The sequence below is a fragment of the Hyphomonas neptunium ATCC 15444 genome, from assembly GCF_000013025.1.
Lineage (GTDB): Bacteria > Pseudomonadota > Alphaproteobacteria > Caulobacterales > Hyphomonadaceae > Hyphomonas > Hyphomonas neptunia.
The window spans coordinates 3,551,087-3,605,646 of sequence record NC_008358.1; the positions used below are offsets into that span (position 1 = coordinate 3,551,087).

A 54,560-nucleotide genomic window follows, 5' to 3' on the forward strand; every position below is an offset into this window, starting at 1 on the left:
AGATCACTGCAGTCTTCAAACCGAGCCGACTGGACGCAGTCATCGAGGCGATTTCCGAAGCGGGCGCGACCGGCCTGACGGTGACCGAGGTGCGCGGCTATGGCCGCCAGCAGGGCAAGACGGAAGTTTATCGCGGAGCCGAATATGAAGTGCGCCTGCTCCCGAAAGTGAAGGTAGAACTCGCCTGCGCGGACGCGGACGTGGAGCGCTTCATCGAGGCGATCACACAGGCGGCCAATACCGGCACGATCGGCGATGGCAAGATTTTCGTCCATGATCTGGACTCCATCCTGCGCATCCGCACCGGTGAGCGCGACGAGCAGGCGATCTCTGGCTGAGCCTGGCCCCCACAAAGATAAGATATGAAAAGGGCGGCCCGAGAGCCGCCCTTTTTGTTTCATTCGATGATCTCGTAGCCTTCGGGGATGACCCATTCGGGCGCCGAGGCGATGCCGATCTCCGGCTCCAGCTGCTCGCCGGGCCCGTTCTGGCGGCGCTCATACGCCTCGACCAGCGAGAGATAGGGCGGGACATGCACCCAGCTGCTGCTGGCGGTGTTCTGGGTGATCTCGAAATGCAGGTGGATGGTGGTCGGCGTGCCGCCAAAGTCATTCGAGACATAACCGATCAGATCACCCGCTTCCACGAACTGGCCGGCGGTCACGGCCAGCCGGTTCATGTTGAGGTGCATGTAGTTGTAGATGCTGCCTTCGCCGCGCAGTTTGACCGTATACGTACCGATCGAGGAGATGACGCCGTCTTCCACCGCGATCACTTCATGAATGCCGCGCTGGGCCGCGCTCTGGCGGCGCAGAGTGTTGCAGTCTGCGGCGGTGCCGACGCGGATGTCCTGACCCTGATGGATACGGTTTACCGGGCAGAAGGGCGAGCCGCGATTGGCCGAGCGGGTTTCGCAGAAATTGTCCCGCCACGGATACTCATAGTTGCGCGCGTCGCACTGATCGCCGCCTGCAACACCGCCGCCATACATGAAGACCTGCGACTGGAGATAGGCGGGAGCCGACTTGATGGGAAACAGAATGCCGGGCGCATGCACAACCTGTTCGGCAAAGCCGCCGCCAGATCCGGCCAGCAGCGCGCCGGGGGCATGATAGCTGAAGACGGGCTCCACAACGGGTTCCGGCTCCGGCTCAGGACCGGGTTGCTCGGGACCCGGAGTTTCTGGATCAGGGGTCTCAGGATCGGGCGTTTCAGTTTCCGGCGTTTCGGGGTCAACTTCTGAGCCAGGTGTACCGGGCGCGTCAGGCGTGTCCCCGGTGGGGTCATCGGGCGGGGTTTCTTCGCCGGGTGTTTCATCAATCGGCATTTCCGGCGCCGGGAGGTCTTCTTCCGGAGGCGTGCCATCTACCGGGTCGGCAGGCGGCGTTTCTTCTTCCTCAACCGGGGGCAGTGCCCAGGGGTCTTCGCCGGGATCGGGTGGCGGGGGGCCTGGCGCGCCAGGCGGAATGGCCGGGCCGGGTTCGGGCGTCTCGGGCGGGGGGCCACCATCACCGGGCACGCGGATAAAATCACAGGCGCCGAGCAGGATCAGCGCGGCGGATAGTCCGATGGCGGATAAGCGTCTTTTCAGCATCAGCGGGTTCCCGAAATCACCAGATCCGTTGCAAAGGCTTCGGCCTCTTCCTGCGTGATGCAGGTTGGCAGGCCGTTGGTCAGCGCCTTGCACTCGAATTCGACGAGATAGTCAGCGCCGTAACGGGAGAAGGACACCTGCGCGCCGGTGGTGGTCGGCTGGAAGGTCAGCGCCTCGCTGCGCGGCTGCGTCGCTTCGCCGGGCGCGGCGATCACCTTGTTGGTGCCGTTGACGATGGTGTCATAGGCCTCACCCGGAAAGAAGGCGTAGTAGCCGTCACTCACGGGCTGGAACCGGACATCGGACTCGCCGCCCTGAACGGAGACCGGCGCGGAAGGAAGGAAAACGGGAACGGGCGGCGCCGCCTCGCCCGAAGCGATCTGGAAGCTGCCTTCGCGATCTTCGATCGGGCGGGCAGCAAGGTCCCGGCGGGCGGCCTCCCAGTCAACGGCGCTGTCGCCCGCAACCGATTCCGGGCGAACCGGCAGCTCCACTTCGGAGGGCTCACCTGTCTGGTCCGTGCCCGGAACAAGGGGGTCTTCAACGAGTTTGGGCTCAGCATCCTGCTGGCCACTGGCGCCCGGAAGGCGAATCTGATCACAGCCAGCCAACACAACACTGGCGGCAAGCAAGAGAGATGCAATCTGCAGGCGGAGCAAACTCATTTTGTGTCCTTCTGGCCGGGATGGGCAACATAATCTGGATCAGCATAGGCTACGCCCTCGATCGCAAGCAGGCGATCCTGAACGTCTTTTATGGCGGCGGGCGTTGCCTCGGCCAGGCGGCGCGAGAGGCGCATTTCGCCCGAATAGCTGGCGCCGGACAGCTCGAACTCGGCGAGTACCGGAATGCGGCCGGTCAGCTCCACCCAGGCGGCCTGGGCCGCTGCCGGATCGCGCTTGAAATTGCGGGTGATGACATCGACTTCCGGCGCGCCCTTGAGGCGGACGATGAAGACCACTTCTGCCGTACCGGCGCGGGCGGGCAAAACGCCGCCGCCGCCCTCCCCCTGAATGGTGACCTGAGGAATGGGCGAAGACGCCTCATCTTCGGGCTCATCGGGGGGCAGCGGCGCAGGTTCCGGATCAATGATCGGCGAAGGCCTGCCCGGCGGGGGATCAAATGGCATGCCGGAAGATTCCGGGGGCGGCGCCTGGCCTGCCTCACCGGACTCGGCCAGTTGAACCACCCCGGCATCGTTGCCCGCCTCTTCCCCACCACGCGTGCCGACCACGGCAAGCCCTGCAGCGCCGGCGAGAAGGCCGATGCCAAGCAGGCCGAGCGGGCCGCGCGCATCCATGGGAATCCGGGGCCGGTTCATCTCAGCGACCGCCTCCGTCTGTCGCCTTGAGCGGCACATTGGCCATGTTGAGCAGCCCTACTCCACAGGGCCGGGCACACATATCAGGGCTGCCCTCGATGGGCGCAGCGCCGGGATACTGCGTGCAGAGGCCAGCGCATTGCAGGCTCTCGCGCGGGTCCAGCGCCGCCCTCAGTGTGCTGATGATGTCGTCGCGGCTGGCGGCCGGATCGCGAGACTTGAGCAATGCGAGCGCGGCCGAGACATGTGGCGCGGCCATGCTGGTACCCTGCTCATACGCGTAGAAACAATTCTCCACGCCTTCGCCGGTGACAGGATCGTAGCAGTTGGTGGCCGCCTTGGTGGAGAGTACGCCATCGGGTTTACCGTCACCGTTATCGTCACGCGTCAGGTCGCCGCCTGGCGCGAGCACCATGACTTCGGGACCGAAGTTCGAGTAGGGCGCGATCTGGCCACGGGCATCGCTTGCGGCAACCGTCACGACATTGCGACAGCCGGCGGGCGCATAGAGGCTTGTCGACATACGGGCATTGCCCGCCGCCGAAACAACGATCACGCCCTCTTCGGTCACCGCGTCGATGGCGTCCTGCAGCGAGGCCGGGCAGGCTCCGAGCAGGCCAATGGAGAGGTTGATGATGTCGGCCGGGTTCTCGTTCCAGACCTCGGTCCAGACCTGTGGTCCTTCATTGACTTCGGCCGGGATCAGCCCCGCTGCCCAGCGGATCGCATCATTGATGTCCGACAGGCGCCCACCGCACTTGCCGAGCGCGCGCACCGGTACGATGCGCACGTCCCACGCGCCGCCGGCAACGCCGGAACCGTTGTTGGTGGCGGCCGCGCCAATTGTGCCTGCCACATGCGTGCCGTGGAAACTGTCTGCGGCATTGGGCTTGTTCGGATCGCACATATCGCCGGGATCGTTTGCATCAATATCGCGCCCGTCGCCGTCATTGCCCATGCGGGGATCGGAGACCATGTCATAGCCCTGCATGATGTTGGGCGAGGCGGCGATGTCGGGATGGCTCATCTGCAGGCCGGTATCGACGACTGCGACGACGATGCCGTCGGATCCTCTAACGCCCTGACGGTTCCAAAAGCTTTCAAAGCCCGCTCCGCCAGCCGTGCGGCCTTCGGACGTGCCCTTGTCGCGGAAATGCCATTGCAGCGCCCAGAGCGGATCATCCGGCTCCTGGCTGACCGGCTGGCCCGTGGGTGAGCCGGTTGAGCCTGTGGACCCAGTTTTGGTCTCGCCGGGGGTGCCGTAGGGGGTGTCTTTGGGTTTCCGCGCAAACTGGTTCTGGAAAATGTAATCCTGTTCGACATATTCGAACTGGCCTGATGCGCGCAGGTCGCGCACGACGCAGGCTGTGGCAACCGCAAGGTCGTCACCGACAGAGGCGGCATCCGCGCCTTCCGGGCATTCTGCGGCTTCCGTGCGCGCGAGGAAGTCTGCCGGACCGTTGCGGCCGGTAAACTGGGTGGGGTTTGCACCATCGGCGCCGATCTGGATGACCATCTGCCCCTGACGCGACAGCGCCACTTCCCCGCCGACGCCGTATTTGGACATCGTGTCGAGCATGACAGTGTTCGCATCAAGCTGTTTGCGGACCACTTCCCGCTCGATTGGCGCGCGGCGGGCCAGCTTGCGGGTCTCGGCGCGATCTTCAGGCGCCATGGCCTCAAGATCTTGCTTCGAGAGACTGCGCATCTGCAGGCGCTTGGTGTCGTCCTGGATCACCACCTGATCAAACTTCCGGCTCGCTTGCGCGATCTCTTCGCGGGATTCCTCGGCATCACGCGGATCGAGCGTGATTTTCGGCATAACCTGCGCCGGCTGCACTTCAAGGAATACCGAGCCGGGCTCCTGGGTCGTGAGGGGTGCCGGCGCTGGCGGGGCGGCGGCTGGCGCCTCCTCCGCGTCCATCATCGCTTCGCCTTCTGGCGAGTCGAAATAGTCGAGCTCGGCCTCCATCTGCTCCGCATCCTCGACAATATCGACCGATTCGGCGTCCGGAATGGCGAGCGGCTTGGCGATGATTGAGCCGATGGCGAACATCGGGCGGTCTTCATCATCAATCGCGAATTCTGCCGTCACGACGGTGCCCGCCAGGGCGCGATCCTCGGGGGAGGCGCTTTCCAGATTGCGGTAAGTGGGGTCGATCACGGTCTCGCCGTTGATCTGTTCAACGGAGGCGTCCGCGATCTCTCGGGCGCGCTCAATTCGCGTATCGATCTGGTCGCATCCCGTCAGCAGGGCTGCGCCGCCGAGGGCCATGGCGATTGCAGCGCGCGCCGTCCTCGCAGTGTAGTGTTTCAACATGCCGGATATCCCCATGCGATTGCCAATGAACGCCCCAGCACATTAGGTTAACGCTGTGTTGAGATTATGACGAGGCAGCCGCCCTGTCCAATCCGCAAATTCATTTGTCCCTACCAATAGTCTTTCATCAACGCGCCAGCCCATTCAGGCTGGCGGATACTGCCGCGGGGCAGGAATTCCCGCATCACCGGCTTGATATCGAGCACGGGCGTGCCGTCGATGGCATCAAGCCCGCCAACTGTGACAGTACGGCCTGAAACGCCGAGGATACTACAGGTGCAGAGGCCAAGCCGGTTGGGCCGGTTCTTGCCGCGTTGGGCGAAGATGCCGGCCAGGGGCCAGTCTGTATTGCCGCGCGGGTGGCGGGCGCCGGTTTCAATCTTCTCTTCCGTAACCTTGTGAAAGAAGAAAATCACCTCGGCATGGCTGAAAGAGTCCAGTCCATACAAGGCACTTTCTGGAAATCTGGGGTCGAGCTCAATGCGGGCCTGCTCGCTGCCCCAATGATCATCGACCGGATCTGAACGACCGCCCCGGACCCAGCCGATCGGTTGAAGAGTGATCATGCGCCCCTCCCTGGTTCAAGCGGGCCGACGCTCTGCCGGTCACGAAGAGGTGTCAATGCCGGGCCTTTCAATGCCCGGCGAATACGCACACATGGACAAACTGGGACAAAGCGGGACACTTCGGGGCATCGATGGACACATTGGCGACAGAAACGGGCGCGCCGGCGGGTGCTGGCGGGCCGGAGCGGCTGATCGAAGGCCGCGACTTTCACGGCGCTGATCTTCGCGACCAGGACTTTGCCGGGGTCCGGTTTCGCAATTGCGAACTTCGGGGCGCGCGCCTTGATTGGGCAAACCTTGCCGGGGCGTGCCTCAATCATGCGCGGCTTCTGAACGCCTCGATGACGCATGCGCATCTGCGCGGCGCTTCGATGAAGGGAACAAATCTGCGGCTGGCCAAACTGGCCCAGGCCAATCTGGCGGGCGCGGACATGACCGGCGCCAATCTCTGGCAGGCCGATCTGTCCGGCGCCAACCTGTGCGGCGCGACCTGCCTTTGGGGCGACATTGCCAAAGCCTGCTTTGCCGGCGCCCTCTATGACGATGCCACGCAGCTACCGCCCGGCTTTCATCCAGAGGCCGAGGGCATGATCCGCTTCGACATGCCGCGCGCTTGACCTTAGCCGCGCGCGCCCCCATCCCTCTGCGCAGATGACCAGGCTCAAGGCCATTCTCGGCCCCACCAATACCGGCAAGACGCATTACGCCATTGAGCGGATGCTGGGGCATGGGACCGGCATGATCGGCCTGCCCCTGCGCCTCTTGGCGCGCGAGGTGTATGACCGGGTGGTTGCCGCCAAGGGTTATGCCAGCGCGGCGCTGATTACCGGCGAGGAGCGCATCTCGCCGCCCACCGCGCGGTATTTCATCTGCACCGTGGAATCCATGCCCACCGACATCCGGCCCGATTTCCTTGCCATCGACGAGATCCAGCTGGCCGAGGACGATGACCGGGGACATGTGTTCACCGACCGTATTCTCAATATGCGGGGCAATCATGAGACGCTGCTGCTGGGCGCCGATACGATGCGGGGCCTGCTGCGGGAATTGAAGCTGGGCGTGGAGACCGAGCCGCGCGAGCGGTTTTCGGAGCTGCGCTATACCGGCCATACCAAGATCACCAAACTGCCCAAGCGCACGGCCATTGTCGGCTTCAGCGCCGAGGAAGTCTACGCCATCGCCGAGCTGCTGCGGCGCCAGAAAGGCGGGGCGGCGGTTGTCATGGGCGCGCTCAGCCCCCGCACCCGCAACGCCCAGGTGGCGCTCTACCAGTCGGGCGAGGTCGATTACATCGTGGCGACCGACGCCATCGGCATGGGGCTGAACCTTGATGTCGAGCGGGTCGTGTTTGCCTCGCGCTCCAAATTTGACGGACGCCGCCACCGGCCGCTGTCGCTGGCCGAATGTGGCCAGATTGCCGGACGCGCGGGGCGGTTCCGCACCGATGGCGAATTTGGGGAGACGGGCAATTGCCCGCCTTTTGCCGATGAAGAATGGAAAGCCATCGAAGCCCACCGGTTTGATCCGGTCGATGCGATCCAGTGGCGCAACTCTGCCCTCGACTATTCCACCCTCAAAACCCTGATCCGCAGCCTTGAGAAACCTTCGGGCAATTCGATGCTGATCCATAACCCCCGCGCGCTGGACGAATGGGTGCTGCGCCGGCTGGGCGAGGATGGCGGGATTGGCCCGAATGTGACGGGCGAGCGCAAGGTGCGCCGTCTGTGGGATCTGGCGCGGCTGCCTGACTTTCGCAAAGCCGGCCCGGAAGGGCATGGACGGCTGGTACTGGGCCTGGCCGAGACGCTGGCCGATCCCGACGCGCGCCTGTCGGACGCGGGCCTGGAGCGGCGGATGGAAGACCTCGCCTCTCCGCTGGGCGACATTGCCAAGCTGCAACAGCGCCTTGCGGCGATCCGAACCTGGACTTATGCCGCCCACCGCCCGGACTGGCTGGAAAACCCATCCTATTGGCAGCAGAAAACACGGGAGATAGAAGACTCCCTTTCAGACGCGCTTCACAGCGCGCTGACCGCCCGCTTTGTCGATCGGCGCACGACCGCGCTGCTCGCCAGTCTCAAGAAGGAAGACGCCCTCGTGACCAATCTGACGCCCGACGGCGACGTGACCGTTGAAGGCCATCTCGTCGGCCGCCTGAAGGGGCTGGCTTTCGAGCCGGTGCTGGACGCCCGCACGCTGGAAGGCAAGGCTGTCCGTGGGGCCGCCCTGGCGGCCATCCGCCCGATGCTGAGCCAGCGCCTGACCGAGATTGCCGGGGCGCCGTCGGACGCCTTCAAGCTGACCGAAGGGGCCGAGATCGAATTCAAGGGCGCCTCCATTGCCCGCCTGCTGAAAGGGGCAAGCTGGATTGCCCCGCGCGCCGAACTGATCGGCGCCGTGGAAGTGGACGCGGGCGAACGCGCCCCTGCCCTCTCCCGCGTCGAGGAATGGCTGAAGGGCGAGATCGCCCGCGTGCTGCCCACCCATGCCAAGCTGGCGAGCGGGGAAACCGGCGCCGCGCTGGAAGGCATGTCGCGGGGCCTGGCGTTCCGCATCCTCGAAAGCGGCGCGGCAGTTGATCTGCGTACCGATGATCCACCGCTACGCATCACGCCCGAACAGCGCGAAGCCCTCAAAGCCGCCGGCATCCGCGCTGGCCGCGTGGCGGTGCATGCCCCCGACGCGCAGAAGCCCGCGGCCCAGCGCGTGATCGCAATCCTGAAGGCTGTTGATTCGGGTGCTGAATATCCCCTCGCGCCGGAAGGCGCAGGTTCCTTCGCCCTCGATGGCACCTGGCCGGAAGAAGCCCTGGCCGCCAACGGCTATCTGCGATTTGGCCGCCGCGCGGTGCGCGCTGACCTTGCCGAGCGGCTGGGCTGGGAGATTGCCAAGCGCCGCAAGGATGCCGGCAAAAACGCGTTTCCAATTGCGATTGATCTGGCCTCAATGGTTTCCTGCCCGGCAGATGATTGGCCCGGCGTGCTGAAAGGCTTTGGCCTCGCGCCCGCCGAGAAGGACAAGGAAACCGGCGCCGTGACGCTCTGGCGCTATGGCGCACGCACCCGGCCCGATGAAGGCCAAGCGGCACGCCCGCCACGCGGAGAGCGCCCGCAAGGCGAACCCGCGCAGGGCGACGGCGCTGGCCGTCCGCCCTCTGAACGTCAGCCTGGCCGAGGGCCACGCGGCGAAGGCAAAGGCGGCCCCCGCGGCGAAGGCCGGCGCAATGAAGGCCGTGGCGGCGAGGGACGGGGCGGTGAAGGCCGCGGTGGCCCACGCGGCGACCGGCGCCCTAATCAGCGCTCTGACCAACGCGGCGATCAGCGTCCCGGCCATAATTCCGGCCCACCCGCCCGCAAGGTAGCCGACCCGGATAGTCCGTTCGCGGCGCTCGCGGCACTGTTGCCCCCGCCCAAACCGGCCAAGCCGCCGCGCCCTCCCAAGCAGAAAAAGCCGCGCGAGCAGGCCGCTGCGCCCAATGAGCCGGCAAGCGGGGACGCAGGCTTCACCTACAAGCCCTTCGAATAAGGACTGACGCCGCATGCCGGAAGAAGGGTCGCTCCGCCTGGACATCTGGCTGTGGCGGGCCCGTTTCTTCAAAACGCGCGCGCTGGCCACAGCGCATGTGCGCGGGCGCGGCGTGCGCCTTTCGCATCTGGGCCAGACGCGCAAAACGGATAAACCCGGCGCGAGCGTGAATGTCGGCGATGTCGTGACATTCGGGAAGGCCGAGCGTATCTACAGCGTTGAAGTGCTGGACCTTGGCGAACGCCGCGGCCCCGCTGAGGAAGCACGGGCGCTCTACCGCCCTCTGGAGGCCGAGCCATGATGGATCGCATCAAGCGCCTGCTGACGCCCAAGACCCCTGCCGAGCAGTCCATGCCGCCCTATGTGGCGGTGACGGCCCTGCTGGTCGAGGCGGCTCTGGTGGACGGGGTTTACGTCAATATCGAGAGCGACATGATCGCCGAAATCCTGGTGGAGGCCTTCGAATTCGAGGCGGACAAGGCCGACAGCCTGCTGGCCCAGGCCGAGACGCTGGCCGAGGAGGCCGTGGGCAGCCACCAGTTCACCAAACATGCGAAGAAACTGCCGATGCCGGAGCGGCTGAAGGTGGTCGAGGCGATCTACCGGGTCATCTATGCCGATGGCGAGCGCTCGGATCTGGAAGACGCCTATGTGCGCCATGTTGCCGGGCTGCTGCATGTCGATGATGTGCAGCGCGCCGAAGCCCGCCGGCGTGCGGAAAAGCGCACTTCCGGGGCCGTTTGAGCCATTCTCCGGCTGCTGTGTAGTTCACCTCATTGACAGGGACGCCCCGCCTCGCCAATTGGCGGGCTGAATTCCCGCCAGAAGACCCCGGACCTCCCATGACCTATATTGTCGTCGACGCCTGCATCCGCTGCAAATACATGGACTGTGTCGAGGTATGCCCCGTCGATTGCTTCTATGAAGGCGAAAACATGCTCGTCATCCACCCGGATGAATGCATCGATTGCGGTGTGTGCGAGCCGGAATGCCCTGTCGAGGCGATCAAACCGGATACCGAAGACGATCCGGACGGCAAATGGCTGAAGCTGAATTCGGACTATGCCAAGGTGTGGCCCAACATCACCCGGATGAAGGAGCCCCCGGCCGACCGGGAAGAATTTGCACAGGAAACCGGCAAGCTGGAAAAATACTTCACGGCCAATCCGGGCGCGGGCGACTGATCGTCCACCTTAAGGGGCATGAATTTCACCCCGACGCCATAGCCTGCAGTGTCTGCGGGGGTGTTGAAGGATCAGGGGCCATTAACGATTTCCCGGAGTCTTCACCTTTTGGCTCCCCGGCAGGGGATGCGCCATACTGTTGTATTTCCTGTAAGATTGTGCTACATAGACCTCCTGAACAACAATCAAGAAGAGCGGAATTTCCTAACTCAGACCCTTAATCAGGAACTGGGCTGGAGAAACTCGACTCTCTTAATGTGTGTGTAGAAAAGGGTCTTACCTAATATGGCGAAGAAGGCAGAAGCTCGGACTCATGCGTTCGAGGTCGGTCAGAGTGTTGTCTACCCGGCGCACGGCGTAGGCAAAATCACCGGTATCGAAAGTCAGACAGTCGCGGGTATGCAGCTGGAAGTTTATGTCGTGGCATTTGACCAGGACAAGATGATCCTGCGTGTGCCGACGAATCGCGCCGAAGCTTCGGGTATGCGGGCCCTCGCCGGCTCCAAACTGGTGGATGACGCGCTCAAGACGCTCGGCGGCAAGGCCCGGATCAAGCGGACCATGTGGTCGCGCCGCGCTCAGGAATACGAAGCCAAGATCAATTCGGGTGACCTGATCTCGATCGCGGAGGTCGTTCGCGACCTGCACCGCGGCGATGACCAGCCTGAGCAATCCTATTCCGAGCGCCAACTCTATGAGAGCGCGCTGGACCGGATGGCCCGCGAACTGGCCGCAGTCGAGAATATCGACAAAGGCAAGGCGATGGAAAAACTCGCCAAGTCGCTGGCCAAGAAAAAAGTCGCCGCCTGATTTCAGGCTGAGCGCTCCAAGACAAAAGCCCCGCAGGAAACTGTGGGGCTTTTTGCTTTCCGGGGTGGCGCGCGAGGAAATCAGAAGGGGAAACCTTCTCGCAAGACTCTTCCCCCAAACTGCCTGCACCTGAATCAGCCAGACCAGGGGGAAAGGCGATGACAGCATTTGCGATCGGATCTTCTGCCTCCTCCCTGGCGGCGCTCACACTGCTGCGGCAAGGCCCGATTACGCCGCAAGAAAACAGCGCGGCAGACACCCTTGGAGCGCCTTTCCGATATGATGGTTCACTGACTACCGGAGTCTCGGCGGCGGCCTATACGATCGATACGATCCTCCGCAGCCGCGCAATTGCGCCCCCTGCCTCCAGCGCAGCTGGGCTCGCGCAGCTGGCCGGCGCACTTGCAAGGTTTGACAGTGCCGGCGTCTCGGTTCAGTTCCGCGTCGACGGCGCTGCTGCCCCCGATGACGTGGCCGGATGGATGGGCGACCGGAACATCGGCATTCTTGCCGATCATGCGGCCAGCGTTGCCGCGACGCCCGAGGAAGCGCTGGCGCAGTATGGCGAGATTGCCCGGCAGGCGGCCGCGCGGCCCGGTGCCTCCGATTTCAGCAAACAGATCCATCAGGCCTATCTGGAAGGCCGCATCGAACTGGTGCCCGCTGAAGAATATGGTGTGAAATCCGAAACAGCGGTTGCGTTTCATTTTGCAGCCAACGGCGATTTCAGGGGCAGCAGCTGGAACGTCAGCACACCCGCAGACAGCCTCTCCCTTGCGGACCTGAAGCAGACCCGGCTGAAGGAGCAGGATGACGGCAGCTGGATCGATACCGAGACAGGCCGCTACGCCGCCGGCATCAGTTTCGGTGGCCGCAGCTACGTCGCAACATTCGACTGATCCCGCCCAAATTGCCCCGATCAGAATTTGACCGGAAGAAAGCGACATGCTAATTAAAACAAAACGTGAACATATAGAAAGGAAGCTCCATGACTGACACCGGAAAGATTGAAGGCGGATGTCAGTGCGGCGCGGTGCGGTATGAGATCGCGAGCGCGCCGGAGCGGATTTCGGTCTGTCATTGCCGAGACTGCCAGAAAAGCGCCGGGGCGCCGATGGTGGCCTGGGCCATGATACCAGCAGATGATTTCCGGGTGAGCGCCGGAGAGGCACGCTCCGTGAATTCCTCGGGCGACAGTTTCCGCTATTTCTGCGGCAATTGCGGCACCGGGCTTTATTATACCAACGAGACTTATCTGCCCGGCATTGTCGACGTGCAGCTGATGACGCTGGATACGCCGGAAGCATTCCCGCCCGGCGCGCAGGTGCAAACGGCCGAGCAGGCGGGCTGGGTGACGCATCTGGCCGCGATTCCTGCCTTCACGCGCTATCCGGGCGCCGACTAACTCTTACTCCGGCGGCGCCGATTCCGGCAAAAAACCGCCCCTTTCGGGCAATTGCTAACAGATCGGCCCGGAACGTTTACGAAGCCGTGTCATGGCAAATGCCATCTTAACCATGTTCAAACGCTCTCAGGGCAGGGTTTGTCCGTCGCCGGATGATCTGGCGCGTGATGGATTATCGGCCATTGCACGGGAAAGCCCGGCAGGCCGTCAGAGGAGTGAGAGACAAGAGACATGGCCTATTCAGATACCCCCGTTGAGCCCGCAAACCTGCTTGGCGCCCATTCGTTGCCCGACGACCTTTACCGCGCAGGCCTTGCCTATGCGACCGGCACCGGCACCGAGATCAACCTTGTGGAAGCCCACAAATGGTTCAACCTCGCCGCCGTGCGCGGTCATGAAGACGCCCGCGCCCAGCGCCAGGAAATGGCAGAGATGCTGACCTCGGCTGAAGTGAAGCTCGCGCTGCAATCGGCCCGCGACTGGATGAAGCTCGCCAACTGAGGCGCGCTCATTCAGCCTGCACACATGCCGCCGCCTTGGCGCGCGCCGCGTCCATGTCCGGCTCTGCCGCATAGGGGCGGATGCAGGTTACGAGCGTCATCAGCACCGCGCCCGGCTCCTCCATGAAGGCGAGGTGGGCGGAGTGATCAAACCAGTATTCGGCTTTTGCCGGCGCGCTGAGCCGGTCGAACCAGGCCGCGCTGGCTGTCGGCGGCGTCGTAAGGTCCTGACGGCCGTGCAGCAGAAATACCGGCACGGGACTTGTGGTGATGGCGTCCATATCCACCGCGCGCAGCTCCGGCATCAGCGCCGTGATGCTCGCCAGGCTGCCGGCATCATAGCCGTTCAGCACCGCGTCATCATAGTCGGCTGAAAGCCGCATGGCGCGAAACCAGGGCGCCGCGTCCTGGCGATAGGCGGCAAGGCCGCCATAATGGATGGACCAGGTCCGCTGGTCGCCGATACGTTCCACCGTCAGATCGTCGGGATAGGGCTCAAGCGCTTCGAGCGCCTCAACGGCCTCGGTATTGCCATCGGCCTTTGCTGCTTCCAGCGTGAGGCGAAAGCCTTCTTCCTCATTGCGCTGCATGTTGATGACCTGCCCGTGGGCGGCATAAGCGGCAAAGAGATCGGGGCGCTCCACCGCTGCCTGCAGGCCGATGATCGTTCCCCAGGAATGCCCGAGCAGGATCACCTTTTCCTTGCCGAGCCTCTGCCGCACCAGCTCGGCCACTTCGATGACATCCGCCTTCATCCGGTCCACAGACAGCGTCGGGATCACGGCGTCAGGGTCTGTCAGGCTGTAGGTCTTGCCCGCGCCGCGCTGGTCCCACTGAACCACGGTGAAATAATCCTCCCAGCCGCGCTGGAAGGTCCAGCCAATCGCAAGTTCTGCCGAACCGGGGCCCCCGTGGACAATCAGGATGACCGGGTTGTCCCGGTCCTTGCCGCGAATGGAGAGCCATTGATCGACCCCGCCAATCGGGGCAGCAAACGACTCCTCGATGCCATTTGGCGTGTTGATCTTGCCGATGTCCGCAACAATCGCGCGACCGTCTACTGCCGGACGAGACGCCTCTACGGCTTCCGTCTCTGGCGCAGGCTTGTCCGCTGGCTGGGATACATTCTGCCCGCACGCCGCAAGAATGGCGGTGGCGGCGAGCGCGATCAGCAAGGCACGGGTTTTCATCTGGTTGCTCCCTTTTGAGAGGAGATGCAGCGGGAAGCGCATTTGGATGCACCTCCCGCTGCTGCCAGCTGTCACGGGAGAGAGCGTGTCCGATCAGCCAGCATATTCCAGGACAGGCGCGTAGGACACCACCTCGAATTCGATATTGCTTTCGTCGAAGAAATAGAACCGGCGGCCGGGCTCGTAATCATCATGGCCGAAGGGCGCATAGCCCGCCGCGCGCACCAGCGTTTCGATGGCGACAATATCATCGACCTCGATGCCGATATGATTGAGCGGCACGCCTTTCTCGAAACGCTTTGGGCAGCTTTTCTCCGGCGGCGGAGAATAGAGCGCCAGATAGTGATCGGCCGAGCCGACATGCACCGTGTGCCCCCCGCTCATCGCCTTGCCGCGCCAGCGGACATGCCAGCCGAAAATCTTCTCGAAAATCTGCGCGGCATGTTCGGAGTCCGGAACCGTGATGTTCACATGTTCGATACGGGCGGGCCTTGGGTTTGCCTGTGTCATGGCGGTTTCCCTTTCAGGGTGGTTGATGCCTGACACCTCTGCTACAATCTCAAGTTCACTTTAGATCAAGCAGAAATTTGCATGTCCCTGAAACATTCCGACATCCTGACGATTGGCGAGTTGGCCGCGCGCACGGGCGTGGCCGTATCTGCGCTGCGCTATTACGAAGAACGCGGGCTTGTCCGCTCGCTGCGCGCGAAGGGCCAGCACCGGCGGTTCCTGCGCTCGGACATAAGGCGGGTGTCGTTTATCCGGATCGCGCAATCGCTTGGCCTGACCATCGAAGATGTCGCCCAGGCCTTTGCCGCCCTGCCCGAGGGGCGCACACCGACGGCGGCCGACTGGCGGGCCATCAGCGGGGATATTCGCGGCGTACTGGACCGCAAAATTGCAGAGCTGGAAAACATGCGAGACAAGCTCGACAATTGCATCGGCTGCGGCTGTCTTTCTCTCAAACGCTGCGCGCTTTACAATGCCGGAGATGAGGCGGGTAAAACCGGAACGGGGCCGCGCTTTATCTTCCGCGACGGCCCCTGAACTGTATTAGCCAACCCGCCGCGTCTGCCCGCGCCAATAGGGCTCGCGCAAATCCTTGCGGAGGATCTTGCCCGAGGGGTTGCGTGGCAAGGCCTCAATGAAGTCCACCGATTTGGGCGCCTTGTAAGCGGCGATATGATCCTTCGCCCAGGCGATGATGCTTTCCGGGGACGGATCTTCTCCGGGTTTCTTCACCACGATCGCCTTGACCGCCTCGCCCCATTTCTCATCCGGCACGCCGATGACGGCAACGTCGGCAACGCCCGGCGCGCCAAAGATCGCGTTCTCGACCTCTGCCGGGTAGACATTCTCCCCGCCCGAAACGATCATGTCTTTCACCCGGTCATGGATGTAGAGGAAACCGTCTTCATCGAAATAACCCGCGTCGCCCGTATGGAAGAAGCCGTTCCGGACAGCGTCCTGCGTTGCCTCCGGACGGTTCCAGTAACCCTTCATGACGAAGCCCGACTTGATGACGATCTCGCCAACCTCGCCGGTGGGAACGGGTTTGCCGTCGCCATCCACCACGCGCACCACAGCGCCCGGCCAGGGCACACCGCAGGAGCGGAGTTTCCCCCAGCTGGGATCATGCGCTTCGGGTGGCAGGAATGTCCCGGCACCGACGGTTTCGGTCAGCCCGTAAAGCTGGGTGAAGCGGGCGCCCATGATCTCCACCGCCGTGCGCAGCAGCGCTTCGGAGATCGGCGAGGCGCCGTAGAACACCTGCTTCAGGCTGGAGAAATCCGTTTCGCGGATATTCGGCTGCTGGGTCAGCATCAGGATCACGGCGGGCACCCAGAAGGCGTGGGCAATCCGGTGTTCGGGGATCAGGCGAAGGATCGCCTGCGGATCAATCTCGCGCAGGATCACCGTCTTGGCGCCCTGCAGGCTGGCGAGTACGCCGACGTTCACACCGGCCACATGGAACTGCGGCATGGCATTCATGATCGCCTCGCCCGCGTCATAGCTCGACCATTCGAGCATGCCGGCCTGGGTGAAGAAGGCGCGGTAATTGTCATTCGTCAGCTGCACGCCTTTGGGCAGGCCGGTGGTGCCCGATGTGTAAAGCTGGATCACATCGTCCTCGCCTTGCACGTCCAGGCCCGGTGGCTCTGCCGGTTTGGAATCGCGCCAGGAGGGGAAATAGTCCCAGTCTTCCCGGTCGCCATCGAGGGTAATGATGCGGACAAGATCAGGCAGCTCCGCCTTGATCTGGTCGATCATCGCGTAGAATTCCTTGCCGACGAACAGCACACGGGCCTTGGCGTCCGACAGGATGAACTTCACCTCAGGCGGAGCAAGGCGCGTGTTAACGCCCGTCATCACCGTGCGCGACTTGGCGCAGCCAAAGAGAAGCTCGTAATAGGCGTCGGTATTCTTCGCCAGATAGCCCACCCGGTCGCCCGGCTGGAGGCCGAGCCGGATCAGCCCGTTGGCAATCTGGTTGCTGCGCCGGTCGAGTTCGGCAAAGCTTGTGGCGCGCCCCTCGAACCAGAGTGCCGTTTCGTCCGGGCGCAGTTTTGCCTGAACGGGCGGAATATCCGCAATGTAGGGCATCGCTTCGATGTCGATCATGAGGTCCTCCGCTGGGCATGCTTGTTGAGGAGAACATTAGTGCCTTCCGGCGGCTTGTCAGCCCGTCTTGGGCGCGCAACTCTGCCAGAAACGCGCCGGGAGGCCCTGAATATGCTGCGCTATCTGATTTTGCCGCTGCTTCTGGGGGCCTGCGCCGCCACCCCGGCCCCAGAATTGGCCCCGGCCTCAGCGCCCCCAATGCCAGCGGCCACCCCCTGCCCGCCTGCTGCCGAGCTGGCGCAGCGGGGGGATGAGCGCGCCCGCGGCGAGGCAATCCTTGATATGGCCCAGTCCGAGCGGGAGACCCTGGCGATCGCCCTGCTGCCCTGCCTTGGAGACCCTGACCCCGCCCTGCGTGATGGGGTGACCTATACCGCCCTCTCCCAGATGATGCGCAGCCAGCTGATCGGAAGCGAAACACTCGCGGCAATGAAGGCAGAGCTTCTCGGTATGCTGGCGGCAGAGGACGATCCCGCCGGCTTTGCCCGCCCCTTCGCCGCCCTCGTGCTGGCTGAAGTCGCCCGCACCGACCGCGTGGCGCCGTGGATGACCCCGCAGGAGCGCGCCGGTCTGATCGCGGCGGCAGACGCCTATCTTGCGAGCCTCACCGATTATCGCGGGTTTGATGAAGCTGAAGGCTGGCGCCATGGCGTGGCCCACGCGGCCGACTTTCTGATGCAGCTGTCCCTCAATCCCGAGATCACAAGGCCCCAGGCCGAAGCGATCCTGGCCACCGTAGCGCGCAAGGTGGGCACGCCGGAACATGCCTATGTTTTCGGGGAAAGTGAGCGGCTGGCCGCGCCGGTGATGTATCTGGCCCGGCGGGAGATCTTCAGCGAAGCGGATTGGGAAGCCTGGTTCAGCGGCCTCTGGCCTGCCGATGATCCCCTGCGTGAAAACGCTTACACATCCGAAGCAGCCCTGACAAAGCTGCACAATCTGCGCGCCTTTTCGCAAGCCATCTATGTCAGCGCCAAGGCCAGCAATGAAGCGACCTATGAACCGGTGGCGCGCGGCGCCTTCGCTCTTCTCAATTCCCTTCCCTGAGCCAAACCTTGCAGCAAAAGCCCTTTTGCGGCACTTGATGGCGCCATGACCGTCCAGACCTCTCCGCCTAGCGCTGCGCTTGCAGAAACGATGCTCGACATGGGGCGCCGCGCCCGCGCCGCGTCGCGCGAACTTGGCCTCTTGACCGCGCAGGACCGCACGCGTGGCCTCAAAGCCATCGCCGCCGCCATCCGCGCCGCCGCCCCGGACGTCCTGCGCGCCAATGCCGAAGATATGGCAGCAGCCCGCGCCAAGGGTCTCGCTCCGGCCATGCTGGACCGGCTCGCGCTCGACGAAAAACGCCTCGAAGGCGTGGCGGCCGGCGTTGAAACGGTTGCCGCCCTGCCCGATCCGCTGGGCCGGGAACTGGCGCGCTGGACCCCGCCCAACGGGCTCGACATTGCGCGCATCGCGGTGCCGCTGGGTGTCATCGGCATCATCTATGAAAGCCGCCCGAATGTGACCGTGGACGCGGGCGTGCTCTGCCTGCGCTCGGGCAACGCGGCCATCCTGCGTGGCGGCTCGGAAAGCGCGAAGTCGTCCGCTGCGCTCGCGAACGCCATGCGCGGCGCGCTGAAATCTGAAGAACTGCCCGTTGATGCGATCCAGCTGGTTGCCACGACAAACCGTGAAGCGGTTGGCCATATGCTGGGCGGCCTTGAAGGCGCGCTCGATGTCATCGTGCCGCGCGGCGGGCGCAGCCTCGTTGAGCGCGTGCAGGCCGAAGCCCGCGTGCCAGTGATCGGCCATCTTGAAGGCCTCTGCCATACCTATGTCCACGCCGCCGCCGACCCGAAGAAGGCCGTCGACATCGTGCTGAACGCCAAGATGCGCCGCACGGGCGTGTGCGGATCGACCGAGACGCTGCTTATTGATGTGGCCGTTGCCGCAACCCTGTTGCCGCAGATCGCCAAAGCGCTGACCGATGCAGGCTGCGAGCTGCGCGGGGATGGCCGCACGCGCGCCATTCTGGGCGACATCACGCCGGCAACCGAGGCAGACTGGGCGACCGAATATCTCGACGCCATTCTCTCCATCGCCGTCGTCGATGGCCTGCCCGGCGCGCTGGCTCATCTGGCGCGCTGGTCGTCGGGCCATACCGACGCAATCATCACCGAAGATACGGCCGCAGCCGAAACCTTCATCGCGAATGTCGACAGCGCCATCGTGCTGCACAATGCCTCCACCCAGTTTGCCGATGGCGGGGAGTTTGGCTTTGGCGCCGAGATCGGTATCGCGACGGGACGCATCCATGCGCGGGGGCCCGTGGGCGCCGAGCAGCTGACCACCTATAAATATGCCGTGCGCGGAACAGGCCAGGTCCGCCCTTGAAGCGCCCTCGCCTGCCCGGCCCCGCCAAGGGTCTTGCCATCGGGCTCTTTGGCGGCAGTTTCAATCCCGCCCATGCCGGCCATCTGCTGGTCGCGCAGACGGCGCTGAAACGGCTTAAGCTCGACGAAGTCTGGTGGATTGTGGCGCGCGGCAACCCGTTGAAGTCCGACCACGGAGATTATGCGGTGCGCCTTGCATCCGCACGCGCGATGGCGCAAGGCGCCGGCATGGACGTGACCGATATCGAAGACCAGCTCGGCCTTACCTATTCCATCGATACCGTGCGCGCCCTGATCAAGGCGGCGCCCGATGCGCGCTTTGTCTGGTTGATGGGCGCTGACAATCTTGCGGGCTTTGATCGCTGGAAAAACTGGGAAGAGATTGCCCGCACACTGCCCATCGCCGTGATTTCCCGGCCAGGCGCGCCGATTACAAAGCCCAGCTTCTTCTCACGCCGGTTTGCCAGACATCGCCTGCCCGAGCCGCAGGCCGCGGCTCTGGCTTACACGCAGGCCCCGGCCTGGGTTTATATCCGTACACGGGAAAACCCCACCTCCTCAACGGCGCTACGGGCAACCCCATGAGCCTTTCACCTGAAGATCTCGACCGCCACCGCCGCCACATCCTGCTGAAGGAAATCGGCGGGCCGGGCGTTGCAAAACTGCGGGCGGCGTCGGTTTCCATCATCGGCGCCGGCGCCCTGGGCGGCCCCGCCGCGCTTTACCTTGCCGCAGCCGGCGTGGGCGAATTGGAGCTCTGGGATGACGACCGGGTCGAACGCTCAAACCTGCAGCGGCAGATACAGTTTACAGAAGCCGACACCGGCGCGGAAAAAGGTGCCCGTCTTGCGGCGCGGATCACGGCGCTTGATCCTTCGATCAAGGTCGCCATCAGGCACGCGCGATTTGACGAAAGCGCCGCGCCTTCCGGAAACATCCTGATTGACGCGACCGATAATTTCGAAACCCGCTTCGCGCTCAACGCCTTCGCACACGCACACGCGCGCTATCTCGTCTCCGGCGCGGCGAGCGGTTGGAGTGGACAGGTCAGCGTGTTTGCTTCCGGCCTCGTGCCCGAAGCGCCTTGCTATCGCTGCTGGATTTCAGAGATGCCACCTGCGGCCGAAGCGTGTGATGAAGTGGGCGTCGTCGGCGCGCTGACCGGCATGACCGGCTCGGCGATGGCGCTGGAAGCGGTGAAACTGATCACCGGCGCGGGCGATCCGCTGATCGGGCGCATCCTCCTCATCGACGGGTTGAGAAACGAGATGCGCACCGTGCGTTTGCGCCGGGATTCTCAGTGTCCTGTCTGTTCCATCTGAACAGAAGGTTTGACATGCGCGCCAGCGCGCGCGTTATTCGCGAAGCAGTTTTGTTGATCGGATTCTTCGCCTCAGATGTTGTCCCGCTTTCTCGCTGTTATCCTCACGCTCGGCGTCATCCTGTTCGCAGGCTGGTGGTCTTTGAAGCGGGATGACATACCCTACGACCAGCTGGAAACCATCTATGCCAATTCCGACAGCCGGTATCTGGCGCTCGATGATGAAAAGCGGATCCATTTCCGGGATGTCGGCCCGCGCGACGCGCCTGCCATCATTCTCGTGCACGGCTTTTCCGCCTCGCTGCACACATGGGAACCCTGGGTGACAGATCTTAAACGCGACTATCGCGTCATCAGCCTCGACCTGCCCGGCCATGGCCTCTCCCGCTGCCTCGACAATGACGCCATCGGCATGGATCAGTTCGTGGATGTCATCTACCGCGTGGCCAGCGCGCTGAAGGTCGACCGCTTCACGCTCGCCGGAAACTCCATGGGCGGCGGCGCGGCCTGGAATTATGCCCTCGCCCATCCTGAGCGCCTGGACGGCCTCGTGCTGGTCGATGCCGCCGGCTGGCCCCGCACGGAAGGCGAGAGCGATGACCGGCCCTTCGTGTTCCGCCTTCTGGAAATCGGCATCGCGCGCAAGCTGGTCAAGGATCTCGACATGTCCTCGCTGATCCGCCCCGGCCTGGAAGACAGTTTCTCTGACCCCTCCTTTGTGACCGACGAGATGGTGGACCGCTATGGCTCGCTGGCGCGCGCGCCCTGCCATCGTGAAGCACTGCTGGCCCTCTCTGCCGGGCGCGGCACCCGCGCCGAAGCGACACCCGAGCTTCTTTCCGCGATCACAACGCCCACACTGGTGATGCATGGCGAGCAGGACAACGTCATCCCCTTCTCCCATGGCGAGCAGTTTGCCGCCGCCATCCCCGGCGCAGAGCTCAAACTCTATCCGAATGTCGGCCACCTCCCGCAGGAAGAAATCGCCGCCCAGTCGCTGGAAGATCTGCGGGCTTTTCTGACAGCCCGCGTCCACGGCGCAGCCCCCGCCAGCGAGAGCGAGCTACCGACCAACTGAGCTTTCAGTTTCAGCCCGTCTGCTGAAGATCAGAGGATCGCGGGGATCACACGGTCTGGCGGCCGGTGGCCGTCAGCGAAGGTCTTGATATTGATGATGACCTTCTCGCCCATCTCGGTGCGCCCTTCGATGGTGGCCGAGCCCATATGCGGCAGCAGCAGCACATTCGGCAGGCCGATCAGCTCCGGGTTCACAGCAGGTTCGCGCTCGAACACATCCAGGCCCGCCCCGGCAATTTTTCCGGCGCGGATGGCGCGCGCAAGGGCGGCCTCATCGATCACCTCACCGCGCGCGGTATTGATGATGTAGGCTTCCGGTTTCATCAGGCCCAGACGCCGCGCATTGATCAGATGGAACGTCGCAGGCGTATGCGGGCAGTTGATGGAAACGATGTCCATCCGCGCCAGCATCTGATCGAGCGAATCCCAATAGGTCGCCTCCAGGCTTTCCTCGATGCGCGAGCTGACCGGCTTGCGGTTATGGTAATGTATCTGCATGCCGAAGGCGCGCGCGCGGCGGGCAACGGCCTGGCCGATCCGGCCCATGCCGATGATGCCGAGGCGTTTGCCCGACAGGCGCCGCCCCATCATCCAGGTCGGCGTCCAGCCATCAAACTTGCCCGCCTCCATGATCTGCACGCCTTCATGCATCCGGCGGGGCACCGCCAGGATCAGCGCCATCGCAACATCTGCCGTATCATCGGTCAGCACGCCGGGCGTGTTGGTGACGGTGATGCCGCGCTGCACAGCGCTGGCCACATCGATATTGTCCACCCCTGCCCCGAACTGGGCGATCAGGCGCAGCTGGTCGCCTGCCCGCGCCATCAGGCGGCCATCAATCTTGTCGGTGACCGTGGGCACCAGCACATCGGCGGTCTGCATCGCCTGGGCCAGTTCTTCTACAGAAAACGGCCGGTCACTCTCGTTCAGCCGGGCGTCGAACAACTCCTTCATCCGGAGCTCAACGGGCGCCGGAAGCTTACGGGTGACGACGACTTTCAATTTGCTGGCCGGCATGGGACTCCCATCGGTGCTTTTATTATTTATCGGGGGCTTAGCAGAGCCAACCCGTCACGCCAATCTCCCACAGCTTTACTGTGGATTCATGGTGTGGTGCCAGAATGCCCCTTCCCCTCCTGATGGAAGCTTTGCACATGAAACGGGCACCCCTCGTTCTGGCCATCCTCCTTACCCTCTCGACGGGCGCAGGCGCCGAGCCAACTGTCAGGCCCGCCGCATTGCCTGTTGCCGAGCCCGCGGCCGCGCCGGGCCCCCAGCCGGTGATCAGCCGGTTTTCCAAAAAGCCCGTCCCGCGCTTTGAAACCCTGCGCTGGGCCGAAGTGAACGGGCGCACCGGCCCCAGCCTCTCCTCCCCTATCGCCTGGCAGTATAACCGCAAGGGACTGCCCGTGATGGTCGTCAAGGAAAGCGGGGAATGGTACCGCGTGCGCGATCCGGCCGGCGACGAGGTATGGATACATATGCGCATGCTGGCCGAGGGGACGACCGCCATGGTCACGCGCACCGCCGTGCTCGCCAGCAGCCCGGACCGGAGCGGAGAGGGTGTCGCTGAACTCGGCAAGGGCGTCCTGGTCGAAGTGACGGCCTGTGAGGCCGCGCTCTGTGAGGTCGAAGCGGCCGGGTATCGCGGCTGGATGCCCCGCGCCAGCCTGTGGGGCGCCAGCACCGGCCCGGCCGGCAAACCAGCCCCTCAATCAGGCACAAATGGTTGACAAGGCGCGGGGCGTCGGCTCGAAGGCGTGATCCAAACTGAATGAGGACACCCCGACATGCAGGGTCCGCACGACTTTCACACGCCCAAATCCTCCTATTCCAAGGAAGACCTGCTCGAATCCGGCAAAGGGGGCTATTTCGGCCCCGGCAACGCCCAGCTGCCCGCCCCGCCGATGCTGATGATGGACCGCATCACAGAGATCAGCCTGGATGGCGGCGCCTTCGGCAAGGGCCATGTTGTCGGCGAGCTCGACATCACACCGGACCTCTGGTTTTTCCAGTGCCACTTCCCCGGCGATCCCGTCATGCCCGGCTGCCTTGGCCTCGACGCCATGTGGCAGATCGTTGGCTACTGGCTCGGCTGGTCGGGCAGCCCCGGCAAGGGCCGCGCGCTGGGCGTGGGCGAAGTGAAGTTCACCGGCGAGATCACGCCGGACAAGAAGCTCGTGCGCTATGAAATCGACATCAAGCGTGTGCGCCGCGGCAAGCTCAATCTGGGCATCGCCGATGGCCGGGTCTATGTCGATGGCGAACACGTCTACACCGCGATCGACATGAAAGTCGGCCTCAAGAACGTGCTCGGCGGCGCGGGCGATCTGCCCGCTTCTTGACGAGGGCTTCCGGCGCGCCTAGCCCGGATGCCAGACAAACACACAGCCACCATCAGGGAGTGAGCAATCATGGCCGACGACTGGAACATGCCCAAAGGCGACCTGATGAAGGGCAAGCGCGGCGTCGTCATGGGCGTTGCCAACCAGAACTCGATCGCCTGGGGCATCTCCACCCAGCTTGCTGCCCAGGGCGCCGAGATTGCCTTCACCTATCAGGGCGAAAGCCTGGAGCGGCGCGTGCGCCCCCTCGTCGAATCAATCGGCATGGACACGATGATTCCGGCGGATGTGACCGATGACGCCTCGATGGACGCCGCCTTTGCCGCCATCAAGGAAAAATGGGGCAAGATCGATTTCCTTGTCCACTCCATCGCCTTTGCCGGGAAAGATGAACTGCAAGGCTCGATGGTTGCCAACACCACCCGCGAAGGCTTCCGCCGCGCGATGGACATCTCCGTATACAGCTTTATTGACTGCGCCCGCCGCGCCTCGGAAATCATGCCGGATGGTGGCTCGATCATCTGCATGACGTATCTCGGCGCCGAGCGCACCGTGCCGTCGTACAATGTCATGGGCGTTGCCAAGGCGGCGCTGGAAGCCTCCACCCGCTATGCCGCGCGCGACCTTGGCCCCCAGGGCATCCGCGTCAACGCCATCTCCGCCGGCGCCATGCGCACGCTCTCGCTCGCGGGCATCCGCGGCGGCAAGAGCCTGATGGGCACGGGCCGCAGCTGGTCGCTTCTGAAGGAAGACACCAGCATGGAAGGCGTCGCGGGTTGCGCGCTCTACCTCCTCTCCCCCCTCGGCCGCTCCATCGCGGGCGAAGTGATCCACGTTGACGCCGGCTTCCACGTCGTCGGCGTGCCGGATGCGGGCGAGGAAGAGTAAGCTTTCTGGCCAATCTTGACTTCAGGGCGAGGTAATCCGAAAAGGATACCTCGCCCTTTGAGGTTTTTATGTTCCGTACCCTGTCTGAGTCCCGCTGAAGGGCCTGCCGTTCCCGCACTGAAACCAGTGCAAGGCAGGCCGGCGAAAGCGTAGAGCCCGGCGCCGCAAGGCGCTGGAGACGTTTTCATGCGCCCCTGATCTGATCAAGATCCTGTCTGGGGCGCGGGACCAGAGACTTCAACACATGGACATTTCCCGCGCTGAACAGCGCATCCTCCACCTGCTCGCCCAGGGCGGGCGGATCGACCTTGTCCGCGATGAGGCGGGCAAGCTCACAGACGCGCACTGTTATTCCCGCGATGGCTGGCGGTATACGGGGCTTGATATGGCCCTCTTCCGCAAGCTGAAGCGGCGGCGGACCATCGCCTCAGAGCGTGGCCAGCCCTACCGCATCACGCGGCGCGGCCTGCAACTCGTCCGTTCACAGCCGGACAATTGCTAGCCTCATCCGTCCCCTTCAGCTATCTTCGGCAGGAGAAGCTGGAGGGGCCACCCCATGATCGAGCGCGTAGCCACCTGCCGGTGCGGCCAACTCACCGCCACCTGCCGGGGAGAGCCCGTCCGTGTCTCGGTCTGCCATTGCCTCGCCTGCCAGAAACGCACGGGCAGCGCCTTTGGCGCGCAGGCCCGCTGGGCGGACGACAACGTTGCGCTGTCAGGCAATGCCAAAGAATGGGCCCGCACCGCCGACAGCGGCAACCGCATTACCTATCGTTTCTGCCCGGAGTGCGGCTCGACCGTGACCTACACAATCGAAAACTGGCCGGGCGTCACCGCCCTTCCCTATGGCGCCTTTGCCGGAACGGATATGCCCGCCCCCGGATTTTCCGTCTACGACGACCGCCGCCACCCTTGGGTCGACATTCTCGGAGACGATGTGAAGCGCTCGACATCGGAAGGGGCGCGCAAGCAGCCAAGCCTCGACCTTCTCGGAAAAAAGGATTGAGATGAAAGGCTAACTTGCGGAAACGAAATTTCGGTGACCGAGATTATTTTCAGACACGGGTATCAAATTGAAGCGGAGGCTGTCGTTTTCGCGAGTAACTTTAAATACTACACCCCGCCCTCCCGGACCGAGCAACCAGACGAGTTGAGGCCAGGCAATTCTTATGTCTCGTACTTTTCTGTATGCGTTCTTGCGCCCTTTGTGCTCTGGCTCAGCTTCCAGGGGATCAGAAGAGCAGTACTCCAACATCCACGCATGTAACATTTCGATTTCGCGGTCAGATTTTTTTACTTCACACAAGAGAATCTCGCGCAATCCGTCGGCGTCATAACCTACAAGATCAAACGCCCAAGAGCGCCTAGATTGCATTCCAAGCGCACCGATAGGCCAACCAAACTCAACTTTAAGCCGGGCTACCGCGCCAATAGTTATAACCGGTTCCCGCCATAAAGTGATCGGTCTTGGGGAGATCGATTTTTCGAGCTCCCAGAAGATTGGTTCGGCTCCGCTACTCAGCGGCGCCCTGAATCCCCCATTTTCATATTTCACCAGATCGCCATCGATGGCCTGAATGAACCAACCCGCATCGAATGCCTCTAGCGCGTTCAGAGAATCTCGCCGAAATCCTTCCGGTGAGTAGTTACGTCGAGGCTCAGAACAGTACGAGGGAAGCCAATCTGAATTCAAACGCCTACGGAATTCTTCGAGAGATTCAGACATTCAGTTTCCTTGTTGGTTATCGTGAGCAGATCAAGGAATGACGGTCACCGCCGGCCCCGGAAACCGCATCCAGTAATACGAGCGCGGATCATCGCCCGGCTGGGTCGCGTAGGCGGCAAGCCGCGCGTCCAGGCCTGGCCGGGCGCCGCTCGTCCCCGGAAACGGATCGCCCGAAGGCGCCACCATATCATACCGAACGAACCGCCAGCCTTCGAGGCCGAGGGGTCTTTCACGCAGTGATTGGGCAGCGCTGAGCCGTAATGGCGCGGCCCGCGCCAGGGTTCCCGAGACACGCATGAACAGCTGCGTCACCCACACGCCTTCCTGTGTACGCACCACGCCAAAGGCCACATGGGTCGCCTTGGAGTGCAGGATGTTCTCGCGGTGGCTCGGGCTGTCCATCAGATTCCGGTGGAGCCGTTTGACGGCGAAGTTTGCGCCGATACGCCCCCCAACCCGCGAAACGGTGGCGACATTCTCCGCCGAGAAATCTGCCAGCGCCGTCCGGTCCAGCGCCGCGATCCGGTCCCCCGGCCCCCGCCCGTCCGGGCCGACATGGCCGAAGAAGCCGTTCACCGCCATGTCGAGACTGTGCAGCCGGGCGGCGTCGATCAGCTCGCGGCGCAATTGCAAGGGCGCCAGGCCCGCCTCGGCGCGCTCCTTGTTGACCAGATCCAGAAACCGCGCCTCCAGGCTCTCTTCAAAGGCAAACCCGGCGGGCGGGCGGGCCAGACACGGCTGGGCACGCTCCACATATGGCGCCACGGCAAGGGGCCGGCCCTGAATGCGCAGATCACAGGCAAAGGCCTGCAAAGGCAGAAGAAGGAGGAAAGCGAGACTGGCAATCACGCGGTGCATAGCGCCTTCCTATCACGGAAGGCCGGCGCGTTCACCTTGGCAATTCACGCCGCCAGAAGGGCTCAGATCACCCCGGCCGTCTGAAGCCGCGCCAGCACCGGCGCGATCATCCGCTCAATCGCCTCACCGGTCGGTTTCACATTGCCATAAGCAGGCAGGCCCTCGTCGGCGATCACCAGATCCGCGTCAAACTTCGCCGGATGCGTCCAGCGGTAATGGGCAGAGCGCACGGTCGACATGTATTGCGCCAGCACCGAGTCCACCGTCCGGCCCCGCTCGATCACGTCCCGCCGGATGCGCCGTGCCAGGCGCAGATCGTCCGGCGTATCCACATACACCGACAGATCAATGAAGTTGCGGATCTTGGGCATCGAGAGGGCGTGAATCCCTTCAAGGATCAGCACCGGCGCCGACTCAATGCGCCGCGTATTGGTGGACCGGTCATGGCGCTCATAGTCATAAATCGGCTGCTCGACCGCCTCCCCCGCTTTCAGCGCCTTGAGGTCTGATACCAGGTGATCAACCTCCTTGGATTTGGGGTCGTCATAGTTGATGCCCGCCACCAGGGCTTCGCGTTCGGCCACAGTTTGCGGCGTGCCGTAAAAGCGCATCGGGTGATAATAGGCGTCCTCGCCGAACATCACGGCCTTTCCCGGCCCCAGATGTTCCAGCAGCGCTTCGGCCAGCGTCGATTTTCCCGAGCCCGAACCGCCCGACATCGCAATCAGGAAGGATTTCTTCTTTGTCATGACAGCGCGCCCTCTTCTGTAGCCGGTGTTTCCATGAAAAAGGGCCGCCCATCAAGGAGCGGCCCTCATTCATTTGATAATCGGAGGGAAGACTAGTCTTCCGAAGCGTCGTCGCCCGCTTCTTCAGCAAGCTCCTTGCCGGTCTCCTGGTCAACGACCTTCATGGAGAGGCGGACCTTGCCGCGCTCATCGAAGCCCATGAGCTTCACCCACACTTTGTCGCCTTCCTTGACCATCTCCTTGGGGTGGCCAATGCGCTTGTTGGCCATCTGCGAGACGTGGACGAGGCCGTCCTTGGGGCCGAAGAAGTTCACGAAGATACCGAAGTCCTTCATGGAAACGACTTTGCCTTCGTAGATCTCGCCGACTTCGGCTTCCGCCGTGATGCCCTTGATCATCTTGATCGCGGCATCGATCGACTTGCGATCCATCGCCGAAATCTGAACCGTGCCATCGTCATCGATGTTCACCTTGGCGCCCGTCTCGTCGACGATGCCGCGGATGACCTTGCCGCCCGAACCGATCACATCACGGATCTTGTCGGTCGGCACCTTGATGATTTCCATCTGCGGCGCGTTTTCCGACAGCTGGCCGCGCGAAGCGGTCAGGGCCTTGCCCATTTCACCGAGGATGTGCATCCGGCCGCCTTTGGCCTGCTCAAGGGCTTTGCCCATGATGTCCTTGGTGATGCCCGCAACCTTGATGTCCATCTGGAGCGAGGTCACGCCGTTTTCAGTACCGGCAACCTTGAAGTCCATGTCGCCGAGGTGGTCTTCGTCGCCGAGGATGTCGGAGAGAACCGCAAACTCGGAGCCTTCGAGGATGAGGCCCATGGCAATGCCCGAGACCGGACGGGTCAGCGGAACGCCCGCATCCATCATGGCCAGCGAGCAACCGCAAACAGTCGCCATCGAGGAAGACCCGTTCGACTCGGTGATCTCGGAGACCATACGGATCGTGTACGGAAAGTCTTCATGCTTGGGCAGAACAGCCTTGAGCGCGCGCCAGGCAAGTTTGCCGTGGCCGATCTCGCGGCGGCCTGCGCCGCCCATGCGGCCCGTCTCCCCGACCGAATAGGGCGGGAAGTTGTAGTGCAGCATGAACTTTTCTTTTTTCGTGCCGTCCAGACCGTCGATGTACTGTTCGTCATCGGACGTTCCGAGCGTGGCAACGCAGATCGCCTGCGTCTCGCCGCGCGTGAACAGCGACGAACCATGCGTGCGCGGCAGGAAGCCGGCTTCGGCAACGATCGGGCGGATCTGGTCGAGCTTGCGCCCGTCGATCCGCTGACCGGTTTTCAGGATGTCGCCGCGCACAACAGAAGCTTCCGCTTCCTTGAACACGGTCTTGAAGACTTCCGGCGTCATCACGCCGGGGGCTTCATCCGTACCAAGAAGGGCAGCTTTCGCCTTGTCCTTGGCCGCGCCGATGGCAGCATAACGCTCGCCCTTGGCGGTGATCTTGTAGGCTTTCGACAGATCGGCGCCGACAGTGTCGATCACCGATTTGAGGGCAGCCGAATGGTCTGGCGGCTCATAAGCAAACGGCTCTTTCGCCGCTTTTTCTGCCAGCGCAATGATCGCATCGATCACCGGCTGCATCGCGTCATGACCGGCGACAACAGCGCCGAGCATCACGTCTTCGGAAAGCTCAGCCGCCTGAGATTCAACCATCATCACGGCGTCGGTGGTGCCGGCAACCACGAGGTCAAGCTCGGACTCTTCAAGTTCGGCAATCGTCGGGTTGATGATGTACTGGCCGTCTTTGTAGCCAACGCGCGCAGCGCCGATCGGGCCCATGAAGGGCGCGCCGGAAAGCACCAGCGCCGCAGAGGCGCCGACGAGCGCGATGATGTCGGCATCATTCTCGAGGTCATAGGACAGCGTCGTGACGACGACCTGGACTTCATGCTTGAAACCGTCGACGAACAGCGGACGGATCGGACGGTCGATGAGGCGCGAGGTCAGCGTCTCTTTCTCGGTGGGGCGGCCTTCGCGCTTGAAGAATCCGCCGGGAATCCGGCCGGAGGCGAAGTACTTTTCCTGGTAATTCACGGTCAGGGGGAAGAAGTCCTGACCCGGTTTTGCTTCCTTCGCGAACACGGCGGTCGCGAGGACAATGGTATCGCCGTACTGCACCATGACGGCGCCATCGGCCTGACGTGCCACTTGGCCCGTCTCGATTGTCAGCGTGCGGCCAGCCCATTCCAGCGACACGGATTGCTTGTTAAACATTTCAGTCTTTCTTTCACATACGAAAAGCCCGCCAGAGCCCTATTGCCCGGCGGGCTTGTTTTTCGGACCTAGCGGCGGATGCCGAGTTCCGTGATCAGCTTCGTGTAACGCGCTTCACTTTTGCTCCGCGCATAATCCAGGAGCTTCCGGCGCGTGGCGACCATAGTCAGGAGGCCGCGGCGGGAGTGGTTGTCTTTTTTGTTGGTCTTGAAGTGGTCGGTCAGGTTGTTGATCCGCTCGGTGAGGATCGCAACCTGCACTTCTGGAGAGCCCGTATCGCCTTCTTTAATGGCGAATTTCTTGATGAGCTCCTGCTTTCTTTCAGCAGTAATCGACATCGGCAAAGCCTTCTGTTCAAGCATCCCACCGGGATGCGGGTTTCTCTAATCGCCTGAATTGGCGGGTTTTTTGGGAGCGGCCCTTGTCAAGATGGCCACGGCCGGGATGTCGTCCAGCAGGGTCAGCAGGCAGGCCTCCGCCCCAAACCGCGGCTTATGGCTCATTTGGGGGGGAAATGAAAGTGGGGATTATGCGCGCCGCGGGCCCTGTTTGCCGGCCTTCCGGGCGATTTTCCACTGGCAGGCTCGCGCGGACGACATTAGCCTTTCCCGGAAACGATTCTGGGAGACACGCATGAAACTCCGGCCGGGCCTTGCCCTGTTCGCCCTCCTGGCGGCCGCCGGCTGCGAAACCCTGAGCGAAAGCTATTCGATCGAACGCATGGACGAGATCAATGACAGCGGGATCCATGTCTACAGCGACCTGATGGAGAATCCATGGGACGGGTCCCGCTATTGGCAGTTCCGGGCCGCCAACTATGCCGGCTACCCGTTCTGCGTGCAGGCGGCGCTGAAAGATGTCCGCTTCACGAATGGCCATTCCATGGGGTACAGCCATTACATCGCGCCCGGAGAGACAAAGGATATTGGCTATGTTCACGCCCCGGCCGATTTTGGAACCACCACGCGGACCTGGAACCCGGCGTCCGACGGCAGCTGCTGATACCCGGCGGCGGGGCTGATCAGATGACCCCCGTCCCCCTGCCCGAAGAAGTCGCTCACATCATCCAGCTGGCCATCGCCCCGGTGTTCACCCTGGCGGGCATCGGCGCGCTGCTGAACGTTATGGCCAATCGCCTGGCACGGGTTGTGGACCGCTGGCGCACGCTGGAAGGCGGGCTTGAGGACGCGCCAGAGGACCTCCGCCGCCTCGCCGTCATGGAGCTTGGTGTGCTCGACCGGCGCATGGCCCGCATCCACCTCGCCATCTCCCTCTCGACGCTGGCCGCGCTGCTGATCTGCGTCGTCATCATCCTGCTGTTCACCGGCCAGCTCACGCCCGTGCCCGTCGCGCAGGCGGTCTCCATCCTCTTCGTCGCCTCGATGGTGTTCCTCTCGGTCGCGCTCGTCTCCTTCCTGATGGAAGTCCGCATCGCCAGCCGCACCCTCCGCGTCACCCGCGCCGTCCTCGGCGCCACCCCCAAAACCCGCCGCTGACTTTGGCCCGATAGCCACCCCTTACCCCTTGTATGTCATCTTTTGCCCGGCCTGCTATATTTCCGCGGTCGGCAGCGGATGAGAGCACCCCACCCCTGAGGGACACCAAGCCCGTGGGAGAGCGTGTCGCCTCATCCGCCTTGGTCATCAACCCGGACAGTCGCTTGGGCCGGCGAAAGCGAAGCCCGCATGCGCAAGGTCGGGACATGAGCGAGAGATTTGTTGGAATTGATGTGTCGAAGGAGACATTGGACGTCCATGTATTGCCGGAGGGGCGTGCCTTTGCCGTCGCGCGCACTCCAGCGGGGATAGACAGCCTTCTGGCCGCGTTGTCGGAGCTGGGCGCGGACCTGGTGGTGCTGGAGGCCACCGGCGGGCTGGAACGGGTGGTCACCGCCGCCCTGGCCGGGGCGCAGATCCCGGTTGTTGCGGTCAATCCCCGTCAGATCCGGGACTTTGCCCGCGCCACCGGGCAGCTGGCCAAGACGGATGCGATCGATGCGGCGGTAATCGCCCGGTTCGGACAGGCGATCCGGCCGGCCCCGCGAGCCCTTCCGGACGCCGCGGCCCAACAGTTGGCAGAGCTGGTCACCCGGCGGCGGCAGGTCATCGACATGGCGGTGGCCGAACGCAACCGCCGCCGCCTGGTGACGGCCAGGCCGGCCCTGCGCAGCATCGACCGGGTGCTGAAGGTTCTGGAAGCCCAGCTGGCAGACATCGACAGGGAGATCGGGGACCGCATCCATGCCAGCCCGGCCTGGCGGGAGGCAGAGGACCTGCTCAAATCCGTACCCGGCGTTGGCGACCAGACGGCCCGCACCCTGATTGCGGCCCTCCCGGAACTAGGCACCCTTGGCCGCCGTCAGATCGCGGCCCTCGCGGGGCTTGCCCCCTTCAACCGCGACAGTGGCCAGTGGCGCGGCCGCCGCTCAATAACCGGCGGCCGCGCCGATGTGCGCAGCGTCCTCTACATGGCTGCCCTGGCCGGCATCAGGTTCAACCCAGCCCTGAAAGCCTGCTACCAGCGCCTCCGGACCGCCGGAAAACCCGCCAAGGTCGCCCTCGTGGCCGTAATGCGAAAACTTCTCACAATCCTCAACGCAATCCTCAGAGACAAATCCCCATGGCAAACACAAAACGCTTGAAAGCGAACACAGTCGCTCTCCCAAGGGAGAGGAGGGACCCGCGCCCGCAGGGCGTGGGAGGTGAGGGCTGCAACAGTGAGAATAAGTGCCGCCCTATCCAACACACCCAGCTCCCTCCCCCCGTCATCCCGGAATTTGCAAAGCAAATGTCCGGGACCCAGAAAGCCCCCCTAAATCCCCGCTCACCCCCGCGCAGGCGGGGGTCTCGTGAGGATGCGCGCCGCCTTGCCAGATCCCCGTCTGCGCGGGGATGAGCGGAAAATTCGAAAACCTTATCCGCCGGGGTCCCCCGCGCCGTCACATTAAGCGCATCCTCCTCACAGGAGCCGCGCCGGTGCCGTTCGGTTTGTGAGGGGGTCGCCCCGGAGGATGGGACGCGGTGGACTTTACGGCCCATCGCAACCCTAGGGACGTTGATCCAGGCAAGCCGGACCAAAAAGCCGGTAGAGAATCCCCACTGGCCCGCCTCTCATCTGAGAGGTCACGAGAGTTAATGGTAAGTGGTCAAGGCCTGGCAGCGCCGAAGTCATCCCGAATCCTACTGCCCGAAACTCCGGCGGCAGTGCGCGGCGGGCGAGGTGCCCAAACCGCAACACTAAAACCTTTCCGGGCGCCGCGGCGCCCGCCGCGCACGAGGCTCCACCTTGAGGGAGCCACCCAAACTGCTCCGAACCCGGATGGCTCCGCCAGTCCGGATACAGCCGTTTCTGCTCCCCTCGCCCATGAAGTGGGAGAGGGAGGAACATGGCAAACGCAACGCTCAATGCCTGACGCCCCCCCCACAAGCAAAGCGAAGGCGCAGGCGGGCTGAGCCCAACGGGCTCAGCAACACCGCCGAGCAATAAAGGAATGGTGATCCCGGCGCGATTCGAACGCACGACCTACAGATTAGGAATCTGTCGCTCTATCCTGCTGAGCTACGGGACCATCCGGCGCTTCCCCTATCGGAAAAGCGCCTCTTTTTGAAGCAGAAATCCATGCTCACACATGTTCCAGCGCCTGTTTCAGGTCGACCACCAAGTCATCAGGGGCCTCAATGCCGACCGAAAAGCGGATGAGGCCGTCGGTAAAGCCGATCCGGGCGCGCACATCGGCCGGAACGGCAGAATGCGTGGTCGAGCCGGGATGGCACATCAGGCTCTCGGTCCCGCCCAGGCTGACGGCCAGCTTGATCAGTTGCAGCTTGTCCAGCATCCGGAACGCAGCCTCCTTCCCGCCCGTCACATCGAAGGAAAAGGTAGCCCCCGCTGCGTCGCACTGCTCCTCGAACACCTTGCGCTGCGGGTCGCCGGCCGCCAGGAATTCGGGATACATCACGCGGGCGACCTTGGGATGGTCCTTCAGGTAATTGGCGCAGATACGCGCATTGGAGAAGGCCCGCTCCATCCGCAGCTGCACCGTCTCCAGAGACCGTGTCAGCAGCCAGCACGAGTGGGCGTCCAGCATCGTTCCCAGATAATTCCGCATACGGCGGACCTTGGTCAGGATCTCGTCATTGCCGACAATGCCGCCGGCGATCAGGTCCGAATGCCCGCCGACATATTTGGTCAGCGAGTAAAGCGCGAGGTCTGCCCCATGCTTCAGCGGCTTATGGCCGACTGGCCCCATCATGGTATTGTCGCACATCAGGATGGGGCGCCGGCCCGTCTCCTGCTCCAGTATACTGGCCACACGGGCGCAGGCGGCAATATCGACCAGCGCATTGGTGGGGTTGGCGGGGGATTCGGTAAAGATCACCGAGATCGGCCCGAACCGGGCGACCGCATCGCGCGCCGCCTTGAGGATCTGGTCTTCCGTCGACCAGGCATCGAACTCCGCCGAGCGCACGCCCCAGTCTGGCATGAAGCTCCGGATAAAGACTTCCGAGGCGCCATAGAGGGGGCTGGAATGGAGGATGCCGGTACCAGGTTCCGCGCAGGCAAAAAGCGCCGTCGTGATGGCCGACATTCCGGAGGAAAAAGCGAGCGCCGCCTCCCCGTCATCATAAAGCGTCAGCCGGTCTTCCAGCACTTCCATGTTCGGATTGTTGAACCGGGTGTAGATGAGGTCGGCATCTTCCGGATCGCCCACCTCCATTCTCCCGGCGAGGCGGCGAAACAACGCCTCCCCTTCGCGCGCCGACTTGAAGGCGAAGGTGGACGTCATGAAAATCGGCGGCTTGATCGAGCCTTCAGACATGAAGGGGTCGTAGCCAAATCCCATCACCAGAGATTCCGGGCTCAGGGTATGGCCCGCGATCTCGCGCTTGCGATAGGACTTCTGAGGTTTTGACATGGGGTTCCTCCCGTATACTTATCGTAAGGGAAGGCTTAGCGGTCTCCGGACTGCTCTGGCAAGGCGAAGTGGCTTGCGCCGCCGCCACCTGCCGGGCGATAGTTGATCCATGAGAGTGGCAGGGCGCAGGGCGTTTATCTGGACAATCACGATCCTCGCCGCCGTGCTGGCCGTGGCTGCCTGCGGCCGTGCGCCGTCTGATCCGCTTGAGGGTCTGGCTGTCGGCGAGCGGGGCCGGGTGGTGCGGGTGATTGATGGCGACGCGCTGGTCCTCTCGACCGGCCAGAGCGTCCGCCTCATCGGCATCGAAGCACCTGCCGGTCCTTACCGCGACCGGGAAGGTGATCCGGGCTTTGAAGAATCAAAGCGAGCGCTGGAGGACATGGTACTCGGTCGTGAAGTGGAGCTGCGCTATGGCGGCCTGACCCGCGACCGCTATGACCGGGCGCTGGCGCATGTCGTGACGACGGACACGTTGGGTCCCGCGCTCTGGCTCAACGCGGAAATGGTGAAACGCGGGGTCGCCCGTGTGCGGGTCTATCCCGATACCGCCGCCGCCAATGAGCTGCTCCTGCCGCTCGAAACGGCTGCGCGCGACGAACAGGCCGGGCTCTGGAAAGGCCGTACATGGCCGATCACACATGCAGACGCATTGCCAGATACATTCCAGGGCTTCCAGGTCGTTGAGGCCGTTACCGCCGGGATGCAGGGAGCCGAATTTTCCGGCGTTGCCTGTGATGTGCTGCTGGAGAGTTCATTGCTGGTTCTGGAAATCGAGAACGCCGCTGCCGCCTACTGCCAGCTGGATCCTGAGACAAAAATCCGCGCGCGCGGCTATGTCCGGAACCTCCGCATGGAGATCAGTCATCCGCTGAATGTGGAAATACTGGAGACGCCCTGAGGGCCTCACGCATCGGGGACGATGCCTGCCGTTTCAGGGTCGCCGGCAATCTGCTCAAGCGCGCGCTTCAGTTTGGACAGCGCCTGATGTTCGATCTGGCGCACCCGTTCCTTGGAAACGCCCAGCTCATGGCCCAGCGCCTCGAGTGTCTGAGGCTCCTCCGACAGGCGTCTGCGTGTGATGATGTAGGTCTCGCGAGGGGTGAGCGCCTCCATCGCCTCACTGATCCACTCGTGACGGCGCGCTGTGTCGTGCGATCGCATCACGGCTTCCTCTGGTGGAGCCCCCTCATCAGCGATCATGTCCTGCCACTCAGCGTCCCCATCCATCGTCAAGGGCGCATTGAGAGACCGGTCCGACCCCGAAAGGCGCGCTGACATGATCTCGACATCCCTCAGCGGTACACCAAGATGGGTGGAAACCCATTGCTTGTTCTCGCGGGTCATCGTGCCGTCTCCCAAATCGGAGATACGGGCGCGCAGGCGGCGCAGATTGAAGAAGAGGGATTTCTGCGCCGAGGTCGTCCCGGTCCGGACGATTGACCAGTTGCGCAGCACATAGTCCTGAATGGAGGAGCGTATCCACCAGCTGGCATAGGTCGAGAAACGCACCTCCCGCTCCGGCTCAAACCGCGCGGCAGCCTGCATCAGGCCGACATTGCCTTCCGATACAAGGTCCGCCATCGGCAGCCCGTAATGACGGAACTTCGCTGCCATGGAAATGACGAGGCGCATGTAAGCGGTCGTGAGTTCGTGCAAGGCGGCTTCGTCTTCCGCTTCCCGCCAGCGGCGCGCCAGCGAGGCCTCATGTGCCGGATCAAGCAGCGGCGCCTTCATCGCAGTCTTCACGAACTGCCGGTCGGCCGGGCTTGTCGTTGAATATGCACTGGACACGCGCGCAACTCCTCTGGGGCAATACTTGTTGTTCCTTGCAAACCTCTACGCGCTGATGCCGCGACTGGATCACGGCGCCCCTTGATTTTCCGGCGCGCCGCCCAAGCGCCTCGATATTTCGGTGCCTTGACGATGAAACTTCGCCGGGCATAGGGTGGGGCACCAGAACAATACCGGAACGCCCCTGCCATGGCCGAAGCCCTCAATCAGGACGCCCCGCTCCGCCGCTCTGCCGAAATCTGCCGCGGCACGCTGCGCCTCATGGGCGAGATGGGCTATTACGGCGTCACCGAAATGACCCTGGCCAACAACCGCCGCGCAGATATTGCCAGCATTGGCCCGTCCGGTGACATCTGGATGATTGAAATCAAGTCCAGCATTCAGGACTTCAAATCCGACACCAAATGGCGGGAGTATATGGATTACTGCGACCGGTTGAGCTTCGCTGTTGGCGCAGACTTCCCACAGGAACTCATCCCTCCGGAAGCGGGTCTGATCGTCGCCGATGCCTTCTTCGGCGCGGTGATCCGGGAGGCGCCGGAGAGCCGGCTCGCGCCCGCCCGCCGCAAGGCCGTGACGCTGCGATTTGGCCGTCTCGCCGCTGCCCGGCTCAGTGGCATAAGCGATACGGGCTGGACGCCGGGCGAGGACGGGCTTACCTCGCCCCTGCCATGAGCCTTGCCTATCCCGTTGCCCGCTCCCTTGAAGATGCCCTGAAACCTGACGCCCCCACGGCGCGCAGCCGCCGCGGTGCCATGTCGCTGGCCAATGGTCTGGCCCTGGAGGGACTGGAAACAAGCTGGCTCCATATGCCCGAAGCCGAGGCGGACGCTCTGTTCAAGGCCCAGGGGCCTGACGGCGCCGCCGGGCATCTGCAGCGCTATGAAGACACCTCCGGCCACACGGTCGTCGCGGTCAGCTGGTGGAAACTGGTCGATCCAAATGACATCCGGCCGCCGGAGAAGCGTGCTTTCGAGCCAGCCCCGCCCCCTCCGCCGCCCGCTGACGAAGATCACACCGACGACCTCTATTTCCGCCGCGGCCGCACCAAGACCCGCCGCAAGAAACCAGCCGACCCCAACCAGATGGACCTCTTCAGCAAAAACCTGAAGGGTTGAGCCTCAGGCCGCTTCAGGAACCGGGCCGCGATAGACCGATCTGGGCCGCACCAGACGCCCCTCGCCGATCTGCTCACGCGCATGGGCCGTCCAGCCGATGATGCGGCCGCAGGCAAAAACGGCAGTAAATGCTTCGCGTGGCAAACCGAGTGCTTCCAGCAGCAACGCCGTATAGAATTCGACATTCGTCTCCAGCGTCCGCCGGGGATATTTCTCGGCAAGCCGTCCAAGCACAGCGCGCTCGATATGTTCGGCAAAACCGATACGTCCCGAGGTGCCCGGAAGCCGCGCCAACGCTGTCTTGAGCGCATCAGCACGGGGGTCGCGCACCCGGTAAACCCGGTGGCCAAATCCCATCAGCCGCTCATTCCGCGCTAACGCCTCATCAATCCAGCGCTCGGCATTTTCCGGCACGCCAATCGCATCGAGCATGTCGAGCACCGGCCCTGGCGCGCCGCCATGCAGGGGACCTTTGAGCGCCGAAATACCTGCAATGGCGGCCGAAGTAAGCCCCGCCCTGGTCGAGGCGACGACGCGGGCCGCAAACGTGGATGCGTTGAGGCCATGATCGCAGACGGTTACGAGATAGGCGTCCAAGGCGCGGGCTTCGGCCTGATGCGGCACCTTGCCGGTCAACATATGCAGAAAATCAGCCGACTGTGACAGCTGGGCGTTCGGCGCAATTGGGGGCTCCCCCCGGCCGCGCCTTATGGCAGCGGCAGTGAGAACCGGCGCTGATCCCGCCAGCCTGATCGCCGTCTCAAGGCTTTCATCATCCGGCAGAAGGGCCCATCCCGCGCGCAGGAAGGACACACTGTCCAGCCCATCAGGAATACCAGACACGATTGCAAATGCCGCTTCACGCGCCTCGCCCAGCTGTCGCCCGAGCGACGACACATCTCTCAGGTCTTCAAAAAAACCCTCCCACAGAAGATGCGCAGTATCCTCAAACGCCATGGATGCAGAAAGTAACTCAACCGGCCATCCGCGAATGACCAGACGCCCGTTCTGTCCGTCCACATCAGACAGAACCGTCTCTGCAGCGACAATATTCTCAAGTCCGGAATCCATAAGTGTCTCCCTGATTTCCTGAGATCAAATTCGCCCTGGCCCTGTTCAGCGTCAATCTTGATCAATATAATCAACATATGTTGTGGATCGGACGCGAAGAGGCCCTCGGCGCGCTGGGCGTAAAACCCCAGACCCTCTACGCCTATGTCAGCCGCGGACTGATCGCGGCCCGGCCGGACACCGATGATCCCCGGTCGAGTCTCTATTCCTCCTCCGATATTGCCACTCTGGTGAAACGGCGGCGCAGCGGCCGGGGCCGCGAAGCCATTGCGCAGGGCGCCATTTCCTGGGGCGAACCGGTCATGGAAACGGCGATCACTACGGTGCGCAACGGCCGTCTGATCTATCGCGGCAAGGACGCTGTGCGCCTCTCGGCAGACGCAACTCTGGAGGAGGCAGCTGCCCTCCTCTGGAATGCCGGGGCATTGCCCCCAGCCCGCGCCGCTGAATTGCCCTCCGGCGGACCGACCGGCAAGGCGCGCGCGCTCGCATTTCTCGCGGCCCGCGCGGCTCAAGACACACCGAGCTTCGCCAGACACCCCACCTCTCTGGCCAGAGAGGGCAGCGAACTGCTCGCCGGCTTCTGCACGGCCGTTACCGGTACGACCGGACGCGGCTTCTTCCATCAGCGCCTTGCCCGTCATTGGGGCCTTTCTCCGGGCGGGACCGATCTCGTCCGGCGCGCACTGGTGCTGGTGGCAGACCATGAGCTGAACCCGTCCACTTTTGCCGCGCGGGTGGCCGCGTCGACTGGCGCCCCATTAGCGGCTTGCGCCCTGGCAGGATGCGCGACATTGACCGGCCCGCTGCATGGTGAAGCGTCGCAACGCGCTCTGATCTATCTCAAGCGCGCGCTTGAGGACGGCCCGGAAACGGCGCTTGCCGGCCTGGCAGACAGCGGTGAACCAATTCCTGCGACAGGACATACCCTTTACCCCGAAGGCGACCCCCGTGCGGGCGCCCTGCTTCGCTGGATGAAACCGGGCGGGGATTTGAAGCGCGCCATTCGCGCCGCAGAGAACCATACCGGCGCCCGCGCCAATATCGACATGGCGCTGGCCGCGCTTAGCGTTCAGCTTGAGCTACCGGAGGACGCGCCGTTCCTTATCTTTGCGAGCGGGCGTATGGCAGGCTGGATCGCCCACGCCATAGAACAAGTCTCCAGCGGCAAGACCATCCGCCCACGGGCAAATTATATGGAGGACTAAATCAGACCCGCTCTTTGATCGCGGCAACGGCGGCTTCCGCCGTGATGCCGAAATGCTGGTAGAGTTTCTGATAGGGCGCGCTGGCGCCGAAGCTGTCCATGCCGACGAAACCGCCATCGGCGCCGATCCAGCGATCCCAGCCGAAGCGGACTCCGGCTTCAATCGCGACCTTGGGCAGTTCCTTGCCGAGCGTCTCGGCGCGGTAGGCTGCGTCCTGCTGGCCAAACAATTCCATCGACGGCATCGAGACGACGCGCACGGCGATCCCCTCTTCCGCCAGCATGGCCTGAGCCTTCAGGGCAATCTCGACTTCCGAGCCGGTCGCGATGAGCACACCGCGCTCCTTGCCCTTGCCGGCGGGCGAAAGAACATAACCGCCCTTGGCCGAGAGGTTTTCATCCGTATGCGTCTTGCGGGCGGGCGCCACATTCTGGCGGGTCAGAGCCATCGTGGCGGGGCCATCATTGCGGTGCAGAGCCAGTTCCCAGCACTCTGCGGTCTCGACGCCATCTGCCGGGCGGAACACCACCATGTTCGGCATCGCGCGCAGCGAAGCGACATGCTCCACCGGCTGGTGCGTCGGGCCGTCTTCGCCCAGGCCAATCGAGTCGTGCGTCATCACATGGATGACCTGCGTACCCATCAACGCGCCAAGCCGGATCGCCGCGCGGCTGTAATCGGCAAACACCAGGAACGTGCCCGAATACGGAATGATGCCGCCATGCAGCGCCATACCGTTCATCGCCGCCGCCATCGCATGCTCACGCACGCCGTAATGGATGTAGCGGCCACTCCAGCTCTTGGGTGTCATCGGCGCGGTGTGGCTGGTCTTGGTGTTGTTCGATCCCGAAAGGTCTGCCGAACCGCCGACCATCTCCGGCACAAGACCGGTAATGACTTCCAGCGCTTCCCCGCTCCAGACGCGCGTCGCCTTGGAGGCGCCGCCTTCGGCCACAGCCTTCTTGTGCTTGATAATCGCCTTGCCGAGATTCTTCGGCAGACGGCCAGCGATCGCGGCGTTGAATTCGCCCTTGTGCGGGCTTGCTGCGAGGCGCTTCTTCCAGGCGGCATGCTCGGCAACCGATCGCTCACCAGCTTTCGCCCAGGCTTTTTCGATCGCTTCTGGTACTTCAAACGGTGCATGCGGCCAGTTCAGAGACTTGCGAATACCGTCGATTTCTTCGGCGCCATAAGGGCCGCCATGGGCCTTGCCGGTGCCGGCAAGCTTGGGCGCACCGAAACCGATGATGGTCTTCACGGCCAGGAAAACCGGCTTCTTCTGCTTGGTCGCCCACTTAAGCGCGGCTTCGACGTCTTTCTCGTCATGGCCATCCACGCGGCGGCTGATCCAGCCAGAGGCTTCAAAGCGCGCGCACTGATCGGTCGAATCGGAAAGGTCGGTAGAACCATCAATGGTGACGGCGTTATCGTCGAACAGCACGATGAGCTTGTTCAGCTTCATATGCCCGGCCAGCGTGATCGCTTCCTGGCTGAGCCCTTCCATGAGGCAGCCATCCCCGGCAACAACCCAGGTCCGGTGATCTACCAGATCATTGCCAAACCGGGCATTGAGATGGCGCTCGGCAATTGCCATGCCGACGGCGGTGGCGATGCCCTGCCCCAGCGGGCCGGTGGTCGTCTCAACGCCGGTGGTCACGAAATTCTCCGGATGGCCCGGCGTGCTGGCGCCCATCTGGCGGAAATTACGGATGTCGTCGCGGCTGACCGAGGCATAACCTGTCAGGTGCAGCAGCGAATAGATCAGCATCGATCCATGACCTGCCGATAGCACAAACCGGTCACGGTCCGCCCAGTTGGGGTCTTTCGGATCAAACTTCAGGAATTTTCGGAAAAGGACAGTCGCGGCGTCGGCCATGCCCAGAGGCAAGCCGACATGGCCGGATTTGGCCGCTTCGACGGCGTCCATGGACAGAGCCCGCACGGCATTTGCCATGTCGCGATTGGTGACAGCCATTCTGCTGATCTCCCGGAGTTTTTGCGTTCGAGGCTGCTAGGCCAGACTTGCTGGCCTCCGTCAAGGCGCTTGGCGGCGCAAACCAATGCAGATACTTGATAATCTGATGAATGAGATGGACTCCGCAGCCACGCGCCTGGACGCGGCCCTGAAGCGCCTGGAAGGGGCGCTTGAGGCCCATTTGACCCGAGCGGGAGACCCGGCCGCTCTGAGAGCCGAGATCACCGCCCTCGTTGAAGATCGCTCCCGGCTGGCAGAAGAACTCGATGATGCGCTGGCGCGCGAACAGGAGCTGCAAGCCCTCGCCGATGAGGCAAGCGACGCGTTGGGCGCGGCCATTCAGGAAGTGCGCGCCGCGCTGAGCCCCGAGGAAGAGGAGCCCGGCGATGGCCAAGGCTGACATCCGCATCCGGGGGCGCATCTATTCCATCGCCTGCACACCCGGTCAGGAAATGCGGGTCCAGCGCCTTGGAGAACAGCTCGATGTGCGGCTTGCCAGTATCTCTTCGGCCGTCGGCGACATTGGCGATGACCGGTTGTTACTGATCGCAGCCCTTGCGCTGCTGGATGAACTCGATGCCGCCCGTCAGACCGCCCCCGCGTCCAGCGCAGACCAGCGCGCCGCCGCGCTTGTCACCGCAATGGCCGCCAAGGTGGAGGCCCTGGCCGCCCGGCTGGAAAGTGGCGGAAACGCATGACACGCGCCGTCAGCGCAATCCTTGGCGGTATCAGGGATGTTGCCTCCGGACGGCTCACCCTGTTTGCCATACTCAACCTGATCCTGGCCCTGGCGCTCACCGGTGGCAGCGCCCTGGCGGTCATCCGGTATGGCGTGCCGCTTATTCCTGAAGGCGATGGCTGGCTCAGCTATCTGTCCACAGCCGGGGAAATCGCCGCCAGCCTGATACTGATTGTGCTGGCTTTGGCCCTCTCGCCTGCCGCGTCCATATTTGTCGGAGGGTTCCTGTTCGATTTTGCTGCCGAGCGGGTCGAAAAAGCGATCGGGGCGCCCAAGGCTCGCGCCGTCCCGCTGACAGAAGGCGTCATCAACGGGCTGAAGATCGCGCTGCCCGCCCTACTTCTGAATCTTCTGGTGATCCCGCTCTATTTCGTTCCGGTGGTGAACGTCGTTGTGTTTGTCGTCCTGAATGGCGCCCTGATGGGACGGGAATATGCAACGCTGGCGGCGGCGCGCCAGATGAGCTTCAAGGAGGCTGTGCGCCTGCGCAACCGGCATGGCGCCTCTGTCTTTCTCGTTGGGCTCGCCTGCTCGGTCATCCCGTTCTTCGCGCCGCTCGTGGGCGCCGGCGCCATGGTCCGGCTGGTTCAGAAACTGCCGCGACCCGATGCAGCAGGGCGCAGCGCCCCCGAGCGCACTACTATCAAGGCCGACAAGCACTGAAAGGCGACACGCCATGCAACAACTCCTGACTATCGGCTTCTATGTCGCGCTGGCGGCTGTCGCGGTGGTTCTGATCATCGGCATTGCCAATCTGGCGCGCCGCGACGGCAACCAGGTAAGCCGCTCCAACAAGCTGATGCGGATGCGCGTCATCTTCCAGGCAATTGCCATTGCCTTCCTGGTGCTCATCGGGATCGCGTCCGGCGCGATCAATTTCGGCAGCTGACAGGAAGGATACCCGGCCCATGGTCCGCATCGACAAGATCTACACCCGCACGGGCGACAAAGGACAGACCCGCCTTTCGACCGGCGAGCAGGTGCCCAAATGGCACCCCCGCGTCGCCGCTTATGGCACGGTAGATGAACTCAACGCCGCCGTCGGTGTTGCCGCCCTGGAAGCCGGCAGCGACATGCTTGCCCGGATCCGCCGCATCCAGAATGACCTCTTCGATCTTGGCGCAGACCTTGCCACACCCGATCGCGGCCGCGTTCTGGAATGGACCCCGCTGCGCATCATCGCCACGCAGGTCACCCGGCTTGAAGAAGAGATCGACGCAATGAACGCGGCCATCGCTCCGCTCGACAGTTTCATTCTGCCCGGCGGCTCAAGACTTGCGGCGCAGCTACACGTCGCCCGCACCCTTTGCCGCCGCGCGGAACGCTACATGGCCGAGCTTGCAAGCTTGGAGAACGAGCCGGTAAACGCCGAGGCGTTGGCGTTCATCAACCGCCTGTCGGACTGGCTGTTCGTGGCCGGGCGTGCGGCAAACAATGACGGCGCAGATGACGTAAAATGGGTGCCCGGCGCAAACCGCTGATATTCAGCGGCGCTGCGCATCCCGCACGTCCGCCATCAAAGCAAAGAGCTCGATGACCGGCGTGACCTTTCCGTCACCGCGATACTCCCGGTAAAGACTGTCGACATTCACGGCAATGCGCTCTGCGTCGCCCCAGCTGGCATAGTCGCCAAGTGCAATATCCAGCGCCGCCTCGCGCACGCCAAGCCCGGCATCGAAGCGTTTGCGGGCCTCCCCGTCAACAAAGGCAAGATAGTCCGCCACCCGGCGCACACCCGCCTTGTCCGTGACCGGACCATGACCCGGCACGATAACATCGACATCCATGGCGATGATCTGCTCACACGCCCTGATCCAGTTCGCCACTGGTCCCGCCCACATCAGCGGCGTGCCATCGATAAACAGAATGTCACCGGTGAAAATAGCCTTGTCGCCCGGCACATGCACCAGAACATCTCCGCCCGTATGCGCCGGGCCGACTTCGATCAGACGCACGGCCTTGTCACCCACCTTCAGGTCCAGCGTCCCTGAAAATGTCTGCGTCGGCGCCCGCTCATCGACATTCTCGAAATCGAAAGGCGCGAAAATGTCCGCGAAATAACTGCCGGCCGGCCCCAGTTGCGCGCCCATCTTCTTGAATTGGGCCAGCATCGCCGGGGGCACTTCGGCCATTTCGCGTGCGCTCGCTTCGGACGCAATGATCTCCGCCTGCGGACAACAACCATTGCCGTGGCAATGATCACCATTGGCATGCGTATTCACGATGGCGCCAATCTTGCCCGCCCCGATACCCGTCGCATCGGCCATCGCGCCGAGCATCTCCCGCGTCAGCGCCATGTCGAACAGCGTATCGACGAGAAGGGACGCTTCCCCATCGCGGATCAGCCCGGCATTCGACCAGCCCCAGCCGCCATCGGGCTGCAGCCAGGCATACAGCCCATTGCCAATATCCTTGAGACCCTTGGTATACTCCCAGCGCGCGGCCATCTTTCTTCCTCCCGGTCAACTTTTGCCGGAATGAGACCACGGCGCCACCCGCCCCGCAAGCGCCGGCTCAGAACCGCTCCAGCAGACGCCGCAGGTATTCGCGCTCTTCCTCGTCTTCGGCCTCGCCGTAACGGCGGCGGAGTTCGTCGAGAATATCCTTTGCCCGTTGGCGTTCGGACTCTGACGGAATTTCGATCCCCTGCCCGTCATTGCCCGCGCCTGTCAGCGGCCGGCCGAGCGGATCATTTGAGTTTTGTCCCTGCTCGCCCAGCCGGTTGGCCCGCATCTGGTCAATCTGGTTGGCCATCTCACGGGAAAGCTCCGAGAGCATCTGCGTGGCCCGCTCCTGATCGATCACCGCGCGCCCCTCATTGCCGCCCTCAAGGGCACGCTCTGCCCGGCGCTGCGCATCGAGAATGCCGCGCAGGGTATCTTCGTCCACCCCGTCGCCGGGGGTGCCGCCGCCTTCTTCACCCTGCCCCCCGCTGTCGCCGCCCCGGCGGGCCAGTTCTTCGACGAGACGGCCAAGCTCGGCCTGCCGCTCAGCCAGCGTTCCGCCCCGACCCTCTCCCGGCTCGCCCTCGCCTTCCTGCGCGCCGCCGCCGTCTTCTCCGGGCTCCTGGCCTTCGCCCGTGCCCTGGCCTTCCATGTCGCCGCCTTCGCCTTGCTCTGAGCCTTCGCCGGGTTGCTCACCCATCTGACCGGGCTGTTCGCCGCGCTGCTGCGCAAGGGTATCATCATTGAGCTGGCGCTGTTCACGGAGGATTTCGGAGAGCCGGCGCATGGCGTCGGTCAGCTCTTGCTCTTCAGGCGGAAGGTCTCCTTCCTCGCCTTCGGCCTGTTCACCCGGAAGGCCATCGCCCTGGCCTTCGCCGCGCTGGAATTCGAGATTCTCCAGCATGTTGGTAATGTCCGAGAGAAGCTGGCGGGCCTGCTCCTCCGCCCCGGTCTCGGTGAGATCCTGCAGGGCATTCAACATGTCCTCAAAATCCTGACCGCCCAGCGAGTCGCCCCCCGCCTGCGCCTGGCCATCTTCCTGCTGCGCTGGCCCGTCGAGCCCGCCGGCCATCGCCTCGGCCATCTTCGCCGCAAGGTATTCATTTGCCGCGTCGCGGAACGCTTCCATCAGCCTGCGGATTTCCTCTTCCGAGGCGCCATCCCTCAGCGCGCGCTCCAGCGCGGCCCGCGCGGCCTCAAGCCTTGCCCGCGCATCGGCCACGCTGCCATGTTCCAGCTTCAGCGCAATCGACCAGAGCAACGGCTCGACCGCATCAGCCTCCTGCTTGGTCCCGGCCGATTGCAATGTGCCAAGCGCCATGCGCAGACCCATGAAGGCGCCAAGATCATTGATGAACATCTCGCCGCGATACGTCACAGCGTCGAGCATCAGGGCGGCCTGGCGCACACCGTCCGGCGCCGCATCAAGCCGCCCGGTTGCGGCCGTGTTTATGGCGCCGTCGGAAATTGCCTGCTCATTCTTCGGCACCTCGGCATAAGGGCGCGGTTCGCGCAGAACGGTCACGCGCGCCTCCTGCGCAGCCCGTGCCAGCGGGTCGAGAAACAGCTTTTCCGGCAGAATGAACGGCACCGGCTCGCTGAACCCCTCCTGCCCGGCCCCATCCCGCGCGACCAGCCGGAGATCGACCGGCAATCCCACCCACCGGTGGCGGGTCAGATCCAGCTGCGCCGTCGCCGCCAGCTCCTTTGCCCCTGGCGCGCCGGGCATCGGCACCGGCACACGATCCTCTGCATCGGGCGCTGCCGGATGCGGAACCCGCAGGCGAATGGCCAGTTCGACCGCGGTCACGCCATAATCATCGCCCGCCTTCCACTTGAAGGTCACCTGATCGCGCTGGCCGGGTTCTGGCAGCGTGTCGAATGCAATGAGCGGCACCTCATCGGGCAGAATGGTGAAATTCCACCGCGCCCGCTCGCCCCACCAGTTCACGGTCAGGCGCGTATCTTCCTCAATCCGGGCGCGCGCCTCATAGGCGCCTTCAGGGGTCCTGGAAAACCGCTCGGCCTTGCGCCGGTCCCCGCGCAGGATCAGCTTGGGCGCAGAGGGCGCCTGCGTGCGCAGCGTGATTTCCGAGCCAACCGGAACCCGCACGTTCTTCATATCCGCTTGCAGGAAGATTGGCGCCCGGCCGGTATGCTCTGGCGGGGTCACCCAGGCCTCAACGATCATTTTGTCCGCGCCGACAAGCGCCCCCAGATCGGGGCTCAGCGCCCGGCCGATCCGCCCCGGCCCGGCGGCGCCGGCTACCAGCGCCAGTGCCACCACACCCACCGGCACAATGTAGCGCAGGCGATAGGGATCAAGCGCCGCCCATTCCGACTTCAGGCGTGGCAGACGGAGATTCCCGATTTCGGAGATCAACCGTTCCCGGTGCGCCCGCCAGAGGCTCGCCGGCCCAGCTGCAGGATCGGCCGGCCTGTCGGTCAGCGACGTAACCGGCCGCAATTCAGACTGCCGGTCCAGCGCACGCACGACGTCCGCCTCGCTGGGGCTGCGATACCGGCGCCAGGAGAGCCATGACAGCCCCAATGCGGTGATCATCAGCGCCGGAAGGATCGCGGCGGCCAGGAAACTGCTCAGCCGGTCAAAGCCCCCGGCGAGCGCAACAGCCAGAAACAAGGCAATAAACACAAATGCCGGCCACCAGGCGCGGCCGAGCGCCAGAAGCGTCAGCCGGCGGCGCGTGGCCGCAAGCTTCTTCCCCAGCGTGTTCAGGCCTTCGCCGTGATCCAATCGGGCACCTCTTCCAGCATCGTCATTTCTTCAAAGTCCGGCCGGCGGCGCACAATACTGTAGCGATCACCGCTGACGAGGACTTCGGGAACCAATGGACGGGCATTGTAGGCCGATGAGAGCACAGCGCCATAGGCGCCTGCAGACATGAAGGCGAGGCGGTCACCGGGCGTCACCTTGGGCAGGGTGCGCGCTGTGGCAAACTTGTCGGTCGACTCGCAGATCGGCCCAACAACATCATAAACTTTCTCAGCCGCGTCCTGTGCAGGTTCATCCAGGGGCCGGATGTCGTGATGGGCGCCATAAAGCGCCGGGCGGATGAGGTCATTCATGCCCGCATCAATGATCAGAAACGTGCGGTCGGGCGCTTCTTTTTCATACAGTGCCGTCGTCAGCAACACGCCCGCATTGCCCGCGATCACGCGGCCGGGCTCCAGAATAACCTCAAACCCATGGCCAGCGGTGACCTCGGCAATCATCGCGGCATAGGCAGACGGGGGCGCCGGGGCATCAGTCTCGCGATAGGGAATGCCAAGGCCCCCGCCCACATCAATCCGGCGAATATCATGCCCCTGCCCTCTCAGGCGAAGCGCAAGAGCCACCACTTTCTCGAAGGCCGCGCGCATCGGCCCGAGTTCGCCGATCTGGCTGCCGATGTGCACGTCGACGCCGACGACCTGAATGCCCGGAAGCTTGCCTGCTTCGGCATACAGCGCCTCCGCCTCGCCCCAGGGCACACCAAACTTGTCACCCGATTTGCCGGTGGAGATGTTGGGATGACCGCCGGCCGCCACATCGGGGTTCACCCGAAGCGCAATCGGCGCCTTAAGGCCAAGTCCACTGGCCACCCTCGACAGGAGCCGCAGCTCGCCGGCGCTCTCGACGTTGAACTGGTGAATTCCGGCCTCAAGCGCCAGCTTCATTTCAGCCGCCGTCTTGCCAACGCCGGAAAACACGATGCGCGCGGCCGGAATACCCGCCTTCATCGCCCGCTGCATTTCTCCGCCGCTGACGACATCCGCGCCGCAGCCTTCAGCCGCCAGCGTCGCCAGCACGGCCAGGTTTCCGTTCGCCTTCACCGAATAGGCAATCAGCACCTTCTGGCTGCTGAACGCCTCGGCGATAACCCGCGCGTGACGCTCCAGCGTCGCGGTCGAATAGACGTATACCGGCGTGCCAACCTCGTCCGCCACGCGGCCAAGATCGACGCCCTCACACTGGAGGCGGCCTCCGGCATAATTGAAATGATGCATGTAGACTCCAGGTCAGGAGAGGTCGCCGAGACCGCCTTCATCGACATCCCCGGTGGGCTTGTTCTCGGGAACTTCTCCGCCCCATTCGTTCACGCGCGGCTCATCGGCCGCGGGCGGGGCGGGCAACTCAACCGGCGGAGGTTCGGCAACCGGCTCAGGCTCTGGCGCTTCCGGGGCGGTTTGGCAGGCCATCAGAAGTCCGCCAGAAAGTACCGAAGCGATAAAAAAGCGCGCTTTCATCAGAACCCTCCCGGACCGCCAAGCAGTTCGTCGTCTTCTTCCTCGGTCTCATTCTGCGGGCGATCCGGCAATTGCGGCAGGTCGCGCGCTTCGCCATCAGGCAGATCCGCAGGGTCAACATCGCCCGAGGGATTGCCAATCAGGGGACCGGGGCGCTGCAGCGGACCTTGCAGGCCGCAGGCAGACAGTGTGGTGGTGAAAAGAATAACCGCCGCAAGGGCGAGGGTGCGTTTCATGGGACTACTCCACTCGAAGTCTCTGTTTCCACTGTGCCACCTGTTCGGCCACGCGAACAGGGCTCGTGGCGCCATATGAGGTACGCGATGCAGCTGACGCTTCAACGCTGAGCACGCCATATACCTCCTGTGTGATGGCGCTGTGCACGGCCTGCATCTCCTTCAGGGGCAGATCAGCCAGATCAACCCCCTTGGCCTCGGCCCGCGCAACAATGCGGCCCGTAACATGGTGGGCATCCCGGAACGGCATTCCCAGTTCCCGAACCAGCCAGTCCGCCAGGTCCGTCGCCGTAGAGAACCCTTTGGCCGCGGCTGCCCGCATGGCGTCGGGCTTGAAGCTGATGGTTTCGATCATGCCGGTCATTGCCCGGACACACAGATTAAACGTGTCGAAGGCGTCAAAAGTGAGGCGTTTGTCGTCCTGCAGATCCTTCGCATAGGCCAGCGGCAGCGCCTTGATGGCCCCCTGCAATGCCGAGAAATGCCCCGTGATCAGTGATGCCTTCGCCCGGATCAGCTCAGCCGCATCCGGATTGCGTTTCTGAGGCATGATCGAAGACCCCGTCGACCATTGATCGCTCAGCCGCGCAAAGCCGAATTGCGGGCTCGTCCACAGCACGATCTCTTCAGCCAGACGCGAAAGGTGCGTGGCGGCAATCGAAAGGCTGGAGAGCGCTTCCAGCGCGAAATCCCGCGCAGAAACCGCGTCCAGCGAGTTTGCCATCGGCCGGGCAAAGCCGAGCGCTTCAGCCGTCATGTCGCGGTCGATCGGAAAGCCAGTGCCGGCCAGCGCGGCAGCGCCCAGCGGACACTCATTCAGCCGCACCGCGCAATCGAGCAGGCGGGAGCGGTCGCGTTCCAGCATCTCGACATAGGCCAGCAAGTGATGCCCGAGCGTCACCGGCTGCGCGGTCTGCAAATGGGTAAAGCCCGGCATCACGGTGGACGTATTCTCGTCAGCCCGGCGCACCAGCATTGCCTGAAGGCCCGCCACCAGTTGGCCGGTCTCGTCCAAGGCCCGCCGCGTCCAGAGACGGAAGTCTGTGATCACCTGATCATTGCGCGACCGCGCCGTATGCAGGCGCCCGGCCGGCTCGCCGATCAGCTCCTTGAGGCGGGCTTCGACATTCATGTGAATGTCTTCCAGCTCTCGGCGGAAAGGGAATGTCCCTGCCCGCATCTCCTCGATCACGGCGTCGAGGCCACCCTGGATCGCCTCATTATCGGCGACGCTCAGAATGCCCATTTCGGCCAGCATGTCGGCATGGGCGCGGCTACCGGCAACATCTTCTTCCGCCATCCGCCGGTCAATATCCAGCGAGGCATTGATCTCTTCCATGATGGCTGAAGGTGTCGCGGCAAAACGCCCGCCCCACATCATCTGGCCTTTGTCATCTGCCATTGCCATATCCTCTTATTCGTAACCGACGTCAGTGAAGGGCCGTCCCATGACCCGCTACGCCTATCTCGGCCTCTTCTTGATCGGCCTTGGTGCGATTGTCTATGTGCTGATGAGCGCTGCGACAGGAAAGCCCGCCGGTAATCCGCTTGAAGCCTTCGCCACAGGCCAGATGGAAAAGCTGGATTTCGGCAGCGCCGGCCAGCCAATCCCCGCCGGCACATTCACAGATACAGACAACACGTCCCAGACGCTTGAGGTCTTCAAGGGCAAGACGATCCTCGTCAACTACTGGGCCACCTGGTGCCCGCCCTGCGAGAAGGAAATGCCCTCTCTCGGCGCCCTGCAGACCGCGCGCAGCGGCGATACGTTCGAAGTCGTCGCCCTAAGCGTCGATACGGTTGAAGATGTGGACTATGCCAAACGCCGCCTGACCGAACTGGGCGCCTCCAATATTCCCTTCCGCCATGCCCCCATGGATGCCGGGGACATCATCTACGGCGCCGGCGTGCGCGGCTTCCCCACAACGATCATTTACGGTCCCGATGGTCTGGAGATCGCGCGCCTGGCAGGTGAAGCGGACTGGGCGTCAGCCGAAGCCGTGCAGTTCATCGACGCGGCTATCAAGGCCGCACGCTAGGGCAGCGCCTGCAGCGCGGCCTTGATGCGCCCAAACTGCTCCACCATCCGCACTTCTGGTGCCGGTGTCCGGTCTGGCAACGGGCCACCGGCAGGCCACATCAGTACCAGAATGTCCAGTTCCAGGCGAAGCTCTCCATATACCATTTCATCAAGCGGTGAGATTAGATCCCGGCCCGTCACGGCATAACCATAAGCAGACTGGTAGGCCTGGGCATCAACGATGTCGCCGAATTTGACACCGGTCTGATAAGCATCCGCCGAAAGCTGCATCAGAAACGCGGTAACGTCTTCGGGCGCCGCCCCGGAGGCGGCAAGCACTGCCTTGAGGTTTGATTCAGCATCGGCAAAAAGTGGCGCAACCTCCTCTTCCGGCCGGCCAAGCTCAAGCGCCACAACGAGGGCTTCCACGCGTGCCGGTTCAAATCCCAGCGCCTCCAGGGCGCCGTCGTCTGCCGCGCTCAGTCTTTGCGTTGTCCCTGCAATCTGCGCGCGCGCCGCGTCCACTTCACCAGCCCGGAACAACATATCGGCCGCAACGATCCGTCCAGCCAGAAAGGCGGCTCGGTCGGCCACGGCCCAGCTTCGAAACTGCTCTGCTTTGAGTGTCTCACGGGTCTCAGGCTTGGCGGCTAGCGGGCCAGGCCTGCCGGTATCCGGCCGGCCGGGTTGGCCGTCACACGCTACCGCAGTTACCAGCAGCCCTGCGCCGGCAGCCAGCTTCAGAATACCTCGAATCATGTGCGCCTCATCACCGCTCTCCGGCGTAAAGGCTAGCCGCAAGCCCCTGCTTTACAAGTGCCCGTGAAAGCGCTCACAGCGGCGTGGTGCCAGCTTCGCCCGACGCCAGAGGGCCACACCAGTCAGGCTTCGCTTCGCCCCCGTCATAATCCCAGGCGCGGTGGGTCCCCCCCGCCACAAGAAGGCGGCCCAGATCATCATCTTCCATCGCCAGGGTCACAACATTGCGGCCATACCGGTCGCGCCCGACAATCTTGCGAACGGTCACTTCCCTGCCCCGCGTCAGCTCAACGGCCACCGCTTTGGCATCGTAGCCCAATTCCCGCTCGGCTTCGCATTTCGCCCCGCCCCGCTGCTTCAGCGAACCGGTCTCGGGTGCATCGATCCCATGCAGACGAAATTTCGTTCCATCGGACAACCGCCCGGAATCGCCATCCGACCAATAGACGGTGCCGCCGAGTTCTGTGGCAGCCTGCGCGTTCTCCGATGCGAACCTCGCCCCGAACAGCGCCATCAGGACGAACACAACGAATCCAATAGCAGGCACGATGCGTGCGCGGACAAACATAGCTCAGCCTCCGGAGTATCCGAAAGCAGCCTGCCGAAACTGTGTTAATCAGGCGTTTAGAACCCTGTCGCGAATGCAAGGATTCCTAATTTTTATGGTAAAACCGGTAACCAGGATTACCGGCTGGGGATCGGCACATCGCCGGAATAGTCATAGAAGCCCTTGCCGGTCTTCTTGCCGAGCCAGCCAGCCTCCACGAACTTCACCAGCAGCGGGCACGGGCGATATTTGGTATCGGCCAACCCGTCATGCAGCACCTGCATGATCGAGAGACAGGTATCGAGGCCGATAAAGTCTGCCAGCTGCAGCGGCCCCATCGGATGGTTTGCGCCCAGCTTCATCGCCGTGTCGATCGAATGGACCGAGCCCACGCCTTCATACAGCGTATAGACCGCCTCATTAATCATCGGCATCAGGATGCGGTTCACAATGAACGCCGGATAGTCCTCGGCATTCGTCGTCGTCTTGCCGATAGCCTTGGTATACTCGATCACTGTTTCATAGGTCTGCTGATCGGTATTCAGGCCCCGGATGACTTCAACCAGCTTCATCAGCGGCACAGGGTTCATGAAGTGCAGGCCGATGAACCGCTCCGGGCGGTCAGTGACCGATGCGAGCTTCGTGATCGAGATCGAGGAGGTATTGGTCGCCAGCAGGGCGTGGGGCTGGATCACATCACATACGCTGCGGAAGATCTGCTCCTTCACGTCGCGCTTCTCGGTGGCTGCCTCGATGATCATGTCAGAGGCTTCATGCGCCTTCACCGACGTCGACGGCTTGATGCGCTTCAGCGCGACCTGCATCTCGTCCAGATTGATCATCTCGCGCGCCACCTGGCGGCTCATATTGCGC

61 protein-coding genes and 1 tRNA gene (2 of these 62 running past the window's edge) are annotated in these 54,560 nt (G+C 63.4%); 34 read left to right on the top strand and 28 right to left on the bottom strand.

Annotation, left to right across the window (positions count from 1 at the left end; translation table 11 throughout):
- Positions 1–338, top strand: partial view of a P-II family nitrogen regulator gene (locus HNE_RS16850; RefSeq protein ID WP_011648376.1) — the 3' portion only. The gene continues 7 nt to the left of window position 1, outside the view; only the last 338 of its 345 coding nucleotides appear in the window; the start codon falls outside the window, past its left edge; it ends in the stop codon at positions 336–338.
- Between the two features lie 59 nt (positions 339–397).
- On the opposite strand, the gene HNE_RS18220 is transcribed toward HNE_RS16850, so the two are convergent.
- The 5 genes from HNE_RS18220 to HNE_RS16880 form a co-directional block, all read right to left on the bottom strand.
- Complete coding sequence (locus HNE_RS18220) at positions 398–1,594, bottom strand: M23 family metallopeptidase (protein WP_011648377.1); 1,197 nt, start codon at positions 1,592–1,594, stop codon at positions 398–400.
- Positions 1,594–2,259, bottom strand: coding sequence for a hypothetical protein (locus HNE_RS16860; RefSeq protein WP_011648378.1), 666 nt, complete (start codon positions 2,257–2,259; stop codon positions 1,594–1,596). Before HNE_RS16860 ends, HNE_RS18220 begins: the two co-directional genes overlap by 1 nt.
- Entirely contained in the window at positions 2,256–2,915 is a 660-nt protein-coding gene (locus HNE_RS16870; protein WP_011648379.1) for a hypothetical protein, read from the bottom strand. The genes HNE_RS16860 and HNE_RS16870 overlap by 4 nt, the downstream gene beginning before the upstream one ends.
- Position 2,916: 1 nt before the next feature.
- A complete protein-coding gene (locus HNE_RS18225; protein ID WP_011648380.1) occupies positions 2,917–5,235 on the bottom strand; it encodes a S8 family peptidase in 2,319 nt (772 codons plus the stop codon).
- Between the two features lie 110 nt (positions 5,236–5,345).
- Positions 5,346–5,801, bottom strand: a complete 456-nt coding sequence (locus HNE_RS16880; RefSeq protein WP_011648381.1) for an SAM-dependent methyltransferase — start codon at positions 5,799–5,801, stop codon at positions 5,346–5,348.
- A 131-nt stretch (positions 5,802–5,932) separates the two neighbouring features.
- Between HNE_RS16880 and HNE_RS16885 the strand changes: the two genes are divergently transcribed.
- From HNE_RS16885 to HNE_RS16925, 9 genes are all read left to right on the top strand, one after another.
- Positions 5,933–6,418, top strand: coding sequence for a pentapeptide repeat-containing protein (locus HNE_RS16885; protein WP_011648382.1), 486 nt, complete (start codon positions 5,933–5,935; stop codon positions 6,416–6,418).
- 34 nt (positions 6,419–6,452) lie between these two features.
- A complete protein-coding gene (locus tag HNE_RS16890; protein WP_011648383.1) occupies positions 6,453–9,326 on the top strand; it encodes a helicase-related protein in 2,874 nt (957 codons plus the stop codon).
- Between the two features lie 13 nt (positions 9,327–9,339).
- Positions 9,340–9,627 carry an RNA-binding S4 domain-containing protein gene (locus tag HNE_RS16895; RefSeq protein WP_011648384.1) on the top strand — a complete coding sequence of 96 codons (288 nt, stop codon included), beginning with the start codon at positions 9,340–9,342 and terminating at the stop codon, positions 9,625–9,627.
- Positions 9,624–10,070 carry a TerB family tellurite resistance protein gene (locus HNE_RS16900; RefSeq protein ID WP_011648385.1) on the top strand — a complete coding sequence of 149 codons (447 nt, stop codon included), beginning with the start codon at positions 9,624–9,626 and terminating at the stop codon, positions 10,068–10,070. Before HNE_RS16895 ends, HNE_RS16900 begins: the two co-directional genes overlap by 4 nt.
- 98 nt (positions 10,071–10,168) lie before the next feature.
- On the top strand, positions 10,169–10,510 hold the full coding sequence (gene fdxA, locus HNE_RS16905) for a ferredoxin FdxA (RefSeq protein WP_011648386.1): 342 nt from the start codon (positions 10,169–10,171) through the stop codon (positions 10,508–10,510).
- 285 nt (positions 10,511–10,795) lie between these two features.
- Positions 10,796–11,320: a CarD family transcriptional regulator gene (locus HNE_RS16910; RefSeq protein WP_011648387.1), complete on the top strand. Its 525-nt coding sequence runs from the start codon at positions 10,796–10,798 to the stop codon at positions 11,318–11,320.
- A 158-nt stretch (positions 11,321–11,478) separates the two neighbouring features.
- The gene (locus HNE_RS16915; protein WP_011648388.1) at positions 11,479–12,219 is read left to right on the top strand and encodes a hypothetical protein; all 741 of its coding nucleotides are present in this window, start codon (positions 11,479–11,481) and stop codon (positions 12,217–12,219) included.
- A gap of 89 nt (positions 12,220–12,308) precedes the next feature.
- Positions 12,309–12,725 carry a GFA family protein gene (locus tag HNE_RS16920; RefSeq protein WP_011648389.1) on the top strand — a complete coding sequence of 139 codons (417 nt, stop codon included), beginning with the start codon at positions 12,309–12,311 and terminating at the stop codon, positions 12,723–12,725.
- Between the two features lie 231 nt (positions 12,726–12,956).
- On the top strand, positions 12,957–13,226 hold the full coding sequence (locus HNE_RS16925; protein ID WP_011648391.1) for a sel1 repeat family protein: 270 nt from the start codon (positions 12,957–12,959) through the stop codon (positions 13,224–13,226).
- A 7-nt stretch (positions 13,227–13,233) separates the two neighbouring features.
- On the opposite strand, the gene HNE_RS16930 is transcribed toward HNE_RS16925, so the two are convergent.
- Positions 13,234–14,415, bottom strand: a complete 1,182-nt coding sequence (locus tag HNE_RS16930) for an alpha/beta fold hydrolase (protein WP_011648392.1) — start codon at positions 14,413–14,415, stop codon at positions 13,234–13,236.
- A 93-nt stretch (positions 14,416–14,508) separates the two neighbouring features.
- Entirely contained in the window at positions 14,509–14,925 is a 417-nt protein-coding gene (locus HNE_RS16935; RefSeq protein ID WP_011648393.1) for a VOC family protein, read from the bottom strand.
- An 81-nt stretch (positions 14,926–15,006) separates the two neighbouring features.
- Between HNE_RS16935 and soxR the strand changes: the two genes are divergently transcribed.
- Positions 15,007–15,462 (top strand): redox-sensitive transcriptional activator SoxR, encoded by a 456-nt coding sequence (gene soxR / locus HNE_RS16940; RefSeq protein WP_011648394.1) that lies wholly within the window; start codon positions 15,007–15,009, stop codon positions 15,460–15,462.
- A gap of 6 nt (positions 15,463–15,468) precedes the next feature.
- Here soxR and HNE_RS16945 read toward each other — a convergent pair whose 3' ends face one another.
- Positions 15,469–17,037 (bottom strand): fatty acid--CoA ligase, encoded by a 1,569-nt coding sequence (locus HNE_RS16945; protein ID WP_011648395.1) that lies wholly within the window; start codon positions 17,035–17,037, stop codon positions 15,469–15,471.
- Positions 17,038–17,148: 111 nt separating this feature from the next.
- Between HNE_RS16945 and HNE_RS16950 the strand changes: the two genes are divergently transcribed.
- From HNE_RS16950 to HNE_RS16970, 5 genes are all read left to right on the top strand, one after another.
- Positions 17,149–18,084, top strand: coding sequence for a DUF2785 domain-containing protein (locus HNE_RS16950; RefSeq protein ID WP_083759137.1), 936 nt, complete (start codon positions 17,149–17,151; stop codon positions 18,082–18,084).
- Between the two features lie 45 nt (positions 18,085–18,129).
- Positions 18,130–19,416, top strand: coding sequence for a glutamate-5-semialdehyde dehydrogenase (locus HNE_RS16955; RefSeq protein WP_011648397.1), 1,287 nt, complete (start codon positions 18,130–18,132; stop codon positions 19,414–19,416).
- Positions 19,413–20,000: a nicotinate-nucleotide adenylyltransferase gene (locus HNE_RS16960; protein ID WP_011648398.1), complete on the top strand. Its 588-nt coding sequence runs from the start codon at positions 19,413–19,415 to the stop codon at positions 19,998–20,000. Before HNE_RS16955 ends, HNE_RS16960 begins: the two co-directional genes overlap by 4 nt.
- A complete protein-coding gene (locus HNE_RS16965) occupies positions 19,997–20,737 on the top strand; it encodes a HesA/MoeB/ThiF family protein (RefSeq protein WP_011648399.1) in 741 nt (246 codons plus the stop codon). The genes HNE_RS16960 and HNE_RS16965 overlap by 4 nt, the downstream gene beginning before the upstream one ends.
- A gap of 75 nt (positions 20,738–20,812) precedes the next feature.
- Positions 20,813–21,814: an alpha/beta fold hydrolase gene (locus HNE_RS16970; RefSeq protein WP_011648400.1), complete on the top strand. Its 1,002-nt coding sequence runs from the start codon at positions 20,813–20,815 to the stop codon at positions 21,812–21,814.
- A 29-nt stretch (positions 21,815–21,843) separates the two neighbouring features.
- Here the strand turns inward: HNE_RS16970 and HNE_RS16975 are convergent, their stop codons facing one another.
- Positions 21,844–22,830, bottom strand: coding sequence for a 2-hydroxyacid dehydrogenase (locus HNE_RS16975; RefSeq protein WP_011648401.1), 987 nt, complete (start codon positions 22,828–22,830; stop codon positions 21,844–21,846).
- Positions 22,831–22,967: 137 nt separating this feature from the next.
- Between HNE_RS16975 and HNE_RS18230 the strand changes: the two genes are divergently transcribed.
- From HNE_RS18230 to HNE_RS17000, 5 genes are all read left to right on the top strand, one after another.
- On the top strand, positions 22,968–23,546 hold the full coding sequence (locus HNE_RS18230; RefSeq protein WP_011648402.1) for an SH3 domain-containing protein: 579 nt from the start codon (positions 22,968–22,970) through the stop codon (positions 23,544–23,546).
- Positions 23,547–23,603: 57 nt separating this feature from the next.
- On the top strand, positions 23,604–24,158 hold the full coding sequence (fabA, locus tag HNE_RS16985) for a bifunctional 3-hydroxydecanoyl-ACP dehydratase/trans-2-decenoyl-ACP isomerase (protein ID WP_011648403.1): 555 nt from the start codon (positions 23,604–23,606) through the stop codon (positions 24,156–24,158).
- Positions 24,159–24,227: 69 nt separating this feature from the next.
- Positions 24,228–25,046: an enoyl-ACP reductase FabI gene (locus HNE_RS16990; RefSeq protein ID WP_011648404.1), complete on the top strand. Its 819-nt coding sequence runs from the start codon at positions 24,228–24,230 to the stop codon at positions 25,044–25,046.
- Positions 25,047–25,290: 244 nt separating this feature from the next.
- Entirely contained in the window at positions 25,291–25,548 is a 258-nt protein-coding gene (locus tag HNE_RS16995; RefSeq protein WP_011648405.1) for a YjhX family toxin, read from the top strand.
- A gap of 54 nt (positions 25,549–25,602) precedes the next feature.
- Positions 25,603–26,052, top strand: a complete 450-nt coding sequence (locus HNE_RS17000) for a GFA family protein (protein ID WP_011648406.1) — start codon at positions 25,603–25,605, stop codon at positions 26,050–26,052.
- Between the two features lie 9 nt (positions 26,053–26,061).
- Here HNE_RS17000 and HNE_RS18640 read toward each other — a convergent pair whose 3' ends face one another.
- The 5 genes from HNE_RS18640 to rpsO all read right to left on the bottom strand — a co-directional run bounded on the left by HNE_RS18640 (position 26,062) and on the right by rpsO (position 30,951).
- Positions 26,062–26,772: a hypothetical protein gene (locus HNE_RS18640; RefSeq protein ID WP_148205923.1), complete on the bottom strand. Its 711-nt coding sequence runs from the start codon at positions 26,770–26,772 to the stop codon at positions 26,062–26,064.
- Between the two features lie 30 nt (positions 26,773–26,802).
- The gene (locus tag HNE_RS18235; protein WP_011648407.1) at positions 26,803–27,630 is read right to left on the bottom strand and encodes a CAP domain-containing protein; all 828 of its coding nucleotides are present in this window, start codon (positions 27,628–27,630) and stop codon (positions 26,803–26,805) included.
- Positions 27,631–27,692: 62 nt separating this feature from the next.
- The gene (udk, locus tag HNE_RS17010) at positions 27,693–28,379 is read right to left on the bottom strand and encodes a uridine kinase (RefSeq protein WP_011648408.1); all 687 of its coding nucleotides are present in this window, start codon (positions 28,377–28,379) and stop codon (positions 27,693–27,695) included.
- 92 nt (positions 28,380–28,471) lie between these two features.
- Positions 28,472–30,613: a polyribonucleotide nucleotidyltransferase gene (gene pnp / locus HNE_RS17015; RefSeq protein ID WP_011648409.1), complete on the bottom strand. Its 2,142-nt coding sequence runs from the start codon at positions 30,611–30,613 to the stop codon at positions 28,472–28,474.
- Positions 30,614–30,681: 68 nt separating this feature from the next.
- Positions 30,682–30,951: a 30S ribosomal protein S15 gene (gene rpsO / locus HNE_RS17020; protein WP_011648410.1), complete on the bottom strand. Its 270-nt coding sequence runs from the start codon at positions 30,949–30,951 to the stop codon at positions 30,682–30,684.
- 295 nt (positions 30,952–31,246) lie between these two features.
- On the opposite strand from rpsO, the gene HNE_RS18795 reads away from it, so the two are divergent.
- The 3 genes from HNE_RS18795 to HNE_RS17035 all read left to right on the top strand — a co-directional run bounded on the left by HNE_RS18795 (position 31,247) and on the right by HNE_RS17035 (position 33,254).
- Positions 31,247–31,615, top strand: coding sequence for a hypothetical protein (locus HNE_RS18795; protein ID WP_011648412.1), 369 nt, complete (start codon positions 31,247–31,249; stop codon positions 31,613–31,615).
- A 23-nt stretch (positions 31,616–31,638) separates the two neighbouring features.
- Positions 31,639–32,109 carry a DUF2721 domain-containing protein gene (locus HNE_RS17030; protein WP_011648413.1) on the top strand — a complete coding sequence of 157 codons (471 nt, stop codon included), beginning with the start codon at positions 31,639–31,641 and terminating at the stop codon, positions 32,107–32,109.
- A 206-nt stretch (positions 32,110–32,315) separates the two neighbouring features.
- A complete protein-coding gene (locus tag HNE_RS17035) occupies positions 32,316–33,254 on the top strand; it encodes an IS110-like element ISHne3 family transposase (RefSeq protein WP_011647564.1) in 939 nt (312 codons plus the stop codon).
- A gap of 850 nt (positions 33,255–34,104) precedes the next feature.
- Here the strand turns inward: HNE_RS17035 and HNE_RS17040 are convergent.
- A tRNA-Arg gene (locus HNE_RS17040) sits at positions 34,105–34,181 on the bottom strand.
- 54 nt (positions 34,182–34,235) lie between these two features.
- Positions 34,236–35,528 (bottom strand): cystathionine gamma-synthase family protein, encoded by a 1,293-nt coding sequence (locus HNE_RS17045; RefSeq protein ID WP_011648414.1) that lies wholly within the window; start codon positions 35,526–35,528, stop codon positions 34,236–34,238.
- A gap of 109 nt (positions 35,529–35,637) precedes the next feature.
- Here HNE_RS17045 and HNE_RS18240 point away from each other — a divergent pair, with 109 nt between their 5' ends.
- Positions 35,638–36,429: a thermonuclease family protein gene (locus HNE_RS18240; RefSeq protein WP_011648415.1), complete on the top strand. Its 792-nt coding sequence runs from the start codon at positions 35,638–35,640 to the stop codon at positions 36,427–36,429.
- Between the two features lie 5 nt (positions 36,430–36,434).
- On the opposite strand, the gene HNE_RS17055 is transcribed toward HNE_RS18240, so the two are convergent.
- A complete protein-coding gene (locus HNE_RS17055) occupies positions 36,435–37,322 on the bottom strand; it encodes an RNA polymerase factor sigma-32 (RefSeq protein WP_011648416.1) in 888 nt (295 codons plus the stop codon).
- 189 nt (positions 37,323–37,511) lie between these two features.
- Between HNE_RS17055 and HNE_RS17060 the strand changes: the two genes are divergently transcribed.
- Positions 37,512–37,997 (top strand): MmcB family DNA repair protein, encoded by a 486-nt coding sequence (locus HNE_RS17060; protein ID WP_011648417.1) that lies wholly within the window; start codon positions 37,512–37,514, stop codon positions 37,995–37,997.
- The gene (locus tag HNE_RS17065; protein WP_011648418.1) at positions 37,994–38,440 is read left to right on the top strand and encodes a hypothetical protein; all 447 of its coding nucleotides are present in this window, start codon (positions 37,994–37,996) and stop codon (positions 38,438–38,440) included. Before HNE_RS17060 ends, HNE_RS17065 begins: the two co-directional genes overlap by 4 nt.
- A 3-nt stretch (positions 38,441–38,443) precedes the next feature.
- Here HNE_RS17065 and HNE_RS17070 read toward each other — a convergent pair whose 3' ends face one another.
- Positions 38,444–39,511, bottom strand: coding sequence for a citrate synthase/methylcitrate synthase (locus HNE_RS17070; protein WP_011648419.1), 1,068 nt, complete (start codon positions 39,509–39,511; stop codon positions 38,444–38,446).
- Between the two features lie 77 nt (positions 39,512–39,588).
- On the opposite strand from HNE_RS17070, the gene HNE_RS17075 reads away from it, so the two are divergent.
- Positions 39,589–40,719 carry a citrate synthase gene (locus HNE_RS17075; protein ID WP_011648420.1) on the top strand — a complete coding sequence of 377 codons (1,131 nt, stop codon included), beginning with the start codon at positions 39,589–39,591 and terminating at the stop codon, positions 40,717–40,719.
- A 1-nt stretch (position 40,720) separates the two neighbouring features.
- On the opposite strand, the gene tkt is transcribed toward HNE_RS17075, so the two are convergent.
- Positions 40,721–42,694 (bottom strand): transketolase, encoded by a 1,974-nt coding sequence (tkt, locus tag HNE_RS17080; RefSeq protein WP_011648421.1) that lies wholly within the window; start codon positions 42,692–42,694, stop codon positions 40,721–40,723.
- A gap of 106 nt (positions 42,695–42,800) precedes the next feature.
- On the opposite strand from tkt, the gene HNE_RS17085 reads away from it, so the two are divergent.
- From HNE_RS17085 to HNE_RS17105, 5 genes are read left to right on the top strand one after another with little or no spacing between them, the layout of a single operon-like run.
- A complete protein-coding gene (locus tag HNE_RS17085; protein WP_148206035.1) occupies positions 42,801–43,094 on the top strand; it encodes a DUF4164 family protein in 294 nt (97 codons plus the stop codon).
- Complete coding sequence (locus tag HNE_RS17090) at positions 43,081–43,392, top strand: cell division protein ZapA (protein ID WP_011648423.1); 312 nt, start codon at positions 43,081–43,083, stop codon at positions 43,390–43,392. The genes HNE_RS17085 and HNE_RS17090 overlap by 14 nt, the downstream gene beginning before the upstream one ends.
- Complete coding sequence (locus HNE_RS17095) at positions 43,389–44,096, top strand: EI24 domain-containing protein (RefSeq protein WP_011648424.1); 708 nt, start codon at positions 43,389–43,391, stop codon at positions 44,094–44,096. Before HNE_RS17090 ends, HNE_RS17095 begins: the two co-directional genes overlap by 4 nt.
- Positions 44,097–44,109: 13 nt before the next feature.
- The gene (locus HNE_RS17100; protein ID WP_011648425.1) at positions 44,110–44,322 is read left to right on the top strand and encodes a twin transmembrane helix small protein; all 213 of its coding nucleotides are present in this window, start codon (positions 44,110–44,112) and stop codon (positions 44,320–44,322) included.
- 19 nt (positions 44,323–44,341) lie between these two features.
- The gene (locus HNE_RS17105; RefSeq protein ID WP_011648426.1) at positions 44,342–44,914 is read left to right on the top strand and encodes a cob(I)yrinic acid a,c-diamide adenosyltransferase; all 573 of its coding nucleotides are present in this window, start codon (positions 44,342–44,344) and stop codon (positions 44,912–44,914) included.
- Between the two features lie 3 nt (positions 44,915–44,917).
- Here the strand turns inward: HNE_RS17105 and HNE_RS17110 are convergent, their stop codons facing one another.
- The 6 genes from HNE_RS17110 to argH all read right to left on the bottom strand — a co-directional run bounded on the left by HNE_RS17110 (position 44,918) and on the right by argH (position 51,763).
- Entirely contained in the window at positions 44,918–45,880 is a 963-nt protein-coding gene (locus HNE_RS17110; RefSeq protein WP_011648427.1) for an MBL fold metallo-hydrolase, read from the bottom strand.
- Between the two features lie 67 nt (positions 45,881–45,947).
- On the bottom strand, positions 45,948–48,632 hold the full coding sequence (locus tag HNE_RS17115) for a DUF4175 domain-containing protein (RefSeq protein WP_011648428.1): 2,685 nt from the start codon (positions 48,630–48,632) through the stop codon (positions 45,948–45,950).
- Positions 48,611–49,885 carry a diaminopimelate decarboxylase gene (lysA, locus tag HNE_RS17120; protein WP_011648429.1) on the bottom strand — a complete coding sequence of 425 codons (1,275 nt, stop codon included), beginning with the start codon at positions 49,883–49,885 and terminating at the stop codon, positions 48,611–48,613. Before lysA ends, HNE_RS17115 begins: the two co-directional genes overlap by 22 nt.
- A gap of 12 nt (positions 49,886–49,897) precedes the next feature.
- On the bottom strand, positions 49,898–50,125 hold the full coding sequence (locus tag HNE_RS17125; RefSeq protein ID WP_011648430.1) for a hypothetical protein: 228 nt from the start codon (positions 50,123–50,125) through the stop codon (positions 49,898–49,900).
- Positions 50,125–50,361: an LPS translocon maturation chaperone LptM gene (gene lptM, locus HNE_RS17130; RefSeq protein WP_035591293.1), complete on the bottom strand. Its 237-nt coding sequence runs from the start codon at positions 50,359–50,361 to the stop codon at positions 50,125–50,127. The genes HNE_RS17125 and lptM overlap by 1 nt, the downstream gene beginning before the upstream one ends.
- Before the next feature lie 4 nt (positions 50,362–50,365).
- Entirely contained in the window at positions 50,366–51,763 is a 1,398-nt protein-coding gene (gene argH / locus HNE_RS17135) for an argininosuccinate lyase (protein ID WP_011648431.1), read from the bottom strand.
- Positions 51,764–51,809: 46 nt separating this feature from the next.
- Here argH and HNE_RS17140 point away from each other — a divergent pair, with 46 nt between their 5' ends.
- A complete protein-coding gene (locus tag HNE_RS17140) occupies positions 51,810–52,400 on the top strand; it encodes a TlpA family protein disulfide reductase (protein ID WP_011648432.1) in 591 nt (196 codons plus the stop codon).
- On the opposite strand, the gene HNE_RS17145 is transcribed toward HNE_RS17140, so the two are convergent.
- The 3 genes from HNE_RS17145 to HNE_RS17155 form a co-directional block, all read right to left on the bottom strand.
- The gene (locus tag HNE_RS17145) at positions 52,397–53,140 is read right to left on the bottom strand and encodes a hypothetical protein (protein WP_035591297.1); all 744 of its coding nucleotides are present in this window, start codon (positions 53,138–53,140) and stop codon (positions 52,397–52,399) included. The genes HNE_RS17140 and HNE_RS17145 overlap by 4 nt on opposite strands.
- A 73-nt stretch (positions 53,141–53,213) precedes the next feature.
- On the bottom strand, positions 53,214–53,708 hold the full coding sequence (locus tag HNE_RS18245) for a thermonuclease family protein (protein ID WP_011648434.1): 495 nt from the start codon (positions 53,706–53,708) through the stop codon (positions 53,214–53,216).
- A gap of 116 nt (positions 53,709–53,824) precedes the next feature.
- Positions 53,825–54,560: the 3' portion of a 3-hydroxybutyryl-CoA dehydrogenase gene (locus HNE_RS17155; protein WP_011648435.1), read on the bottom strand. The gene runs 143 nt beyond the window's last position; 736 of the gene's 879 nt are visible here — the last part of the coding sequence; its start codon lies beyond the right edge, outside the window; its stop codon occupies positions 53,825–53,827.

Bases quoted from the DNA above. Each gene is read 5' to 3' on its own strand.
- HNE_RS18220 (WP_011648377.1), bottom strand. From the start codon at position 1,594: ATGCTGAAAAGACGCTTATCCGCCATCGGACTATCCGCCGCGCTGATC.
- HNE_RS16860 (WP_011648378.1), bottom strand. From the start codon at position 2,259: ATGAGTTTGCTCCGCCTGCAGATTGCATCTCTCTTGCTTGCCGCCAGT.
- HNE_RS16870 (WP_011648379.1), bottom strand. From the start codon at position 2,915: ATGAACCGGCCCCGGATTCCCATGGATGCGCGCGGCCCGCTCGGCCTG.
- HNE_RS18225 (WP_011648380.1), bottom strand. From the start codon at position 5,235: ATGTTGAAACACTACACTGCGAGGACGGCGCGCGCTGCAATCGCCATG.
- HNE_RS16880 (WP_011648381.1), bottom strand. From the start codon at position 5,801: ATGATCACTCTTCAACCGATCGGCTGGGTCCGGGGCGGTCGTTCAGAT.
- HNE_RS16885 (WP_011648382.1), top strand. From the start codon at position 5,933: ATGGACACATTGGCGACAGAAACGGGCGCGCCGGCGGGTGCTGGCGGG.
- HNE_RS16890 (WP_011648383.1), top strand. From the start codon at position 6,453: ATGACCAGGCTCAAGGCCATTCTCGGCCCCACCAATACCGGCAAGACG.
- HNE_RS16895 (WP_011648384.1), top strand. From the start codon at position 9,340: ATGCCGGAAGAAGGGTCGCTCCGCCTGGACATCTGGCTGTGGCGGGCC.
- HNE_RS16900 (WP_011648385.1), top strand. From the start codon at position 9,624: ATGATGGATCGCATCAAGCGCCTGCTGACGCCCAAGACCCCTGCCGAG.
- fdxA (WP_011648386.1), top strand. From the start codon at position 10,169: ATGACCTATATTGTCGTCGACGCCTGCATCCGCTGCAAATACATGGAC.
- HNE_RS16910 (WP_011648387.1), top strand. From the start codon at position 10,796: ATGGCGAAGAAGGCAGAAGCTCGGACTCATGCGTTCGAGGTCGGTCAG.
- HNE_RS16915 (WP_011648388.1), top strand. From the start codon at position 11,479: ATGACAGCATTTGCGATCGGATCTTCTGCCTCCTCCCTGGCGGCGCTC.
- HNE_RS16920 (WP_011648389.1), top strand. From the start codon at position 12,309: ATGACTGACACCGGAAAGATTGAAGGCGGATGTCAGTGCGGCGCGGTG.
- HNE_RS16925 (WP_011648391.1), top strand. From the start codon at position 12,957: ATGGCCTATTCAGATACCCCCGTTGAGCCCGCAAACCTGCTTGGCGCC.
- HNE_RS16930 (WP_011648392.1), bottom strand. From the start codon at position 14,415: ATGAAAACCCGTGCCTTGCTGATCGCGCTCGCCGCCACCGCCATTCTT.
- HNE_RS16935 (WP_011648393.1), bottom strand. From the start codon at position 14,925: ATGACACAGGCAAACCCAAGGCCCGCCCGTATCGAACATGTGAACATC.
- soxR (WP_011648394.1), top strand. From the start codon at position 15,007: ATGTCCCTGAAACATTCCGACATCCTGACGATTGGCGAGTTGGCCGCG.
- HNE_RS16945 (WP_011648395.1), bottom strand. From the start codon at position 17,037: ATGATCGACATCGAAGCGATGCCCTACATTGCGGATATTCCGCCCGTT.
- HNE_RS16950 (WP_083759137.1), top strand. From the start codon at position 17,149: ATGCTGCGCTATCTGATTTTGCCGCTGCTTCTGGGGGCCTGCGCCGCC.
- HNE_RS16955 (WP_011648397.1), top strand. From the start codon at position 18,130: ATGACCGTCCAGACCTCTCCGCCTAGCGCTGCGCTTGCAGAAACGATG.
- HNE_RS16965 (WP_011648399.1), top strand. From the start codon at position 19,997: ATGAGCCTTTCACCTGAAGATCTCGACCGCCACCGCCGCCACATCCTG.
- HNE_RS16970 (WP_011648400.1), top strand. From the start codon at position 20,813: ATGTTGTCCCGCTTTCTCGCTGTTATCCTCACGCTCGGCGTCATCCTG.
- HNE_RS16975 (WP_011648401.1), bottom strand. From the start codon at position 22,830: ATGCCGGCCAGCAAATTGAAAGTCGTCGTCACCCGTAAGCTTCCGGCG.
- HNE_RS18230 (WP_011648402.1), top strand. From the start codon at position 22,968: ATGAAACGGGCACCCCTCGTTCTGGCCATCCTCCTTACCCTCTCGACG.
- fabA (WP_011648403.1), top strand. From the start codon at position 23,604: ATGCAGGGTCCGCACGACTTTCACACGCCCAAATCCTCCTATTCCAAG.
- HNE_RS16990 (WP_011648404.1), top strand. From the start codon at position 24,228: ATGGCCGACGACTGGAACATGCCCAAAGGCGACCTGATGAAGGGCAAG.
- HNE_RS16995 (WP_011648405.1), top strand. From the start codon at position 25,291: ATGGACATTTCCCGCGCTGAACAGCGCATCCTCCACCTGCTCGCCCAG.
- HNE_RS17000 (WP_011648406.1), top strand. From the start codon at position 25,603: ATGATCGAGCGCGTAGCCACCTGCCGGTGCGGCCAACTCACCGCCACC.
- HNE_RS18640 (WP_148205923.1), bottom strand. From the start codon at position 26,772: ATGTCTGAATCTCTCGAAGAATTCCGTAGGCGTTTGAATTCAGATTGG.
- HNE_RS18235 (WP_011648407.1), bottom strand. From the start codon at position 27,630: ATGCACCGCGTGATTGCCAGTCTCGCTTTCCTCCTTCTTCTGCCTTTG.
- udk (WP_011648408.1), bottom strand. From the start codon at position 28,379: ATGACAAAGAAGAAATCCTTCCTGATTGCGATGTCGGGCGGTTCGGGC.
- pnp (WP_011648409.1), bottom strand. From the start codon at position 30,613: ATGTTTAACAAGCAATCCGTGTCGCTGGAATGGGCTGGCCGCACGCTG.
- rpsO (WP_011648410.1), bottom strand. From the start codon at position 30,951: ATGTCGATTACTGCTGAAAGAAAGCAGGAGCTCATCAAGAAATTCGCC.
- HNE_RS18795 (WP_011648412.1), top strand. From the start codon at position 31,247: ATGAAACTCCGGCCGGGCCTTGCCCTGTTCGCCCTCCTGGCGGCCGCC.
- HNE_RS17030 (WP_011648413.1), top strand. From the start codon at position 31,639: ATGACCCCCGTCCCCCTGCCCGAAGAAGTCGCTCACATCATCCAGCTG.
- HNE_RS17035 (WP_011647564.1), top strand. From the start codon at position 32,316: ATGAGCGAGAGATTTGTTGGAATTGATGTGTCGAAGGAGACATTGGAC.
- HNE_RS17045 (WP_011648414.1), bottom strand. From the start codon at position 35,528: ATGTCAAAACCTCAGAAGTCCTATCGCAAGCGCGAGATCGCGGGCCAT.
- HNE_RS18240 (WP_011648415.1), top strand. From the start codon at position 35,638: ATGAGAGTGGCAGGGCGCAGGGCGTTTATCTGGACAATCACGATCCTC.
- HNE_RS17060 (WP_011648417.1), top strand. From the start codon at position 37,512: ATGGCCGAAGCCCTCAATCAGGACGCCCCGCTCCGCCGCTCTGCCGAA.
- HNE_RS17065 (WP_011648418.1), top strand. From the start codon at position 37,994: ATGAGCCTTGCCTATCCCGTTGCCCGCTCCCTTGAAGATGCCCTGAAA.
- HNE_RS17070 (WP_011648419.1), bottom strand. From the start codon at position 39,511: ATGGATTCCGGACTTGAGAATATTGTCGCTGCAGAGACGGTTCTGTCT.
- HNE_RS17075 (WP_011648420.1), top strand. From the start codon at position 39,589: ATGTTGTGGATCGGACGCGAAGAGGCCCTCGGCGCGCTGGGCGTAAAA.
- tkt (WP_011648421.1), bottom strand. From the start codon at position 42,694: ATGGCTGTCACCAATCGCGACATGGCAAATGCCGTGCGGGCTCTGTCC.
- HNE_RS17085 (WP_148206035.1), top strand. From the start codon at position 42,801: ATGAATGAGATGGACTCCGCAGCCACGCGCCTGGACGCGGCCCTGAAG.
- HNE_RS17090 (WP_011648423.1), top strand. From the start codon at position 43,081: ATGGCCAAGGCTGACATCCGCATCCGGGGGCGCATCTATTCCATCGCC.
- HNE_RS17095 (WP_011648424.1), top strand. From the start codon at position 43,389: ATGACACGCGCCGTCAGCGCAATCCTTGGCGGTATCAGGGATGTTGCC.
- HNE_RS17100 (WP_011648425.1), top strand. From the start codon at position 44,110: ATGCAACAACTCCTGACTATCGGCTTCTATGTCGCGCTGGCGGCTGTC.
- HNE_RS17105 (WP_011648426.1), top strand. From the start codon at position 44,342: ATGGTCCGCATCGACAAGATCTACACCCGCACGGGCGACAAAGGACAG.
- HNE_RS17110 (WP_011648427.1), bottom strand. From the start codon at position 45,880: ATGGCCGCGCGCTGGGAGTATACCAAGGGTCTCAAGGATATTGGCAAT.
- lysA (WP_011648429.1), bottom strand. From the start codon at position 49,885: ATGCATCATTTCAATTATGCCGGAGGCCGCCTCCAGTGTGAGGGCGTC.
- HNE_RS17125 (WP_011648430.1), bottom strand. From the start codon at position 50,125: ATGAAAGCGCGCTTTTTTATCGCTTCGGTACTTTCTGGCGGACTTCTG.
- lptM (WP_035591293.1), bottom strand. From the start codon at position 50,361: ATGAAACGCACCCTCGCCCTTGCGGCGGTTATTCTTTTCACCACCACA.
- argH (WP_011648431.1), bottom strand. From the start codon at position 51,763: ATGGCAGATGACAAAGGCCAGATGATGTGGGGCGGGCGTTTTGCCGCG.
- HNE_RS17140 (WP_011648432.1), top strand. From the start codon at position 51,810: ATGACCCGCTACGCCTATCTCGGCCTCTTCTTGATCGGCCTTGGTGCG.
- HNE_RS17145 (WP_035591297.1), bottom strand. From the start codon at position 53,140: ATGATTCGAGGTATTCTGAAGCTGGCTGCCGGCGCAGGGCTGCTGGTA.
- HNE_RS18245 (WP_011648434.1), bottom strand. From the start codon at position 53,708: ATGTTTGTCCGCGCACGCATCGTGCCTGCTATTGGATTCGTTGTGTTC.